This is a genomic window from Nitrospirillum amazonense (assembly GCF_007828035.1).
GTDB lineage: Bacteria > Pseudomonadota > Alphaproteobacteria > Azospirillales > Azospirillaceae > Nitrospirillum > Nitrospirillum amazonense.
Window position 1 is genome coordinate 627,350 of record NZ_VITV01000004.1, and the last position, 56,119, is coordinate 683,468.

Below are 56,119 nucleotides of genomic sequence, written 5' to 3' on the forward strand. Positions count from 1 at the left end.
CCTGCTGACGGCGGGCATCCTGCTGGCCCTGCTGCGCCCGCTGATGGTGGCGCGCAAGACGGAGGCCGGTGGTTCGCCCGAGGTCGACATCTACAAGGACCAACTGGCGGAAATCGAGCGTGACGTGGGGCGCGGCCTCCTAACCGACGACCAGGCCGCCGCGGCGCGGACGGAGGTCGGCCGGCGCCTGCTGGCGGCCGATGCGCGCGCGAAGTCGGCGCCGGTGGCGCCCGCGACGCCGGCGAAGCCCTCCCGCACGCTGGCCACCACGCTGATGGCCGCCGTGCCGCTGCTGGCCATGGGTATCTACCTGCGCCTGGGCAGCCCCGACCTGCCGGGCCAGCCGGCGGGGGGGCGCACCGACCAGACCGCTGGCGTCCAGGCCCAGGCGGTGCTGAAGACCCTGCAGGCCCGGGTCACCGAGAACCCCAAGGATCTGGAGGCGTGGAAGGCCCTGGCCACCGCCCAGGGCATGACCGGCCAGAACGACAAGGCCGCCGCCTCCTGGGCGAAGGCCGTGGAGCTGGCGCCCGACGACGCCAATCTGCAGGCCTCGCGCGCCGAGGCGCTGGTGCTGTCGGCCGACGGTGTGGTGGGGCCGGAGGCGAAGCAGGCCTTGGGGCGGGCTTTGGCCCTGAACCCCAAGGAACCGCGCGCCCGGTATTACGACGGCCTGGCCACGCGTCAGGCGGGCGACCTCAAGGGCGCCATCACCCGCTGGTCCGCCCTGCTGGCTGAAAGCCCGGCCGACGCCCCTTGGGTACCCTTCCTGCGCGGACAGCTGGGTGAGACGGCGACCGAGGCGGGCATGGATCCGGCGGCGGTGACGCCACAGCCCCTGCCGCCGGCCAACCCGACGCCCGCACCTAATGCTGGTACCCCGGGTCCGACAGCCGCCGACATGGCCGCCGCCTCCACCATGTCCAGCGGCGATCGCAATGCCATGATCCAGGGCATGGTCCAGCGTCTGGCCGACCGGCTGAAAACCCAACCCGAGGATGCCGAAGGCTGGTCGCGCCTGGCCCGCGCCTATCGTGTGCTGGGGCAGAACGACAAGGCGGCGGAGGCCGAGGCCAACGCCAAGCGCTACGGCGGCGGCACCGCCGGCGCGCCCGCCGGTGCCGTTCCGCCCGGCATGCCCGACCCCGCCACCATGACGCCGGAACAGCGGTCGGCCACGGTGAAGTCGCTGCTGGCTCAGTTCCAGGCGGCGGCGGAGAAGGAGCCGGATAAGCCCGAGGGCTGGGCCCGCCTGGCCCAGGCCTACGAGGCGACGGGCGACGTGGCCAAGACGCGGGAAGCCTGGGCCAAGGCCGTGGCCGCGGCACCCGACGATGGCGAGATCAACCTGGCTTATGCCCGCGTGCTGCTGCCGGCCGACGGCGGCCATCCGCCGCCGGCCTTCTTCACCGCCCTGCGCGTGGTGCTGAAGTCCTCCCCCAACAATCCCCAGGCCCTGTGGTACCTGGGTTTGGACGCGGCGGAGGGCGGGCGCAAGGCTGAGGCCAAGGACCTCTGGGGTCGCTTGTTGCCTCTGCTGCCCGAGGGATCTGACGACCGCAAGGAACTGGAGGGCCGGCTGAAGGCGCTGGGTTCCTGAGTCGTTTAGCGGCTTGATCCTACAGGGGTAATTCAAAGGTGCGGGACGGGATGCCGCCGGTGTGACATCCTATCCCTCGGGTTGGTGCCAAGGGCGGTGCAAACCGGGGATGAATGACCTAAAGTGTGGGTATTGCCCCATTTCGCTGGCGCCGCCCTATCCATGCGGCATACGGCCCCGTCTCAGGATCCCCTTTCCGCGATGAACGAGTCGTCCCCCTTGCCTTCCGCCGCCGGTCTGGCCGGCGTGGTGGATGAGCATCTCCGGTGGATCGGTCAGTGGCACCGCGCGGCCTTCTTCAACTTGGGCGACGGCGCCCCCCTGCCCACACCGGTGGCTTTTCCTGCCTGGGTGCGGGGCGCTTCCGGCAGCGAGCTGGCGGACCAGCCGGCCATCGACCGGGCGATCTCGCTGCACGACCAGATGCACCGCATGGCCCGCCTGGTGCACATGCGCGCGGCCGAGGGCCAGCCGCCCTCCCTGCAGTCGTACGAGGCGGTGATCGAAAAGTTCGACGAGTTCATGCTGCTGCTGCGCCGCATCGAGCGGGCGTTCAGCGTGGCCGGCAGCGGCATCGACCCGCTGACCGGCCTGCGCAACCGCACCGGCCTGCGCGAGGAGATGGAGCGCGAGGTCAACCGCTACCGCCGTACCGGCCGGCCCTTCTGCGTGGCGCTGTGCGACCTCGACAAGTTCAAGTCGGTCAACGACACCTATGGGCATGAGGCCGGCGACCGTGTGCTGATGGCCGCTGCCGGCGCCGTGAACCAGGGCATCCGCAGCTTCGACGAGGCCTTCCGCCTGGGCGGTGAGGAAATCCTGATTCTGCTGAAGGACGCCACCATCATGGACGGCTATGCCGTGGTGGAACGCCTGCGCCAGGATATGGAGACCCTGTCGGTCGCCATCGGCGGCGGGCGCGCCATCCGCTTCACCGCCAGCTTCGGCCTGGCCGAGGCGCGGCCGGATTGCGATCCGGAGGATCTGGTGGCGGAGGCGGACGCCGCCCTCTACACCGCCAAGCGGCAGGGCCGCAACCAGGTGGTGCGCGCGACCTTGCCGGCGTGAGCCCGGGCCCGGCGGGGCATCTGTGCCCCCGGCGCGCCCTGGCCCGCCACAGGAGCCGCGCACCTGCCATGAGGCTTGACCGCTTGGTCAGGATCACCCGCCTGGGGTAACCGGTCGCCTTATTCGGGCGGTCGGACCTGATTCCGTGTGTCGCCGTGGTGGCGCTCGGCTGCCGGGTCCGCTAGCTTGGAACCAATTCCACCGTTTAAATTCCTGGTCTTGCCGCCCATGCGCACCGTTCCCGAATTTCCCAACCTGTTCGTCGCCGACCACCCGCTGATCCAGCATAAGCTGTCGCATATGCGGGATAAGCGGCGGTCCACCATGGGCTTCCGCCAGCTGCTGCGCGAGATCGCGCTGCTGATGGGGTATGAGCTGACGCGCGACCTGCCGTTGACCACGGAACGGATCGAGACGCCGTTGGTGGAGATGGACGCGCCCGTGATTGAGGGCAAGAAGGTCGCCGTCGTTCCCATCCTGCGCGCCGGCCTGGTGATGGCCGAGGGCCTGCTGGAGCTGATGCCCGGTGCGCGCGAGGGCCACATCGGCCTGTACCGCGACCATGAGACCAAGCAGCCGGTGGAATATCTGGTGAAGCTGCCGGCCGCGGCCGGCCGCACCTTCATCCTGGTCGACCCCATGCTGGCCACCGGCAACTCCGCCGTGCACGCGGTCGACGTGCTGAACCGCCACGGCGTGGCCGACGACCAGATCCGCTTCATGGCCTTGGTGTCGGCGCCGGAAGGCGTGCGCGTTTTCCACGACGCCCACCCCGAGGTGAAGGTCTACACCGCCGCCCTGGACAGCCACCTGACCGACGACGCCTACATCGTTCCCGGCCTGGGTGACGCGGGCGACCGGCTGTTCGGAACCAAATAAGATTGCCTCAGGCGCCGGCGGACCATCCGGCCCTTGGCTATCCTCGCTTTCCAGTCCACTTCGTTTCCCGGAAAGCTCCGGCGGACGCAGTCGCGTCCTAGCCCAGTTCCAAAGGAACTGGGCCTCAAGTGGCGGAACGAGCAGAAGTGGCGCTTGTTGCGCTTCATTCCGCCGGCGGGATCACCAAGATCTTGTCGATGCGGCGGCCGTCCATGTCCACCACCTCGAACCGGTATCCCGCGTGGCTGATGCCTTCGCCCACGCGGGGCAGGTGGCCCAGCTTGAACAGCAGGAAGCCGGCCAGGGTCAGGTAGTCGCCACCATCGCGCAGGCCCGGCAGATCCAGAACGTGCGACGCCTCATCGATGTCCATGCGGCCGTCGATGAGCATGGAACCGTCCTCCCGCCGCACGAACTCATCCTCGTCCACGTCGTGGGCCTCGGGCAGGTCGCCGGCGATGGATTCCAGGATGTCGGTCAGGGTGACGATGCCCTCCGCACTGCCGTACTCGTCCACCACCAGGGCCATCTGCTGGCCGGAGGAGCGGAACAGTTCCAGCAGGCGCATGACCTGGGTGCCGTCGTGGACGATCAGCGCAGGGTTGGCCAGCTTGCCCAGATCCGGCGTTTCGCCCGCCAGGACGGCGTCCAGAACGGCCTTGGCGTGCAGCACGCCCACCACCTCGTCCAGGCTGCCGCGGCAGATGGGGAATCGGCTGTGGTGGCTTTCCTGTATTTCCTTGGTCAGCTGGTCGACGTCGTCGTTCAGGTCCAGCCACATGACGTCCAGGCGCGGTGTCATGATGGCGCGCGCCGGCCGGTCGGACAGGCCCAGCACGCCCTCGATCATGCGCTTCTCCTCCGGCTCGAACACGCCGGCGGCGGTGCCCTCCGCGATCAGGCTCTTCACCTCTTCCTCGGTGACGGCGTTCTCCGGCTTGCCGGCGGCACCGAACAGCTTCAGCACCAGTTCGGTGGCGGCACCCAGGAACCAGGCCACGGGCGACGCGACGCGCGAGAGGCCCAGCAGGAAGGGGGCGGTCAGCACGGCGATGCGCTCGGTCGCGAACAGGGCCAGGCGCTTGGGCACCAGCTCGCCCACGATCAGCGACAGCAGGGTGATGCACACCACCACCAGGGCCACGGCGATGCTGTCGGCGTGTGGCGCCAGCGCCGGGATGGTGGCCAGGCTTTCCGCCAGGGGTCCCGACAGGGTGGCGCTGCCGAAGGCGCCCTCCACGATGGCGATCATGGTGATGCCGATCTGCACCGTGGAGAGGAAGTGCGAGGGGCTGTCCTGCAGGGCCAGGGCCGTGCGGGCCCCGCGTTGCCCCTTCTCCGCCAGCGCGGTCAGCCGGCTGCGCCGGGCGGACAGGACGGCCAGTTCGGACATGGCGAAAAAGCCGTTCAGCAGGATCAGCAGAACAAGGATGGCGACTTGCAGGTAAAGCATCAGGGCGGCGTCGGGGCCTGTCGGGGAAGGAAGGTGCACGCGGCACGATAGCATGGACGGATAGTCTGTCGCGTCCCGCCATCACAGGGGCAGCTAAGTTTTACGGCTTATGCCTTCAAAACGGCGACGGAGCCAGGGGTGCCGCCATGACGTTTTCGCGACCATCGCCCGGTCAGCCGCAAGTGTCTTGATTCCCGTCCGGACTCGTATTATCTCCGCTAGCACTCACCGGGGTTGAGTGCTAACAGCAGGCTCGACCCCACAGCTTTTGCCTTTTAAGGGAGAGATCCTATGAAGTTCCGTCCGCTGCACGACCGCGTGGTGGTGCGCCGCGTCGAGAGTGAGCAGAAGACCGCCGGCGGCATCATCATCCCCGACACCGTCAAGGAAAAGCCCCAGGAGGGCGAGGTCGTCGCCGTGGGCCCCGGCGCCCGTGACGAGCAGGGCAAGCTGATCGCCCTGGACGTGAAGGCTGGTGATCGCGTGCTGTTCGGCAAGTGGTCCGGCACCGAGGTCAAGATCGATGGGGCCGAATACCTCATCATGAAGGAATCCGACATCCTGGGCATCGTCGCCTGATTGGATGACCGGGCAGGCCGACCCTGACGGGTCGCCGCCCTGTCGTGTTCCCCTCAAAGCCATCGCGGGCCTCATGAGGCCCCGGAAATTCAAGGAAGAGAGATCATGGCTGCCAAGGAAGTGAAGTTTGGCGTCGATGCCCGCAACCGCATGCTGCGCGGCGTGGACATCCTGGCCGATGCGGTGAAGGTGACCCTGGGTCCCAAGGGCCGCAACGTCGTCATCGAGAAGAGCTTCGGCGCCCCGCGCATCACCAAGGACGGCGTCAGCGTCGCCAAGGAGATCGAGCTGGCCGACAAGTTCGAGAACATGGGCGCCCAGATGGTGCGCGAAGTGGCCTCGAAGACCAACGACATCGCCGGCGACGGCACCACCACCGCCACCGTGCTGGCACAGGCCATCGTGCGCGAAGGCGCCAAGGCGGTTGCCGCCGGCCTGAACCCGATGGACGTTAAGCGCGGCATCGACCTGGCCGTCACCGCCGTCATCAACGACATCAAGGGCCGTTCCAAGAAGATCTCGACCAATGCCGAGATCGCCCAGGTCGGCACCATCTCCGCCAACGGCGAGGCCGAGATCGGCGAGATGATCGCCCGCGCCATGGAAAAGGTGGGCAACGAGGGCGTCATCACGGTGGAAGAGGCCAAGAGCTTCGACACCGAGCTGGAAGTCGTCGAGGGCATGCAGTTCGACCGCGGCTACCTGTCGCCGTACTTCGTGACCAACGCCGACAAGATGACGGCCGAGCTGGAAAGCCCGTACATCCTGCTGCACGAGAAGAAGCTGGGCAGCCTGCAGCCCCTGCTGCCGGTCCTGGAGGCCGTCGTGCAGTCCGGCCGTCCGCTGCTGATCGTGTCGGAAGACGTGGAAGGCGAGGCGCTGGCCACCCTGGTGGTGAACAAGCTGCGCGGCGGCCTGAAGATCGCCGCGGTGAAGGCCCCGGGCTTCGGCGACCGCCGCAAGGCGATGCTGGAGGACATGGCCATCCTGACCGGCGGCCAGGTCATCTCCGAAGACCTGGGCATCAAGCTTGAGAACGTGTCGCTGGACATGCTGGGCACCGCCAAGAAGGTGGTGATCACGAAGGACGCGACCACGATCGTGGACGGCGTCGGCGCCAAGGCCGACATCGAGGCGCGCATCGGCCAGATCAAGGCGCAGATCGAGGAGACCACCTCGGACTACGACCGTGAGAAGCTGCAGGAGCGTCTGGCGAAGCTGGCGGGCGGCGTTGCCGTCATCCGCGTCGGCGGCGCCACCGAGGTCGAGGTGAAGGAGCGCAAGGACCGCGTTGACGACGCCATGCACGCCACCCGCGCCGCGGTGGAAGAGGGCGTGGTGGCCGGCGGCGGCACCGCCCTGCTGTACGCGACCAAGGCCCTGGACGGCCTGAAGCCGGCCAATGACGACCAGCGCGTGGGCGTGGACATCATCCGCAAGGCCCTGCAGGCCCCGGTGCGTCAGATCGCCTTCAACGCCGGCACCGACGGTTCCATCGTCGTCGGCAAGCTGCTGGACCAGTCCAGCGCCGACTTCGGCTACAACGCCCAGACCGGTGAGTTCGGTGACATGTTCGCCTTCGGCGTCATCGACCCGACGAAGGTGGTCCGCACCGCCCTGCAGGACGCGGCCTCCGTGTCCGGCCTGCTGATCACCACCGAGGCGATGGTCGCCGAGAAGCCCGAGAAGAAGGCCCCTCCGGCCGGCGCCCCGGGCATGGGTGACATGGACTTCTAATTCGTCCCTAAAGACGAATCGGAAATGAGAGGGCCGGCTTCCTAAAGGGGGCCGGCCTTTTCTTGTGCGCGAACGGGGCCCTGCCGCCGTCCGCGCGTGACGCTCTGGGCGGTACCATCGGCGGGGCATCCTGGCCTTTCGGCGGGCTTGGCAGCGGAGGGGGCAGCAGGGTTTCATCAGAAGGCCCCATCCCCCGCGCGACAGGCGGTGCGCCCATGGCCTTGCTGGACGGTTTCACCCATCATCGCATCGCCACCGGCACGGTGGACGTCCATCTGGCCCAGGGCGGCGAGGGACCGCCCCTGTTGCTGCTGCACGGTTTTCCCGAAACCCACGCCATGTGGCGCACGGTGGCGCCGGATCTGGCCCGGCACTACACCGTGGTGGCGGCCGACCTACGCGGCTATGGCGACAGCGACAAGCCGGCGGACCCGGCCGATTCCGACCACGCGCTCTATTCCAAGCGGGCGATGGCGGCGGACATGGTGGCGGCGATGGCGGCCCTGGGCTATCCCCGCTTCCGCCTGGCGGCGCACGACCGCGGCGCCCGCGTGGCGCATCGCCTGGCGCTGGACCATCCGGAGACGGTGGAGCGGTTGTGCCTCATGGACATCGTGCCCGGCTCCGTCGTCTACGGCACGGTGGACCAGCGGGTGGCCACCGCCTATTGGCATTGGTTCTTCCTGATCCAGCCGGCACCGTTTCCCGAGCGGCTGCTGGGCCTGGATGCGGAGTTCGTACTGACCAGCGCGCTTCGTGGCCTGTCGCCCCACGCCGGCCAAGGCGAGGCGTCGCCTTTCCCGCCGGCGGTGATGAAGGAATACCTGCGCTGTTTCCGGGATCCGGCCACCCTGCACGCCATGTGCGAGGACTACCGCGCGGGGGCCGGAATCGACCTGGCGCACGAGGCGGAGGACCGGCGGCTGGGCCGTCGCATCCACTGCCCGACGCTGGTGTTGTGGGGGAAGAAGGGCCTGGTAGGCAGCGCCTACGATCCACTGGCCGTGTGGGGGGAGGTTTGCCGCGATCTCCAGGGAGAGGCCCTGGACTGCGGCCATTTCCTGCCGGAAGAGCGCCCGCAGGATGTCCTGCGCGCGCTCTTGGATTTCATGGGCTAGCTGCTACGCCCCGTTTTCCTTTCCCTGGGCCGCGATTGTGCGGCCGCCGGGGATTACCGGGGAGCGAAGCGGACTGGGAATCGAGGGCAGCCGAGGGCGCGGATGCGCCCGTCCGGCGTTTGAGGATACACGGTGTATCCGCTTCAATGCACCCGCTGGGCTTCCATGTCGTGCTGGCGGACAGAGGCCAGCGCCACTTCGGGGGAGGCGGCCACAGCCAGCGGCGTGCCGTCGGCGGCGTGGATGGCATAGCCCAGGATGCCCTGGGTCACCACCGGCTTCACATAGGCCAGGACGTTCACGCCGAAGGCGGCGAAATCCTGGGTGGACAGGTGGCGCAGGGCGTCGGGGCTCAATGTCTGGAATTCGGTGTCGAAGCTGTCGGTCATGATGTCACTCGCTTTTCGCAACGTGAGGAAAGACAGGCTTTTGGAAGCCCTGTCAGGGTGAAGGCGGAAAATGGCCCGATCTGGGATCAACCGGGGCTTTTATCGGGCGAAACGTCGATGGTTTGTGGCTCGGGCGTGCCCTCGCCGGCGCCGCTGATCTTGATGGTGCGCACCTTGGGCTCCGGAATGGGCCGGCGCAGGTCAATGTGCAGCAGGCCATTATCCAGGCTGGCACCCAGAACCTCGATGCCGTCGGCCAGGACGAAGCTGCGCTGGAACTGCCGGGCGGCGATGCCGCGGTGCAGGTAGATGCGCGACTTGTCGTCCTGCTGGCGGCCGCGGATGATCAGCTGGTTGTCCTCCGTCTGCACCTGCAGGTCGTCGAACGTGAAGCCGGCCACGGCCAGGGAGATGCGCAGACCGTCTTCGCCGACCTGCTCGATATTATAAGGGGGATAGCCCTCGGCGGCGGACTTGGAAATCCGGTCGAGCGTGCGTTCGAACTGGTCGAAACCCAGCAGGAAGGGGCTGTTCAGGAACGAAACGCGGGTATTCATGATGGCGGCAACCTCCTCCAACGAGCGAGTATGCGGGGGCGGCCTCCGCGCCGGGCTCCATCCGAACCCGGTGCCTTCGGCCCGCTGCTTGGCGGCCCGGAACGGCACCGCCTACGGCATACATGGGTACCCCCTCCCACGGTTCAAGACAAGCGCCGGCGCGCGGGGGCGGCTGAACAGCCGCGGAAGATCGTGGCGGGGACGGCCGGGGCGCGCCCCTCCTGTGATCACCATCATGGCGGGGCGCACATGCCTTTCGGCCAGGGGGAGGGGCGGGATTCAGATACCCCCAGAAACTGTGGATAAGTCTGTGAAAGGGTAGTGCCGGGGCCAGGAGTCCCGGGGCTCTGCGCTCTTTGCTCAAGAAATAGGCAATAAAAGCAAGCCATTGAAGTTAAAAGATATTAATGGCAATACGTTTGCGTCGCCTGGGGTATTTCCTTATCGCGAAGGTCCATGGCGGGCCCTGATTCGCCCTTGACAGGCTTGTGGACCGCCGGACGGCAGCGGTCGCGCCGGGGAGTGGGGAGATTCCTTGAGGCTAGGCCCTCCGTCGGGGGATTCGAGTCGCGCCGCCATGCGTCTTCCCTGCCGTTGGTAGGGGTTTATCTCCGGCGTCGCGCTTGATCAGCCGCCGGGGTCATGACACAAGCATTGCCAGCTACCATTCAGGCTTACCGCCTTTTTCGAGGTGACCCATGCGTCGTCTGTTCTTGGCCCTTGTTCTCGGTCTGCTGGTCGTGGCACCCGCCGGCGTGGGCGTACGATCCGCCTGGGCCCAGTCGGGCGGTTTCGGCTTTGCCGACGAGACGCCTATCACCCTGAACGTGGCTGAGATTGAGGTGGTGAACGATTACGTGTCGCCCATGAAGCCGCCCAACATCGAATACCAGCTGCAGCTGACCCCGGCCGAGGTGGTGCGCCTGTGGGTGCAGGACCGGCTGAAGGCCGCCGGTTCCAGCGGCAAGGCCCGGGTCGTCATCAAGAACGCCAGCATCGTGGAAGTGAACCTGCCCCGCACCACCGGCGTGAAGGGCTGGTTCACGACGGACCAGTCGCAGCGGTATGACGGACGGGTGGAGGTGGAGATCCAGGTCGATATGCCGGCCAAGGGCTATGCCGGCAGTACATCGGTGGTGGTGACCTCCAGCCAGTCGGTGTCCGAGGATGTGACCCTGAACCAGCGGGAAAAGACCTGGTCGCAGCTGGTGCGCGACATGGCCCGCGACATGGACGCCCAGCTGGCCAAGGGTATCCGCGACAACCTGTTCGCGGCGATGATTCTCTGAGTTCCTCAAGCGCCGGCGGGAGTTTTTAGTTTGCCTCAGGCGCCGGCGGGGCATCCGCCCCTAGGCTATCCTCAGTTTCCAGTCCACTGCGTTCCCCGGAAACTTCCGGCGGCCACGGTCGTGGCCTAGGGAAAACGAAGGGATGGGTGGCGTGTGACCAAAGGAAAAGGCCGGTGGCGTTGTCGCCACCGGCCTTTTCCATGGGGCGCTTACAGCCTTAGAACATACTCCCCGCCGGGCTGGGATTGCCGATCATGGCCAGGAACTCGCGGCGGGTGCTGGGGTCGCTGCGGAAGGCGCCCAGCATGCGGCTGGTGACCATGGATACGCCGGGCTTGTGCACGCCGCGGGTGGTCATGCACTGGTGCGACGCCTCGATCACCACGGCCACGCCCAGGGGCTGCAGCACCTCGTCGATGGTATTGGCGATCTGCGAGGTCATCTTCTCCTGGATCTGCAGGCGCTTGGCGTAGACCTCCACCACCCGCGCCAGCTTGGAGATGCCGACCACGCGCGACCGGGGCAGGTAGGCCACGTGGGCCACGCCGATGATGGGCACCATGTGGTGCTCGCAATAGCTTTCGAAGCGGATGTCGCGCAGCACGACCATCTCGTCGTAGCCGTCGGTCTCCTCGAACGTGCGGGCCAGCAGCTCCATGGGGTCGGAGGCATAGCCGGCGAAGAATTCTTCATAGCTGCGGACCACGCGGTCGGGCGTGCCCAGCAGGCCTTCGCGCGTGGGGTCGTCGCCGGCCCAGCGCAGCAGGGTACGGACCGCTTCCTCCGCTTCCTCCCGGCTGGGGCGGCCTTGGGCGACCACGGTGCGGCGCCCGTGGACCGGCCCGGCCACGATCTTGTCGGCAGGGGTGTTTTTGGCGTGGGTCACGGTGTTTCTCCCTCGGGCGGGCTGGCGTGGTTGGTGACGGGGCGTCTAGGCCCGGATTCGGGACCATATGGTCGGGTTCTGTACAAGCACGGGTGCGGGGCCGTCTGTGACAGCGGTCGGCTTGGTCTCGTGTCTTTATCTACGAGCGGGCGGGGCTGTCAGTTCAGCGCCCCACGCTCATGGGGGCTATCCAGGGAGAAAGCCGGGATGCGCACGTCGAAACGGCTACCGTCCGTACGCTCCATCTGATAGCTGCCGACCATGATGCCCGACGGCGTGCTCAGCGGCGTGCCGCTGGTGTATTCGAAGGATTGTCCGGGGCTCAGCACCGGCTGCTCGCCCACCACACCGGCGCCCCGCACCTCCTGCACCCGGCCGCGGGCGTCGGTGATGTGCCAGTGGCGGCTGCGCAGCTGCACCGTCTCGCCACCGGTGTTCTCGATTCGCACGGTGTAGGCCCAGACATAGTGACCTTCACCGGGGGACGACTGATCCTCCAGGAATTCGGGGCGCACGCTGACCCGGATGGCGTGGGTGGTTTCACTGTACATGGGACATGTCTTTCAGGGCGTTCTTCCCGTGTCGCCGGCCGGCGGCTGGTTCCCCCAGCGCCTGGTTGGTCCGCGACAAAATCTCCTGTTCCACCCTTCTTAGGCCTGTTCGCGGTCAATCTCCAGGGTCTTGGGCGCGGGGATGGCGGGCGGGGGCCCTGCATTGCGAAGGGGGATGGGCCCCCAGCAATGCCGAGAGCGGGAGGCCGATCCCAACCCAGCGGGGATCAGACCTAAAAAACCCGCTTGCGCCCAGGGGGGCTTGGCCTCATATAGGCCCTCAGGTGCAACTACCGACGGCGCGTTACATGTACGCCAGCCTCCTCCTTCGACGACGATCCTCCGGTCGCCTGCTGTGCGGGCGACAGGGTCGTATCACGGCCGGATGCTGACGCGTCGCCCCACTCCTGGCGACGCCCCTCGGTTCCGGTCTCTAGGCGCCCACCGCGCCATCGTTTTAGAGAACCGGGACACCCCAATCGTATGATCCTGACGACTGAGCTGCCGGCGCACGCCGGCGCCATCGAACGCCTGCTCGACACCGCCTTCGGACCGAAGCGCAAAGCCAAGACCGTTTACCGCCTGCGTCGTGGCGTGGCCCCCGTGGCCGACCTGTGCATGGTGGCGCTGGACGAAGAGGCGCCGGGCTACTCCGCCGCCCAGCCGCGCCTGGTGGCCTCCATCCGCTACTGGCCGGTGATGGCCGCCGACGGTACCATGACCCTGATGCTGGGCCCCATCGCCGTGGCCGAGGATTACCGGTCCGCCGGCCTGGGCGGCCAGTTGATCCGCGCCAGCCTGGCCCGGGCCGAGGCGCTGGGCTATGCCAGCGTCCTGCTGGTGGGCGATGCCCCCTATTATAACCGCTTCGGCTTCACCCGCCGGCCGGTGCTGGGCCTGAAGCTGCCGGGCCCGGTGGAACTGGATCGCTTCCTGGGCCTGGAGTTCATCCCCGGCTCGCTCAGCAAGGCCCACGGCATGCTGGGCCGCGCCCCGACCCGCACGGCCGCTCCCGCAGTCACGGCCGAGGCCCCCACGGCCGAGACTGGCGTGGCCAAGCTGGTCCGCCCGCGCCGGAGGGCGGTTCGCTGAACCATCCGGCCCCCCGGCCAATTGCAACGGCCGGGACCCGTGACCGATGTGCCCCTGAGGATCGAGTTTCCTGCGTTTCCAAGCAGCGGCCCTACTACCGCTTGAACGCCGCCCCGGAAAGCCCTATAAGCTCCTTCCCGGCGCGGGTGTAGCTCAATGGTAGAGCAGAAGCTTCCCAAGCTTACGACGAGGGTTCGATTCCCTTCACCCGCTCCAACAACTTCCCTAGAAAATCAGCCACTTAGCGCCCCGGCGATGTGCCGGGTGGGGCCGCGTTGTGCCTGATTCTGCCCCATGCTAGCTTACGCCAGTGCTTACACGGCGGCGGTGTAAGCAGGTCGGAAGCCCCTTTCGCGAATCGCGCCGACGGGCGTTTCGGCCTCGATCACCGTCCATGTAAGCACCCCGTGTAAGCAAATTGGGGTGGCTGACCCATGGCCCGTGTCCGTCTCACCAAGACCCTCGTGGATGAGCTGCAACCGCCCGACAAGGGGCAGAGCTTCATTTGGGATAGCGATGTGCCCGGCTTCGCCGTGCGCGCCACGGCCAGCGGGGCCAAGGCCTGGGTGGTGCAGATGCGGGTGCGCGGCGGCAAAGAGCGGCGCATGGTCATCGGCTTTTGCCACAAGGTGCCCTTGGACAAGGCCCGGATCGAGGCCCGCAAGGTCATCGCCGCCGCCGACCTGGGCCGCGACCCGGCGCAGGAGCGCCGAGAGGCCCGCGAGGTCAAACCCGACACCAACCCCACCCTCACGGAATTCGCCGAGCGGTGGATGGAGGAGGTGGCCGGCCGCCGCAACCGGGCCGGCACCATCAAGAACCGCCGCTTGCTGCTGAAGAACCACATCCTGCCCCACCTGGGCGAGAAGCGCCTGGCCGACATCGGCCGGCGCGACGTCGAGGACATGCACCACCGCGTGTCCCAGAAATTCCCCGTGGCCGCCAACCGCGCCGTCTCCCTCTGCTCCGCCCTGTTCGCCACGGCGGAACGCTGGGGCCTGCTGACCGAGAACCCGGCCACCAAGGTGGAGCGCAACACGGAGGAGGGGCGCGAGCGCTACCTGACGCCGGAGGAGATCGCTCGCCTGCAAACCGCCCTGGACCAGAGCCCGGCCCAGGACTCGGCCGACGTGGTACGCCTGCTGCTGCTGACCGGCGCGCGGGTGGGCGAGGTGTTGGCCATGCGCTGGGACCAGGCCGACCTCGCGGCCGGGGTGTGGAGCAAGCCGGCCGCCACCACCAAGCAGAACAAGACCCACCGCGTGCCCCTGTCGCCGGCGGCGGTGGCGGTGCTGGCCAAGCGACAGCAGGCCGCCAAGACGTCCCCATGGGTGTTCCCGGGGCGGGAGGGCCCGGCGCACCACATGACCACCGTGCGCACCTTCTGGACGGCGGTGTGCAAGCGGGCGGGCATCCAGGCCGTGCGCATCCACGACCTGCGCCACACCTTCGCCAGCCTGCTGGTGTCGTCCGGCGAGAGCCTGCCCGTAGTGGGCGCCCTGCTGGGCCACACCCAGGCCAAGACCACCAGCCGATACGCCCATCTGCTGGACGATCCCCTGCGCCGCGCCGCCGAGCGGGTGGCCGCGATCACCAGCGGCGGTAAGCTGTAGGGCGGGAGCGCCGCGAATGATCGAGCGGACCTTCCTCATTCAACTGCCTGACCTGACCGAGGGATTGCCCCAGCACTTCTTTCACACGGTGCCGTGGCCGGATTGGCGGGAGGCGGGCGACTATCAGGCCATCGATGAGCATTACGCGGCGGCCGTGGCTCGACGGGAGGCGTTTGAACGGAATTGGGACCAATACGGGGGGATGCCGGAAAGGCTGCGGCACGTCCTGGGCTATGACCGGCAGGAGTCCGAGACCAGGGCCCGGATCGCCCACGACCCCGCCTACGACTATCACGCTGCGTGGGAGTTCCTGCGCCGGAACCAGGGCTATCAGCGCGATTGGGCGATATGGAGCCGGGCCCGGGAACGGGCGCAGGGGAACGAGGCGGCGGGGCGACAACGACTCGACGCCGAAGACGTCCTTCGTGAGCGCTACGGGATCGATACCGACTTCGACAAGCCCGCCGATCCGTTCACCGGCGGCATGCCCAAATTCCTGAAGTTCGCGCAGGCGCCGACCCGGAAATTCCGCCGGTCCGTCCAGAACTACACCTCGTATCTCCGCGTGTTGGACGGTCTGGCGGCGGGCGTCAGCCGTTCGGAAATCGCGGCCGTCGTCTTCCCTGGGGAGGGCGGCAAGAAGCGGTTGGAGCGCGCTGTGGCGGTTTCACAGGCGCTGGTCGGTGGCGGCTATCGTGAGATCGCCACCCGGCACCGGGATTGGCTTTCCTGAACGTTGGCCCTCCCCTGATGCCGTGTGCCGCCCCAATCCGGATGTGTGCCCGCCCTCTTGCCCCGTGTGCCGGCCATTTCGGGGTGTGTGCAGGCCGTTTCCCGCCGTGTGCCGAACCATAGGCGCGCTCGCATGGCCGCCCGTGGTTTGGCACCGAAAGCCGCCCCAGGGTTTCTGCGGGTTCCAAAGGCGGGCAAAAGCAACAAGGGGAAGTGCAGGATACGCAATTTGTCCGTACAAATTTCTCCTGCTTCCCCGGTGGGGAAGGTGCCGGCGATCCGGCAATCCTCCGCGTTGGCGGAGGCGGAAGCGACCGGAGGGGGAATGGCGCGTTCACAGGGATGGAAGTCGGCTCGCGTTGAGTTTCGTATCGACGAGGCGGACAGGACGGAACTGATCTCAGCAGCGGCCGCTGACGGCGCCCGTGGCCTGTCGGAATGGGTACGTGTGGTGGCCTTGGCGGCGGCCCGCCGCCACCCCGTCTACAGCGCCAACGAGTTGGACGTCCTGGCGGCGTTGCGGGAGCAGATACGATCCAATGGTGTCCTGCTGAACCAGATGGCCCGCCGCTTGAACATGCTGCCCCACGATGACCGGGCCGCCGGCCTGGCCCCGGAACTTGCCGAGGCCATACAGCGGACGAATGGGCTCTATGACGAGCTGGACCGCACCCTGAAGCGGGGGCCGCGATAAACGGCGCCATCGGAATCCGCCCAGAATTTATTTCGGGGCGGACAGCCCGCGATCCATGTGAACAATGGGGGGCCTCGACCGATAACGAGGCATCCCCGATGGCTTACAAGAAGAAACCGAACCCGCAACCCATCCAGGCGGCGGAGCCGATTTCCCGCCTGCTGACGCCTGAGGAGGCGGGACAGTTGATGGGAGTCGCGGCGCAGACCCTGGCGCATTGGCGGAACAGGGGGTGCGGGCCGCGCTACCTGACGCTGACCGCGCGGTGTATCCGCTACGACGAAGCGGTGCTGCGGGCCTGGCTGGACAGCCGGATCCGGGCATCGACGGCGGAGAACGAGGAATGACGCGGCGGCGCAATTCATTGGAAGGCGCCCAGGGCGAACTATTCAAGGCGCGCACCACCTGGTTCCACGTCCTTCACGCCATGATCGAGAACGGCGAGTGCGCGGCGCTGAAGCCCTACGCCACCGTGGTCTATCTGGTCGTCAAGGCGTATGCCAATTTCCGCGACGGCACGGCGTTCCCCAGCGTTGAAACGATCGCCAGCAAGGCGGGGATGAGCAAGCGCCAGGTGAGCAGCTCCCTCAAGGTGTTGATTGAGGCCGGCTACCTGGTGGCGACAACCGAGGGCCGGCGCAACAAGTACAAGATCAAGGAGAAGGTGGAACTTCGGGATCCAGCCGGCATGCCGGCGGCGGTCGCCACTTGGGACTATCTGCCCAACACCTTCATGGAGGCGCTGGAACAGCTGCGGTCCATGTTGGCCGAGGGCGTTCGCGTGCCGGAAATGGGGCGCCCGGTGGTCATCAAGAACCTGAACATAAACGTGCAGATCAATGCCCGGGACGGCGTCCAGACCGCCCAGGTCGGGTCCGATGGGGCCGAATAGGTGCATATGGTGCACCTATCGCCCTGTGGATAAGGCCCCGATAGGTGCACCATATGCACCTGACACCCCCCGAATCGGTGCACCACGTGCACCCTAACGAGACTCTTCTAACGATATGCCAAAGGGGGCGGCGCGTAGCGCCATCCCGCGCGCGGCGAAGCGCCGCCCCCTTTGGCTCATCCCCCTATAGTCCCCCTTCGGCGCGGCGGGCCTGTGGGCAATTTGCATTCGGGTGGGCGCTGGCCGGCATGGCGGGGCCTAGATCCACCACGAAGCGCGCGCGGAAGTGGGGGTAAGGCATGACGGCGTCTTTGCGCGAGGAAGCGGGCCGGTTATCCTCGGCTTGAAGGTTGCGATAACGCGGGAGGCGGCCGTGGCGATGCTGGACGTGGAACGGTACAAGGCGTTGCGATCCATGCGGGTGCCGGAGGCGTGGGCGCTTCAATTGGCCCTATGTGATGAAAAGCGCCCCTTGGCGCCATTGGTGTGCGACCTCGCCCGGGACGCTTCCGTAAAGGCGCGCCAGGTCGATTGGATGATGCGTGCCACCCTGTGCCTCAGCCTCATGACCGCCTTCTTGGTCTTCTCCCCCGGCCGCTGATAGTCCGGTCGCGTGCGACCATGCGACCATGCGACCATGCGGCACCGCCGCCAAAGGGGCCGCCGCTCCGCCAGCTTTTGGGGGCGCTCCGCGTCGTCCCCTTTGGCTCAGCGCTATATCCATAGGCGTTTATCCGCCTAATTTGACTTTAGGCGCTTTTTCGCCTATTACCTCCTTAGGCGCAATTCCGCCTTGGGGAAGGCTATGGGCATCCGCAGCAACACCGATCTTGGCCACACCCTGCGCCAGATGCGCCAGGCCGCCGGCCTGACCCAGGCGCAGTTGGGCGACAAGGCCAGCCTGCGTCAGCGGACCATCTCGGATGTGGAGCAAGGGCGGGGCTGCACCACGGAAACGCTGTTCGCCCTGCTGACGGCCCTGGGCGCCGAAATCACGGTGGACGCCCGCCGCGTCACCGACTTCATACCGGGCAACTACTGATGCCCCGCACTTCTCGCAGCCTTAAGGACAGGCTGGACGTCTATCTGGGGCGCAGTCTGGTGGGCGCCCTGGTGCGCGGCGGTGGCGGTGATGTCTCCTTCACCTATGACCGCGACTGGCAGGTCCGCGCCGATGCCCTGCCGGTATCGCTCAGCCTGCCCCTACAGGCCAAGGCCCATACCGGCCTGGCCGTGGCCGCCTATTTCGACAACCTCTTGCCCGACAGCGACGCCATCCGCGCCCGCATCGCCATGCGCGAGGGGGCGGCATCCGACCGGCCGTTCGACCTGCTGGCCGCCATCGGCCGGGACTGCATCGGCGCCCTGCGCTTCCTGCCCCCTGGCGCCGACCCCGGGGACCCGACCCGCATGGAGGCTGACGAGGTGCCGGTGGCGGAGATCGCCCGCCGCCTGCGCCACCTGAAATCCGCTCCCCTTGGGCGCGAGCAGGGGGACGATGATTTCCGCATCTCCATCGCCGGCGCCCAGGACAAGACGGCCTTCCTGCGCCTGCCCTCGGGTGCTTGGGCCATCCCCCGGGGGGCCACGCCCACCTCGCACATCTTCAAGCCCCCCATCGGCCTGACGGAGGGGCGGGTGGACCTGTCGGACAGCGTGGAAAACGAATGGCTGTGCCTGGCCCTATGCCGCGCCCTGGGCCTGCCCGTCGCCAACGCCGCCATCGAGCGGTTTGAGGATCTCACGGTGCTGGTGGTGGAACGGTTCGACCGTCGGCCGATGGAGGGTGTCCTCTATCGCCTGCCGCAGGAAGACCTCTGCCAGGCCCTGGGCGTGCCCAGCAGCCGGAAGTATGAGGACAGGGGCGGCCCCGGCATCGTCCAAATCCTGAAGCTGCTGGCCCGCAGCGACACCCCCGACCAGGACCGGCGGAATTTCCTGAAGGCCCAAATGGTGTTCTGGCTGTTGTCCGCCCCCGACGGCCACGCCAAGAACTTTTCCATTTTCCTGACCCCCGGCGGCTTCCGCTTGACGCCGCTCTACGATGTGATGTCGGCCATCCCCTATGGTACCACCTCCCGCGCGTTCGACCCCGCCCGGGTCAAGCTGGCCATGGCGGTGGGGCGCAACCGCCATTACCGGGTACGGGACATCGCCTTGCGGCACTGGCGCCAGACCGCCGAGGCGGCCGGGCTGGCGGAGCGCGTGGTTGAGGAGATCATCGCCGAGTTGCGTGCCGACTTGGACGCCACGCTTCAGAGCCTTCGGCCAAGCCTGGGCCATCATGTGCCGGCGGACCGGGTGGATCGGCTTTGCGATCACCTCGCCCACAACGTTAAGAGCCTGGCGGTTGCCTAATTGGCGACTTGGACAATCTTGCCAACTCCGGGCAGGGGCGCCTACAAAGAGTTGAGATACCTCTTGTAGATATCGTCAGAAGGGGCGGCCTATGGCCTTGGGGGAAGCGGACACCCGCCGCAAATTCATCGTCCCGTTGCTGCAGCAGGCGGGCTGGGATGACGAACCTCATGCCATCAATGAGCCGCGTACCTTCACCGATGGCCGGGTGATTTTTGTCAGTGGCACGGTCATTCTGCTCAACCAGCCGGCGGTTGATGCGGCTGCCCGTCGCCAAGAAGGACTGGTGTAATGGCACGCCTGGAAGACCTCACGCCCAACGCCTCCGTGCGCGGCGTCTTGCCCAACGGGCTGGTGACGGTGGTCAATGTCCAATGGCACGGTTCCGCCGCCGTTGAGCTGACCTACAAGACGCCAGAGGGCAAGGTCGCCAACGAATTGCTCTACCGTCATGATGAGGAGCGGATCGAGGTGGCGACGGTGGGCAGGCCGTGGTCCTTCGACGGCGACGGTGGCCTGTTCCGGTTGGTTTCCGAGGCCCAGCGCATTCGCCTGGCCCATCTGTTCGACCCCGTGCTGGCCGTGCACACCTCGGTTGTGGAACCGCTGCCGCACCAGATCACCGCTGTTTACGAGTCCATGCTGCCGCGCCAGCCGCTGCGCTTCCTGCTGGCCGACGATCCCGGTGCGGGCAAGACCATTATGGCCGGCCTGTTGATGAAGGAGCTGATCGCCCGTGGCGACCTTCAGCGGTGCATGGTGGTTTGCCCAGGTAGCCTGGCGGAGCAATGGCAGGATGAGCTTTACCGGCGCTTCCAGTTGCCCTTTGAGATTTTGACGAACGACAAGCTGGAGGCCGCCCGCACCGGCAACTGGTTCCTGGAGAACAACCTGGTCATCGCCCGCCTCGACAAGCTCTCGCGGGATGAAGATGTGCAGCAGAAGCTGCAAGCCCCCGACTGCCGGTGGGACCTGGTAGTATGCGACGAGGCCCACAAGCTGTCGGCGACCTTCTTCGGCGGGGAGATCAAGTACACCAAGCGTTACCGGCTGGGCCAGATGCTTTCCTCGCTGACCCGGCACTTCCTGCTGATGACGGCGACGCCCCACAACGGCAAGGAAGAAGACTTCCAGCTTTTCATGGCGCTGCTGGACGGCGACCGCTTCGAGGGTCGCTTCCGCGACGGCACCCACACCGCCGACGTGTCCGACCTGATGCGCCGCATGGTCAAGGAGAAGCTGCTGAAGTTTGATGGCAAGCCGCTGTTCCCGGAGCGCATCGCCTACACGGTGCCCTACAAGCTGTCCGACCCCGAGGCACAGCTGTACCAGGAGGTCAGCGATTACGTCCGTCAGGAGTTCAACCGAGCCGACGCGCTGCAAAACGATAAGCGTGCGGGCACGGTCGGCTTTGCCCTGACCATCCTGCAACGGCGTCTCGCCTCCTCCCCGGAGGCGATTTACCAATCGCTGCGCCGTCGGCGGGAGCGGTTGGAAAGCCGTATGCGGGAACTGGAAATCCTTCAGCGCGGGGCCGAGGTCGGCGCCATGCTGTCCGCCGGGCGTATGCTTGATGCCGACGATGTGGAGGACCTGGATGACGCGCCCGACAATGAGGTGCAGGCGGCTGAGGAAGAATTTCTCGACCAAGCCACCGCCGCCCGCAGCATCGGCGAACTCAAGATCGAAATCGACACCCTGAAGCGGTTGGAGGCCTTGGCGCTGTCCATACGCCGCAGCGGGGAGGACAAGAAGTGGCGCGAACTGGCCAGTCTGCTGTCTGAGATTTTCACGCCGGCGCTTATCGCCAACCGTTTGGCCGAAGAGGCGGAGCCCTATGATGCAGGCGTCCCGGCCATCCCCAAGCCCGCCCCGTCGCCACGCCAGAAGCTGGTGCTGTTCACCGAGCACCGCGACACCTTGAACTACCTGGAAGGCCGCATCACCGCCCTGCTGGGGCGCCGGGAGGCGGTGGTCGCCATCCACGGCGGCTTGGGCCGGGAGGAGCGCAAGAAGGCGGAGGAGGCCTTCAAACACGACCCCGAGGTCAAGGTGCTGCTGGCCACCGACGCGGCGGGGGAAGGCATCAACCTTCAGCGCGCCCACCTGATGGTGAACTATGATCTGCCCTGGAACCCCAACCGCTTGGAGCAGCGCTTCGGCCGCATCCATCGCATCGGCCAGACCGAGGTCTGCCATCTGTGGAACCTGGTGGCCGAGGAAACCCGCGAGGGCGATGTCTACCGCAAGCTGCTGGAGAAGCTGGAGCAGGCGCGTCAGGCCCTGGGCGGCCAGGTCTTCGACGTGCTGGGCAAACTCCAGTTCGGCGGCAAGCCGCTACGTGAGCTGCTGATCGACGCCATCCGCTACGGCGAACAGCCCGAGGTCCGCGCGCGCCTGGATCAGGTCATCGACGATGCCGTCGACCGTGACCATCTGTGCGGCCTGCTGGAGGATGGGGCGCTGGTCCAGGACACCATGGACGTCAGCAAGGTCAACCGCATCCGGGAAGAGATGGAGCGGGCGGAGGCCAAACGCCTGCAACCCCACTACATCGAATCTTTCTTTATGGAGGCCTTCCGCCGCCTGGGCGGCAGTACCAAGCAGCGGGAGCCGCGCCGGTATGAGATCACCCACGTCCCCGCCCCCATCCGCAACCGTGACCGGCTGATCGGCATCGGTGAGCCGGTGCTGTCACGGTACGAGCGCATCGCGTTCGACAAGCCCCTGGTGGCGCCCATGGGTCAGCCTTTGGCTGCCTTCGTCTGCCCCGGCCACCCCTTGTTGGACTCGGTCATCGATATCACGCTGGAACGCCACCGCGACCTGCTGCGCCGGGGCACCATCCTGGTGGACGAGCGCGACTATGGCACTCATCCCCGCCTCCTGTTCACCTTGGAACACGCCATCCAGGACGGCGCGGTGACGCGGGGTGGGGAGCGGCGCGTCGTTTCCAAGCGCATGCTCTATGTGGAGATGGACGAGGGAGGCACCACCCGGCCCCTACACCACGCCCCCTATCTGGACTTCCGCCCGCTGAAGGAGGGCGAGCCCGATGTGGACGCCATTCTGGCCCGGCCAGAATGCGCCTGGATCAGCCCGGGCCTGGAGGCCCAAGCCATCGGCCATGCCATCGGTACCGTGGTGCCTGAGCATTTGGCCGAGGTGAAGGCCCGCAAGCTCGCCCTGCTGGCAAAGACCGAGGCGGCGGTGAAGGACCGCCTGACCAAGGAGATCACCTATTGGGACCACCGTGCCGAACAACTGAAGCACCAGGAACTGGCGGGCAAGACCAACGCTAACCTCAATTCCGGCGAGGCCCGCAAGCGGGCAGACGCCCTTCAGGCCCGGCTGGAAAAGCGCCTGGAGGAGATCAAGCAGGAACGGCAGATGTCGCCCCTGCCGCCCGTGGTGCTGGGCGGCCTGCTGGTGGTGCCGGTGGGCCTGCTGGCGGCCATGACCGGTCGGTCCCTGCCCACACCGCCCATAGACACCCTGGCCGCCGCCGCGCGGGCACGTGACATCATCATGCAGGTTGAACGCGGCCTGGGCTTCGAGCCGGTTGACCGCGAGTTTGAGAAGTTGGGCTATGACATCGAAAGCCGGGTGCCTGGCACCGGCCGTCTGCGGTTTATCGAGGTCAAGGGCCGGGTGACGGGGGCGGAGACGATCACCGTGACCCGCAACGAGATTCTGACCTCGCTCAACAAGCCTGACGACTTCATTTTGGCGGTGGTGGAATTCGACGGGCCGGACCACCGCGTCCATTACATCCGCCAGCCCTTCACGCGGGAGCCGGACTTTGGCGCCAACAGCGTCAACTACAGCTTTGCCGGATTGATCGCCAAGGCGGGGGCCGTGGCATGAGTATATCGTTCACCCAACTATCTTGCCGAACAATCACTCCGACCTGACCAGAGCGAGACACCGAATGTCAATCAGTGCTCAGAACAGATCGCTTCCAGATTGGTTTACCCGCATTCGAACTCGGCAAACTGTTTTGCCACGCTTTCAGCGGTTCGAGGCTTGGTCCTACGCAAACGTAACCCAACTCTTCAACACTGTGCTCCAAGGGCTTCCGGTGGGGGCCGTCCTCGTGCTGGAGGTGGGTAACCAGGAGCCCTTCCTGTCCCGTACCATTGTTGGCGCACCGGAAACTGGCGAACGGGTCACGGAACATCTTCTCGACGGTCAGCAACGCTTAACCGCATTGTGGCGTGGTCTCCACAACAACTACCCGGACCGCACGTTTTTCCTCTATCTGACCGATGACGAAGAGACCGGTCAGCCCTACTGGGTGGATTCCATAGCTCGTTGGAAGAACGCTACCGATGGCGACTACAGGCCCTTTTGGGCCAATAAACCCAGTGAGCAGTGGGCGCGAGGTGCGATTCCACTTGATCTCTGCGCACCGGGAGACAACGCAGTTACTAAATTCAATGAGTGGGCCAGAAAGGCCATTGCGGACACCGACGAGCGGGAGAAAGTGAAAGATCGGATCTGGGCGATCCGCCAAATCTTTGCCACGTTCAATCTTCCGTATCTCTCACTTCCTGTAACAACGCAAAAAGACACTGCTCTGGAAGTGTTTCTCAAGATGAATACATCTGCAGCTCCGCTTTCCACCTACGATATCGTTGTGGCCCAGGTGGAGGCGGGCATGGGACAGTCACTTCATGATCTTGTGTCAGAGGTCAGAAAATCTTGCCCGGACATCGAGAGTTACTATCCGGCGGAAGACGTTGTGCTCTATGCCAGTGCACTCTTGCACGATAAACCACCATCCAACGCCACGTACATGGAAAAAGACTTTGGCACTATGCTGGTGAGTACGTGGGAAAAGCTCCTGAAGGGTATCAGTAGCGCGACAATATTCCTACAAGAGGAGCGGATCTTCGATGCGGCGAGACTCCCAACCGATGTCGTCGTGCCGGTTCTTGCGGCGCTTTGGGCGGAGGCCCCGGACGGCTTGGACATTGAAGGCCGATACAGAAGCGTACTCAGGAAATATATCTGGCGCGCCTTCTTCACAAACCGGTATGAGAAGTCCACTAACTCTCGGTCTCTTGCCGACTATACTGAGATCAAAGCTTATCTCGGGAAGTCCAGAGATGCGGCACCGGCTGTGTTCGACGAAAAACAGCATCCACTTCCAGAAATCCAGGAACTGGTTAACGCCAGTTGGCCGAAAAAAAAGGATCGCCTCGCCCGCGCCATTCTTGCCTTGGCGCTACGTCAGGGTGGCTATGACCTGGCGGACGGAAGCACAGTGAGCCGAGCTAACCTACCCAAGCGGGAATACCATCACTTGTTTCCGGATGCGCACCTGCGGGAGCTTGAGGTCCCGGATGATAAAATCTATCGCTCTCTGAACTGTGCGCTGGTGACCTGGCGAACCAACCGAAACATCTCCTGCAAGGAACCGGAGCGATATCTGGCCGAGCGCCGCGCCGCAGCAGAACTTGGCGAAGCGGATTTGGTTGCTCGATTGGCCAGTCACCTTATTCCCTATCAGGAGATGATTCAGGGCGATTACGATGCTTTCCTGGAGGCTCGCGCCCGCCTGATCCATACCGCCATGCAGGAGATTTGCGGCACCACAAAGGTCGACGCAAATATCGCGCCTTCCCTGCAACCAGCCTAACCAGCGTTTTTTTGAATGCCTGTCGCCTGTCCGAGAACTGTAATGACCAAAACCCGCAAGAAGCTCATCGAGGTCGCCCTGCCGTTGGAGGCGATCAATAAGGAAAGCGCGCGGGAGAAGTCCATCCGGCATGGGCATCCCAGCACTTTGCACTTGTGGTGGGCGCGGCGGCCGTTGGCGGCGGCGCGGGCGGTGATTTTTGCGCAGATGGTGGACGATCCGTCTGCCTATGTGGACACCCTGCTTGCCGACCCAGCCATCAGGCGGGCGGCTAAACGGGCTCTGGACAGGGAGATGGCCCTTTGGGAAGAGCGGAAGGCTCTGCGGGACGCGGATCCGTCGCTCCCTCCCGTGGGTGAGCAGCCGACGCTCGAAGACTGCGCCGCTCAGGTAGAGCGCGACCGTCTATTCCGCATTATCGAGCAGTTGGTGAAGTGGGAGAACACCACCAATGAGGCGGTGCTGGACCAGGCGCGGGCGGAGATCTGGCAAAGCTGGCGGCGGGCTTGTGCCGAGAATGCCGACCACCCGCGCGCCAAGGAACTGTTCAACCGCCACGTCCTACCCGGCTTCCACGATCCCTTCGCCGGCGGCGGTGCCTTGCCGTTGGAGGCCCAGCGCCTGGGGCTGGAATCGCACGCCACCGACCTGAACCCGGTGGCGGTGCTGATCAATAAGGCGATGATCGAAATCCCACCCAAATTCGCTGGCCAGCCGCCGGTCAACCCCAAGGCGCAGCAGGAGCTGGCGCGGGGCGGGCGGTGGAACGGCAAGGGCGCGCAGGGCCTCGCGGAGGACGTGCGCTACTACGGGCAGTGGATGCGGGACGAGGCGGAGAAACGCATCGGCCATTTGTATCCCAAGATTGAGGTCACTGAGGCCATGGCCGCCGAGCGGCCCGACCTGAAGCCGCTGGTGGGCCGTCAATTGACCGTCATCGCCTGGCTGTGGGCGCGCACAGTGAAAAGTCCCAACCCGGCTTTCCGCAACATAGACGTTCCCCTGGTCTCCACCTTCACCCTGTCAAAGATGAAGGGTAATGAAGCCTATATTGACCCAACAATCAGAGCTGACACCTACTCATTCACCGTTAGACTCGGTCAATCTGCTAATCCCGAATATACCAAGAACGGAACCAAGCTTGGGCGAGGAGCTAATTTTCAGTGCCTGATATCGGATTCGCCAATTACGCCCGACTATATTAAGGCAGAGGGGCGCGCAGGTCGAATGGGCGCGCGTCTAATGGTCATTGTAGCGGAAGGTGACCGAGGGCGCGTCTATCTGCCGCCGACAAAGGAGATGGAAGATATCGCAACTAAGGCTGTTCCGGAGTGGAGGCCTGAAACGCCCCTCGCTCCCGATCCTCGTGCTTTGTGGACACCGGCTTACGGCCTTAGCAAATACGGCGACCTATTCACGGACCGGCAACTCGTCGCATTAACTACGTTTGCCGATTTGGTTCAGGTGGTGAGGGAAAAAGCCAGGGTAGACGCCGTTGCATCCAGACTGCACGAGGATACAAGGCCGTTGGCAGAAGGCGGCACTGGTGCGACAGCTTACGCTGACGCGATAAGCGTTTACTTGGGATTAATCATAGATAGACTCGCTGATTACAACTCATCTATTTGCACATGGCATGTTGGTGGACCAACCACCGGCACAAAAACGAGAAATACATTCTCGCGTCAAGCGCTACCAATGAGTTGGGATTTCATCGAGGCCAACCCCCTGTCAACACAGTCTGGCAGCCTTGGCAATTCCATTGACTACACTTGCAAAGCAATAGCGGTCTCTAGCCTTTCTGGAGGTAAGGCGTTTCAGGCTGACGCATCAATGCAAATAAACAGCGCCGATAGGGTTGTTTCAACTGATCCACCATACTATGACAATATCGGATACGCCGACCTTTCGGACTTTTTTTATGTTTGGCTCCGCCGGACATTGCGTTCGGTGTTTCCCGACCTATTCTCCACTTTGGCAGTGCCAAAGGCTGAAGAACTCGTTGCAACGCCCTATCGCCATGGCGGCAAGGACGCGGCGGAGAGCTTCTTCCTGACCGGCATGACGGCGGCTATGCACCGTCTGGCTGAACAGGTCCATCCAGCGTTTCCGGTTACCATCTATTACGCCTTCAAACAGTCGGAAACGGCTAGCGATACGGGCACCAGCAGCACCGGCTGGGAAACCTTCTTGGATGCGGTGATCCGCGCTGGGTTCGCCATCAGCGGCACCTGGCCCATGCGCACCGAGTTGGGCAACCGCATGATCGGCTCGGGCACCAACGCCCTAGCTTCCTCTATCGTCCTGGTCTGCCGCCCACGTCCTGATGACGCCCCTACAGCTACCAGACGCGAGTTCCTAACTGCCATGAAGGCCGAGCTTCCCGCCGCGCTGGCCCACCTTCAGCGGGGCAACATCGCGCCAGTTGACCTGGCGCAATCTGCCATCGGTCCTGGCATGGCGGTTTACACTCGCTATGCCAGGGTCATTGATGCGGAAGGCAAGGACGTCAGCGTGCGGGAGGCCCTAGCCCTGATCAATGAGGTGTTGGACGAGGCCCTGGCCGAGCAGGAGGGCGATTTCGACGCCGAAACCCGTTGGGCCCTCGCTTGGTTCGAGCAGGTGGGTTTCAACGATGGCGCCTATGGCGACGCGGAAACCCTGTCCAAGGCCAAGAACACCGCCGTTTCCGGCCTGGTCGAGGCCGGTATTCTCATGTCCAAGGGCGGCAAGGTGCGCTTGCTCCGCCCGGCCGATCTGCCCGCCGACTGGAACCCGGCCACCGATACCCGCCTGACCGTGTGGGAAAGCGTCCACCACCTGATCCGCGTGCTGGAGGCCGGGGGCGAGACGGCGGCGGCCAAGCTGGCGGCGGCATTGGGCAGCAAGGCTGAGGTGGCGCGCGAACTGGCCTACCGTCTCTATACGCTGTGCGAACGCAAGAAGCGGGCGGTGGAGGCCATGTCCTATAACGGCCTGGTGCAAAGCTGGCCGGAAATCCTGCGCCTGTCACACGAGGTGCCGGCCGAGACATCCGCCCAGGGCTCACTGCTGTAAGGAGGACGGTGATGGCGCAATCCCTGTTTCCCGACCCTCTGGCGTTGGAGTCCGTCTGCCGCCGCCATCACATCCGGCGGCTGGCTTTGTTCGGCTCAACGCTGAAGGGCACCAGCCGCCCCGATAGTGACGTGGATCTGCTGGTGGAGTTCGAGCCGGGGGCCAAGCCCGGCCTGATCCGCCTGGGGGGCATCGCCAATGAATTATCGGATCTGCTGGGCGGGCGAGAGGTTGACCTCCGCTCGCCCCAGGATCTGAGCCGTTATTTCCGTGACGAGGTCATCCAGATCGCCGAGGTGCAGTATGAAGCCCGATGATTTGGTACGCATCCGCCACATGATCGAGTCAGGGGAAAGCGCCCTGCGCTTCGTCGCCGGATGCCAGCGAGGCGACCTGGATAGCAACGAGATGCTGCGCTTCGCCCTGGTACGCGCCATCGAAATCATCGGCGAGGCGGCGTCCAAGGTAAGCCTGGACTTCAGGGCCGAAACACCTGCTATCCCGTGGCGGAGCATTATCACCATGCGGAATCGGCTGGTTCACGCCTATTTTGACATCGATCTTGATTTCACATGGAAAACGGTGACCGAGGACATCCCCGACCTGCTTCCGCTCCTGCGTCCCCACTTGCCGACGGACTGAGCCTAAGATGGCGATCACCAACCAGGAGCGCGTTGCCAAGGCGCTCGACCTCCTCAAGGCCGGGCTGGGGCCGTTCATCGAGCGTGAGATCGATGCGGCGCTGAGGCGGAATATCCAGATTCCGGCGGTGCGGGCCTTCGCCGAAGACCCCATGGCCCGCAACCGGCCGATCCCGGAATGGGATGCGTCGCTGTTGCTGAAGCTGATGTGGGAGGCCTGGAATGAGGTGTTCCGCAATACCCTGGGCCCGGCCGAGCGGGGCCTGGTGGGCGAAATTCGCGGCCACCGCAACAACTGGGCGCACCAGAAGCCCTTTTCCGGCGACGATGCCGACCGTGCCTTGGATTCCATCGCGCGCCTGCTGACCGCCGTTTCCGCCCCCCAGGCGGACGAGGTGGGCAAGATGAAGATGGAACTGCGCCGTCTGATCTTCGAGGAGCAGTCCCGCTCCGAACGGCGCAAAACGGCGGGCACCGCCATCGAAAGCCAGGTCACCGGCAGCCTGACCCCGTGGCGTGAGGTGGTGGCCCCGCACCGGGACGTGGCCAGCGGCCGCTATCAGCAGGCAGAGTTCGCCGCCGACTTGTGGCAGGTGCACCTGGGCGAAGGGTCGGACGAATACCGCAACCCGGCGGAGTTCTTCCGCCGCACCTATCTGACCGAGAGCCTGAAGACCTTGCTGAAGGGGGCGGCGCTTCGGCTTTCCGGTCGCGGGGGCGACCCGGTGGTGCAGTTGCAGACCAATTTCGGTGGCGGCAAGACCCACTCCATGCTGGCGCTCTATCATCTGGTGTCCGGCACGCCGCCGGGCGACATGCTGGGGGTGGATGCCATCCTGGCCGAGGCCGAGATCACCAAGCTGCCGGACTCTGTGCGGCGGGTGGTCCTGGTCGGCAACAAGATTTCGCCCGGTAATCCCAGCGTGAAGCCGGATGGCACGGTGGTGCGGACCCTGTGGGGTGAACTGGCCTGGCAGCTGGGGGGCGCCAAGGCTTATGCCCGCCTTCAGGCCGATGACGAGCGCGCCACCAACCCCGGCGACACCCTGCGCGAGTTGATGAACGAGTTCGGCCCCAGCCTAATTCTGATCGACGAATGGGTGGCCTATGCCCGCCAGCTGCACGATGACCCGGACCTGCCGGGCGGCAGCTTCGAGACCCATTTCACCTTTGCCCAGGCCTTGACCGAGGCGGCCAAGCTGGCCCAGCACTGCCTGCTGGTGATCAGCCTGCCCGCGTCCGACACAGCCACCTCGCCCCATGCCGTCGGCAATGACGAGGAGGTGGGCGGTGAGCGCGGCCGTGCGGCCCTGGCCCGGCTGCGCAACGTCATTGGGCGCGTGGAGTCGTCGTGGGCGCCGGCCAGCACGGAGGAAGGGTTCGAGATCGTCCGCCGCCGCCTGTTCGAGCCGCTGATCGAGAAATCACAGTTCGTCGCCCGCGATACCGTGGCCCGCAAGTTCCACGATCTGTATCAGGGGCAACACCAGGAGTTCCCACCGGAGTGTCGGGACTCCGATTATGAGAATCGTCTTCGGGCCGCCTATCCGATCCATCCCGAGGTGTTCGACCGCCTCTATACCGATTGGTCCGCCCAGCCGAAGTTCCAGCGCACGCGCGGCGTGCTGCGCCTGATGGCAGCGGTGATCCACAGCCTGTGGGAGAGGGGTGACCGTAACCCCATGATCATGCCGGGCAATTTGCCCATCGATGATCCCCGCGTCCGCGATGAACTGACCCGCTATCTGTCGGACAGCTGGAAGCCGATCATCGAAAAGGACGTGGACGGTCCCAGTGCCTTGCCGTTGCGTATCGATGGCGACGTTCCCAACCTCGGCAAGTTCGCCGCCACCCGTCGGGTGGCGCGCACCCTGTACCTGGGATCCACCCCGACCTCGACAGCGGCCAATCGTGGCATTGAGGATCGCCGGATCAAGCTGGGCTGCGTCATGCCTGGTGAGGCACCGTCGCTGTTCGGTGATGCGCTGCGGCGGCTGGCCACGGCGGCGACCTATCTTTACCAGGATGGGACCCGCTACTGGTATTCGACCCAACCCACGGTCACTAAGATGGCCGAGGACCGCGCCGAGCAACTGAAGCGCAACACCGACAAGGTGGTGGCCGAGATCGAGCGGCGCATCCGGGCGGACATTCGCAACCAGGGTGATTTCTGCCGGGTCCACCCGCTCCCGCAATCGGGGGCCGATGTTCCGGATGATATGGACGCCCGGCTGGTGGTGCTGTCCACCGAGTTCCCCTACAGCAAGGAAGCCGGCAACAAGGCCGACGCGGCCGCCAAGGCTATCCTGGAGTCGCGTGGCACCTCACCCCGTCTGTTCCGCAACAGCCTGGCCTTCCTGGCCGTCGATCAGGCCCGCTTGCAGGATCTGGACGAAGCGGTGCGCCGCTATGTCGCCTGGGCGTCCATCCTGGAGGAAAAGGTGGACCTGAACCTGGACCCCCATCAGGTGCGCCAGGCCGAAACCCAGATGAAGTCGGCGGATAGCACGGTGGCCGCGCGGATGCCGGAGGCCTATCAGTGGTTGCTGGTGCCGGTGCAGACCTCTCCCCAAGCCGCCGTTGAATGGCAGGCGCTGCGCCTGTCCGGCCAGGATGCCCTGGCCGCGCGGGCTTCCAAGAAGTTGCGCAACGAGGAACTCCTGGTCCCGTCGCTGGCAGGGACCAGGCTTCGCATGGAACTGGACCGGATTCCCTTGTGGCGCGGCGACCATGTCAGCATCCGCCAGCTGGCCGAGGATTTTGCCCGGTACATTTACCTGCCGCGCCTGAAAGACTCCTCGGTGCTGGCGGCCGCCATTCAGGACGGCCTGGGGCTGCTGCTATGGGACAGGGAATCGTTCGCCTATGCTGACAGCTATGACGAAGCGGCGAAGCGCTATCGGGGACTGCGCTGTGGTACTCGGCTCAGCATTTCGACCGACACCATGGACGGCCTTCTGGTCAAGCCTGGGGTTGCCCAAAGTCAGCAGCAGGCGGAGGCGGCTGCCGTTGTCCAATCTGGGGTAGCTGAAGCGGGGGCGGGACGGCTCTCAGACAGCGGCGTTGGGAATGGGGTGATTGGCGCTGGCGATAGCCAGGGCACCCCTGTTCCTCGTCTCAATCGTCGTTTCCATGGCACGGTTACCCTGAACGCCATGCGGGCTGGCCGCGACGCTGGTGAAATTACTAACGAGATCATCGCCCACCTTGTCGGTGTTGTCGGCAGCGAAGTCACCGTGACGATGGAGATCCAAGCCTTTTTGCCCGAAGGCGCTTCGGATCATCTTGTGCGGACCGTCACGGAGAATTGCCGGACGCTGAAGTTTGAGCCGGGGGCCGGGTTTGAGGAGGAGTGATGCCCCGACGTGGTGGAGGAATGAACCTTTACTCATAGACGCCACCACCGTCCCCATATAATCCTCAAACCCGAGAGGCATCTGATGGACGAGCTACGGTTCAAGATTGACGCCTTCCAGCCGGACACCATCCCCATGGCGCGTCTGGCGGAGTACATGGCGGAACTGGCAGCGCTCCTTGGCAACAAGGATAGCGTCCATTTCGTGCGCCTGGACGCCGGCAGTGTGGAGATGGTTCACCGGGTTGACCCGGTGGACCGCCCCAAGGTGGAGGCTCGCTTAGGAGCGCTCCGCGCGGGAGATGGGGCGACGGATGCTGTCCGGGCCTTTCGATGCTTGGACGATATGTTGGCCAACGACAACGCCGTGGGAACGCTGGCGGACGCTGGTGCCGTTCTCATCGACTTCCCCGGCCGAACCCGTCCCAAGCCGGTGGACTATGGCGCCTTCAATGAACAGGGCAGCCTCGATGGCGTGCTGGTGAAGATCGGCGGCTTGGCCGATATCGTGCCGGTTCACCTTCAGGAGGTTGGGGAGGCAGGGCAGGTTCATATCTGCCAGGCCCGCCGGGATCTCGTTCGTGAAATGGCGCCCCACATCTTCGGTGGGCCGCTGCGGGTGCAAGGCACCGGCCGTTGGCGTCGGGAGCCCAACGGCGCGTGGAAGATGGCCCACTTCACCATCGCCGCGTTTGAGGTGCTGGACGACGCGCCCTTGGTCGATGTGGTCAAACGCCTGCGCGATGTGCCGGGCAGTGGCTGGCGGGCGGTTGAACATCCGCTAACCACCCTGGCCGACCTGCGCGGCAAGGACGAAAGGCTGCACTGATGGTGGTCTTCGACGCCAACTTCCTGCTGCTTTTGCTCGACCCGGATGTTGACGTTCCCACCGATCCCGCGACCCAGATGCCCTTGGCCCGAGCCAGGGACCGTGTAGAATACCTCATCGCCACCTTGACCCAGCAGCAGGAGATCATCGGCATCCCGACGCCCGTGATTGCCGAGGTGCTGGTTCACGCCGGCACTGCCGGCGGCGGCTACCTTTCCATTGTGACCGACAGCAGCCGGTTTCGCATCCTGCCGTTCGATCTGCGGGCGGCGGTGGAGACGGCAGCCATGACCGCGACAGCCCTTGGGGCCGGGAACAAGAAGGGCGGCAGCACCGCCCCGTGGCAGAAGGTCAAGATCGACCGGCAGATTGCGGCCGTGGGCATCGTGGGCCGCGCCCACACCCTCTACGCGGATGATCAGGACCTGGTCCGCTTGGCCAAGACGGCGGGCCTGCGGACGGTGAGCAGTTGGGAGTTGCCCTTGCCGCCAGAGGAGCCGCAGGGTGAACTGGCCGTTTGAGTCGCAAGCGGCTCGCCTTACATAGGCACTTACACAAGATGCGCGCCGAATTTTTAATAACGTAAAATCAATTAGATAAGTCCATAAACCGCAAGCTTCCCAAGCTTACGACGAGGGTTCGATTCCCTTCACCCGCTCCAGTTTCGGCCGACCGGCTTTGGCCGCTGCCTACCTTCCGCGTGGCTCTTCCCCCACAGAACCATTTCGCGGCCGTCCGACGCGCGGGCCTTCATGCCCGCCGCCTCACTGCCGCCACGGTTCCTCCCCACATTACAAGTGTGTAACCCGGTTGGGCCTTGGTCGCTTTCCCGTTGAATCGCTGGGCCAGTGGGACAATATGGAAATCGCGGCCCATGGGGGTCGCCTGGGTTTAACCTGGGATCATTCGAGGAACGTCATGGCTATTGGACCCTACAATCGTTTTGCGTCGAGCACCGGCGCTTACGACCGGGCCCTGTTCGATGAGGGCCTGCGCCAGCACATGCTGCGCGTTTTCAACTACATGACTGTCGGCCTGATCGTCACCGGCCTTGTCGCCTTCTTCGGGGCCCAGTCCCCGGCCCTGGTGGCGGCCATCTTCGGCACGCCCCTGAAGTGGGTGGTCATGCTGGCGCCGATCGGCTTCGTGTTCGCGCTGTCGGCCGGCATCAACCGCATGTCGTCGGGCACGCTGCGCACCGTCTTCTTCGCCTACTGCGCCGTCATGGGCCTGTCGCTCATGAGCCTTTTCCTGGTGTTCACCGGCGCCAGCATCGCCCGCGTGTTCTTCATCTCGGCCGCCACCTTCGCCGGCGCCTCGCTATATGGCTACACCGCCAAGCGCGACCTGACGCAGTTCGGCTCGTTCCTGATCATGGGCGTCATCGGCCTGGTCATCGCCAGCCTGGTCAACATCTTCCTGGCTTCCAGCGCGCTGCAGTTCGCGGTGTCGGTGCTGGGTGTGCTGATCTTCACGGGCCTGACCGCCTATGACAGCCAGCGCATCAAGGAGATGTATGCCGAATCCTGGGGTGTCGAGGCCAACACCAAGCTGGCCGTCATGGGCGCGCTGAGCCTGTATCTCGACTTCATCAACATCTTCATCTCCCTGATGCAGCTGATGGGCGACCGCCGCAACTAAGCGGAACCCACCGGCAGCGGGAAGGTTGTGGGGTCGTCCGGGAAACCGGGCGGCCCTTTCCTTTTGGCGCCGCCGCCGGTCATGATCGGGCAGGTCCCGTTCACTGCGCCGCCCCCAGAGGTTCGCCGCCATGATCTTCCTCTACACCGATTTCGGCTGGTCCGGCCCCTATGTCGGCCAGATGCAGGCGGTGCTGGCGGCCCGCGCGCCGTTGGGTACCCCCATCATCGACCTGATGCACGACGCCCCCGCCTTCGATCCCCTGGCCGCCGGCCGCCTGCTGGCCGCCATCCTGCCGGCCACCCTGGCCGCCCTGCCGCCCACCACGGTGCCGGCCGTTTTCCTGGCCATAGTCGATCCCGGTGTGGGCACGGCGCGCCGGCCCCTGGCCGTGAGGCTGTCCGGCGGGCAGGGCCGCCCCCAGGGGTGCCCCGTCTGGTTGGTGGGGCCGGACAACGGCCTGTTTCAGCCGCTGATCGCCGATACCACCGCCACCGGTGGCCTGGCCGAGGCGTGGGAGGTCACTTGGCGACCCGAGGCCCTGTCCGTCTCCTTCCATGGCCGCGACCTGTTCGCGCCGGTGGCGGCCCTGGCCGCCGCAGGGCAGGAGCTGGGGGACTGGGCCCGCCCCCTGGCCCTGGCCGACCTTGTCGGTGCCGCCCCCTTGTACGGAACGGGGGATGGCGGGGCGGCCGACAATGGCCGCATCCTTTACATCGACAGCTATGGCAACGGCTGGACCGGCCTGCGGCCCGCCGGGGTGCTGGACGGCGGTGTGGCGCCCGACGCCCGACTGTGGGTGGGCGGTCCCGGTGGCGGCCGGGCGGTGGAACCCGCCCGCACCTTTGGCGCCGTGCCGCCGGGGACGGCCTTCTGGTACGTGAACTCCAGCGGCCTGGTGGAAATCGCGGTGAACCAGGGCCGTGCCGATGCGGCACTGGGCTTCACCCTGGGCTCCCCCATCGGCGTGCGCGCGCCTTACATCAAGCTATAGACGGCAAACGATAGGAGGCGGTATGGGGCTTCGGCTCCCAACGTAAGCCCCGACTGGGTAAGCCCCGACTGGGTAAGCCCCGACTGGGTAAGCCCCGACTGGGTAAGCCCCGACCGGGTAGGCCCCGACCGGGTAGGCCCCGACCGGGTAGGCCCTGACTGGGGCCGCCGGAGTTTTGTGGGGAGCGAAGCGGACTGCAAAACGAGGATGAGCCAAGCCGCCGGAAGGCGGCGCCCGGCGGTTGAGGGCGAAACTAATGCGCCGTAGGCACCACTGTCGCCTCGTCCATCAGGGCCAGGAAGGGCAGGTCGCTGGGCTGGTTGCCATAGCCCCAGCGGCGGCCATAGGGCCCCGTCTCCTCCATCCACAGGGCCAGGCGCCGGGCCTTTTCCGCGCGCACGCAGTTGCCGGCCACCATCTCGCCCGTCAGCAGGCCGTCCTCGCCCACCGCCATCTCGGTGCCCAGCAGGTCATGCACCGGCAGGTCGGCCAGCAGGGCCGGCATGTACAGGGTGAGCGCGCCGGTGGCCACCAGGATGCGGTGGCCTTGATCGGCATGGCGCATCAGGGTGTCGCGCAGCGGGGTGTGCCAGCGGACCCAGGCCCCCATCTCCGCCGCCGCTTCCTGTGCGCGCTCCAGCGGCACGCCGGCCAGGCAGCGGCGCAGCAGCCGGCGCTTGAAGGCCGTCTTGAAATCATCATCCGCGTCGCCGGCATCACCGCCTTTCACCAGGGTTTCCCTGCCAGGCAGGTGGCGGCCGGCCAGGGGGCGAACCGGTAACCGGCGCGACGCGGCACCGGCCACGCTGCCGGCCAGGTGGCGGCGCAGGGTTTCGCCCCCGGCCACCCGCGCCAGGAAGGGCAGCAAGCTGTCACCCCGCGCCAGGGTGCCATCGAAGTCGAACACAGCCAGGCCCGGCAAGTCGCTTTCCTGGGGGATGTCGCCCGCGCGGGCGGCCACCACGGGGGCGGCGGTGTTGGGGGCGTTGGACTGGGACATGGTCGGCATGAAGCTCTGCGACAGGCGGATGGGGCGCAACCCCCGGTTCATCCGCGCCATAAAACGGGGTGGGCGGCTTCCTCTCAAGTGGTTTTCGCGTTAAGTGTCGGCCTTTCCGCTCAAGACCGACGGCAGCCCCATGATCACCACCCCCACCACCCTTGCCGCCGCCACCCCAGGTGCGGCCAAGCCCTACAAGATCATCATCGACACCGATCCTGGCCAGGACGATGCCGTGGCCATCCTGCTGGCCTTGGCCAGTCCCGAGGATGTGGAGGTGCTGGGCATCACCGCCGTGGCGGGGAACGCGCCCCTACCATGGACAGAGAAGAACGCCCGCCGCGTGTGTGAGCTGGCGGGCCGGCCGGATGTGAAGGTGTTCGCCGGTTGCGACCGGCCCATGGTTCGCCTGCTGCACACGGCGCCGGAGGTGCACGGCGACACCGGCCTGGATGGCCCGGTCCTGCCAGAGCCCACCATGCCGCTGCAGGCGCAGCACGCCGTGGATTTCATCATCGAGACAGCGATGCGGGAGGAGCCGGGCACCGTCACCCTGTGCCCCCTGGGGCCGCTGACCAATGTCGCCCGCGCCCTGGTGAAGGAACCGGCGATATCCTCCCGCCTGCGCCAGATCGTGCTGATGGGCGGCGCGCAGATGGAGGGCGGCAATTCCACCCCCTGCGCTGAATTCAACATCTACGTCGACCCGCACGCCGCCGACATCGTCTTCAAATCGGGCGTGCCCATCGTCATGTTCCCGCTGGACGTCACCCACCAAGTCCTGACCGCGCGTCGCCACATGGATCGCATCCAGGCCGTGGGCAACCGCGTGGCCCAGGCGACGTACGAGATGCTGGACTTCTACCAGCGGTACGACGAGCACAAGTACGGCACCGACGGCGGTCCGCTGCACGACCCCTGCGTCATCGCCTGGCTGATCCGGCCGGGCATCTTCGAGGGCAAGTCCGTGAATGTGGAGATCGAGACCGGCAGCCCGCTGACCACGGGCCAGACGGTGATCGACCGTTGGAACACCACCGGCCGGCCGCGCAACGCCACCGTCATGCTGAAGGCCGACAGCGACGCCTTCTTCGACCTGCTGGTGGAACGGCTGCGGCGCTTCGGCTGATACCCCGGCGGATCCTGGCGACAATGACAGATTGGCAATAGTTGCCGATATGTCGGAATCTTTTGCCTGGGTTGGCACAGGGCAGGGGCATGCCTGGCCGGCCTTGGCGCCGGCAAAACCGGCGCATCGCCTGGGTTTTCGCCGGTGACAGCGGCGGCCCGGGCCTTGCTTGGGAATACGGCGTTAACCATGGCTGCCCACGGGCACCATGGGGACCGCGTCGTTCCACCCCAGGGGCCAAGGGACCGAAGACCATGTCGTTCCTGAACACCAGCAACCACACCCAGTCCGCGGCCAATGCCTATGGCGGCTTCGGCGCCGCGGGCAGCGGGGGCGTCGGTCCGGCCGGTTCGCAGAGCGCCCTGTCCATCAGCCAGACCGACAGCGCCTTCGCCGACCTGCTGAAGGGTGACGACGATCCGCAAACCATGCTGAAGGACATGACCACTGGCGGCTTCCAGGGGTATTGGTCCTATCAGATCAAGCAGATGAAGCAGAAGATCGCCGAGGACACACTGCAGTCCAAGGGCCTGACCTCCCAGGACGTGGCCAACATGCCCGCCGATCAGCGCGCCGACCTGGAACGCCAGATCATGCGCGAGGTGGAGCAGAAGGTCCGGCAGATGACCGCCTCCGGCAAGGATGGCAAGAGCGGCTTGGAAGACGCCACCCAGACGGCGGCCGATGGCAGCGGCCAGAACGGTTTCGGCAGCCAGATGGCCGCCAACAGCAACCAGACCGGTGCGCGCAGCGGCGTGCCCATCGCCGGCGGCGATACCCTGCAGGGCATCCTGGCCGCTCAGGAGATGAGTGCTTAGTTTTTCGTCGTTGCCGGGGCGGGCCCGCCCCAGCGCAGGGTGGTGACCAGCCGGCCGGCGGTGCCGTCCTCCAACAGGATGCGTTCCCAGCGCATGCGGCTGCGGCGGATCAGCAGGTCGGGGCGGTGGTTGGTCTCGGTCTCCAGATCCAGCACGCCGTCCGGCCGGTCGTACCAGCCGGCGCCGGCCAGGCCGGCTTCCGCGTCCAAAATCTGCGGCGTGGCATAGGACAGCAAGGGCTGGCCCAGCACCGTGCTGGCCGACACCGTCCATTCCGCCTCGCGCGCTGCGGATGCCGCCAGCAGGCGGTGGCTGCGATCACAGATCAGATGCACCGGATCGCGGGAGCGCTGGACCAGCCGCTTCAGGGCGGCGTCCTGGCCCGCCCGGCCCGGGCTCAGCAACGCGGCGATACGGGCGGCGTGCGTCTCATCCGGCCAGGCCAAGCCCCGTTCCCAGCGCGACACGGTGGCCTGGGTCACGCCCAGCAGCTCGGCCACATGGCCCTGCTTCAGGCCGCGCAGCCGGCGCAGGCGGCGCAAATCCTGGCCCACGGTGTGGCTGGCCGACCGTCCTTCCATGCCCGCCTCCCAAAAACGAAGGGGCGACCCGAAGGCCGCCCCCGATGACACCAGACTCACGCGTCCCGGACTTGCGCGTCCCGGCCACTCAGTGCGACTTGCCGCTCTGGATGGTGCCGGAGATGGAACCGCCGTCGGCAATGCTGATGCGGCCGTAACGGATGGTGCCGTCGACCTGGCCGGTCTCACCGATGGACAGGGTGCCTGTCACCTCGATGGTGCCGGTGGCGCGGCCGGAAACCTTCATGCTCTCCACCACGGCGGTGCCCTCGAAGTGGCCCCCCTCAGCCACCTCCAGCACCTTCACCTCGTTCAGCGTCACATCGACCAGGCGGCCGGCGACGTGCAGGGTGTGGCAATGGGAGATCTTGGCGCCCTCGATACGGGCTTCGGGCGAGATGGTGGTGACCCCGCCGCCCAGGTCGGGCGTCGATTCCGTCTGCGGTCCGCCGTTCAGGCCCGGCCGCAAAAAGCTGCGCGGATCGAGGATGTCACTGGCCATCGGTCCCCCTCATAGTCCGGCGCAGGCCGGAACCTGGAAATATCCGGCGCGGGGCCGGAAGCTGAAAACACCCGGCGCGCGCCGGAGGTCGGAAAATTCCTCGTCCGGGCCGGCGCGCATTCCCCACGATGCACCGCCGCCCCCGCCGAAACGGGCCGGACACTGCAAAACTCTTAAGCGTTTCTGAGGCTTTTCGCAACATCTCCCGGGGCGGCGAGGCGGGGGATGCCCCCTTGGCTTCACCGGCGCGCATGCGTCCCGTACCAGGGGCGCATGGCAGGGGACCCGCAGGATAGGGCGGGTTGCGATTGACGGAGGCCCAGCGGCACACAATAGTCGGCGGTTCCAAACCCCGGTTGGCGCGCCGGGGGTGACCCTGGTTTTATGATAATTCCGTGTAACGCGCCTCAAGAAATAAAGGAGTGTCTGGCCGTGATTCCTGTCGTGATGCCGACCTATTCCCGGATCGACGTTGTGTTCGAGCGGGGTGAGGGCTGCTTCCTTTACGACACCACCGGCCGACGATTCCTGGATTTCACCAGCGGCATCGCGGTGAACGCCCTCGGTCACGCCCACCCCTACCTGGTGGAGAAGCTGACCGAGCAGGCGCACAAGCTGTGGCACACCTCCAACCTGTTCCGCGTGGCGGGGCAGGAGAAGCTGGCCAGCCGCCTGCGGGAACTGACCTTCGCCGACACCATGTTCTTCACCAATTCCGGCGTCGAGGCGTGGGAATGCGGTGTGAAGCTGGTACGCAAGTATCACTATGAGACCGGCCATCCGGAGAAGACGCGTTTCATCGTCGCCGGCGGCAATTTCCACGGTCGTACCATGACGGCCATCGCCGCCAGCGGCCAGGATAAGATGGTGAAGGGCTTCGGCCCTCTGCTGGACGCCTTCGACCGGGTGGCCTACGACAATTTGAACGAGTTGCGCGCCGCCATCACGCCGCAGACGGCCGCCATCCTGGTGGAGCCCATCCTGGGCGAGGGCGGCATGCGTCCGGCCAGCCTGGATTACCTGCGTGCCCTCCGCGCCATCTGCGACGAGTACGGCCTGCTGCTGTACTTCGACGAGATCCAGAGCGGCATGGGCCGTTCCGGCAAGCTGTTCGCCCATGAATGGGCGGGCGTCACCCCGGACGTGATGTGCATCGCCAAGGGCATCGGCGGCGGCTTCCCGCTGGGCGCGTGCCTGGCCACCGAGAAGGCGGCCCAGGGCATGGTCGCCGGCACCCATGGCAGCACCTTCGGTGGCAACCCGCTGGCCATGGCCGTCGGCAACGCCGTGCTGGACGTGATGACGCAGCCGGGCTTCCTGGACAACGTCATCGCCAAGGGCGACCTGCTGCAGGGCAAGCTGGAAGAGCTGGTGGCGCGCCACCCCACCGTGCTGGACAGCGTGCGCGGCAAGGGCCTGATTCTGGGCGTGAAGTGCGTGACGCCGGTGGGCGACCTGGTCACGGCATTGCGCGACAACGGCATGCTGGTGGTCTCCGCCGCCGACAACGTCGTCCGCATCCTGCCGCCGCTGATCGTGGGCGAGGCCGAGATCAACGAGGCCGTAGCCATCCTGGACCGCACCTGCGCGGCCCTGGCGGCTTGAGGGGTACCCACATCATGACCGCGACGACCAAGACGGTCCGGCATTTCCTGGACATCAGCGATTTCGATACGGCCACGCTGCGCGAAATCCTGAAGCGGGGCCGGGACCTGAAGCAGACCAACGGCACGGCCCAGCATCCCCAGCCCTTCCGGGGCCTGACGCTGGCCACCATTTTCGAGAAGCCGTCCACCCGCACCCGCGTTTCGTTCGAGGTGGGGATGCGCCAACTGGGCGGTGATGTCATCACCCTGACGGGGCGCGAGATTCAGCTGGGCCATGGCGAAACCATCGCCGACACGGCCCGGGTGCTGTCGCGCTTCGTCAACGTCATCATGATCCGCACGGACCATGAGACCAAGGTGCATGAGATGGCGGGGGCCGCCAGCATCCCCGTCATCAACGGCCTGACCGACACCTCCCACCCCTGCCAGATCATGGCGGACATCATGACGTTCGAGGAGAAGCGCGGACCCATCGAGGGCCGTGTGGTCTGCTGGAGCGGCGATGCCAACAACGTCTGCCAGAGCTGGATCCATGCCGCCGCCCGCTTCGGCTTCGAAATGCGCGTGGCGGCGCCGGCCAGCCTGCAGCCCACGGCCGACACCATCGCCTGGGCGGCGCGCGAAGGCGCCCGCCTGGTGGTGACGGAAGATCCCAAGGCCGCGGCCGAGGGCGCCGACATCGTGGTGACGGACACCTGGGTGTCCATGCATCACAAGGATGCGCCTGCGCGCATGGCATTGCTGGCCCCCTTCCAGGTCAATGACGCGCTGATGAAACTGGCCTCCCCCGACGCCATATTCATGCATTGCCTGCCGGCCCATCGGGAGGAGGAGGTGACCTCCTCCGTCATCGATGGTCCGCAGTCCGTCGTCTGGGACGAGGCGGAAAACCGCCTGCACGCCCAGAAGGGCATCCTGGCCTGGTGCCTGAACGCCTGATCGTTCCGGTACCGGACCAAGCTTGTCCGGCCTTGAGGTTATCCATAAGGCCCCGATCGGTTGACCCCGGTCGGGCGCCTTTGTTTTTGGGGTAAGCGATCATGACCACCGCCGCCGTTTCCACCCTCGCCTCCGCCCTTGCTTCCCGGGACATCGACGTGGTGCAGCCCTTCCAGCTGGACCGGTCCAACCTGCGCGGCCGCATGGTGCGCTTAGGCCCCGTGCTGGACGAGATCCTGGGCCGCCACGCCTATCCGGGCCCCGTCGCCCAGATGCTGGCGGAAACGATCACGCTGGCGACCACGTTGGCGGCGGCGCTGAAGTATGAGGGCGTGTTCACCCTGCAGACCAAGGGTGACGGCCCCATCAACCTGATGGTGGCCGACGTCACCAGCGCCGGCGCCGTGCGCGGCTACGCCCAGTTCGATGAGGACAAGCTGAAGGCCGCCCTGACGGATGAGGTCGAGAAGGCGCCCGTGCCCGCCCTGCTGGGCAAGGGCTATCTGGCCTTCACCGTCGACCAGGGCGAGCACACCCAGCGCTACCAGGGCATCGTCGGCCTGGAGGGTGATCGCATGGACGATTGCGTGCGCCACTACTTCACCCAGTCGGAACAGCTGGCCACGGGCATCGTCGTCCATGCCGGCCTATCTGACGGGGGCGCTTGGGGTGGCGGTGCCATCATGCTGCAGGCCCTGCCGGATGAGGATGCCGGCAGCGTGGCGTCGGACGCCAAGCCCAGCGACCTGGAGGACGATTGGCGCCGGGCCATGGCCCTGTTGTCCACCGTCACCCCGGCCGAGGTGCTGGACCCGGCGCTGCCGGTGAACGACGTGCTGTTCCGCCTGTTCCATGAGGAAGAGGTGCGGGCCTACGACCCGCACGGCCTGGCGGCGCAGTGCCGCTGCTCGCGGGAGCGGGTGGTGACGGTGCTGAAGTCCCTGCCGCGTGAGGAAGTGGCCGACCTGAAGGTCGATGGCGCCGTGGACGTCGCGTGCGAGTTCTGCAGCACCCACTACCGCTTCGACGATGCCGAGCTTGAGACCGTTTACGGCTCGGCTTCCTGAGGTCGCGCTGTCGCTGGCCGGTTTCGCCCGGGCATGACGCCCACGGCGATGCCGGCCAGCACGCCCGCCAACCCAAGGGCGTGGGCCAGGGTCGGCCGCTCACCCAACAGGAACAGGGACGGCACCAGCACGGTGACGGGCAGCAGGCCGGTGAACAGGCCGCTACGGCTGGCGGGGATGCGGGCCGCACCGCGCAGCCAGAACATCACCGCCACCAGGCCGTTGCCCAGCGAGGCTGCGGCGTACAGCGTCCAGGCGCCTGGCGACAGGGCGCCCCACAGCGACTGAAGCGTCATTTCCCGCGCCGTCACGACGGCGAAGGGCAGGGCCAGGACCGCCGCCATCAGATTGGCAAGGAAGGTCACGGCCAGGGGCGACACGCCGCCCAGGCGGCGGGCATAGACGTTGTACAACCCCTCCGACACCACGGCCCCCAGGACCAGGGCGTTGCCGCGCAGCGTGTCGCCGGCGCCGCCGCCACCCTCGTGACCGCCGGACGCCAGGTTCAGGGCGGCGATCCCGGCCATGGCCAAGGCGATGGCCGCGCCATTCCGCAGGGTCAACCGCTCGCGCAGGATGGCGGCGGCGCACAGGGCGGTCACGGCGGGGATGGTGCTGGTCAGGATGCCGGCGGTGGTGGCGCTGGTGCCCCGCAGGCCGTACATCAGGAAGACGTTGAACAGCACCATGCCGAACAGCGACAGCAGGGCCAGGCTGGCCCAGTCGCCGCCCGTGGCCGGCAGGACGCGGCGCGCATGGCGCACGGCCCAGGGGCTGAGCGCCAGGGCCACCAGGGTGAAGCGCACATCAGCGGCCACCAGCGGCGGCACGGATGCGACCGCCATCTTGCTGATGGGCACGGACAGGCCCACCAAGACCATGGCGGCGGTGAGGGAGAGATAGGCGGAACGCATGGGCGCCACTGTAGCCGCTCATCGACCCGGCCGACACTCTTTGGGCCAACATCGCTGTTGAAGCGGGACCCGCCAGCGCTTACTTGCAGTGCCTGACTGATTGCCTTTCCCAAGGATGACGACAATGACGACCGAAACCGCGACGCTGGCTGGTGGCTGCTTCTGGGGTATGGAAGATCTGATCCGCAAGGTGCCGGGCGTGGTGGACACCCGCGTGGGCTACATCGGCGGTGAGCTGCGGAACCCGACCTACAAGGACGTGAAGACCGGCACCACCGGCCACGCCGAAGCCATCGAGATCACCTTCGATCCGGCCAGGCTGACCTACCGCCGCCTGATCGAATTCTTCTTCCAGATCCACGACCCGACGACCACCAACCGCCAGGGCAACGACATCGGCAGCCAGTATCGCAGCGCCATCTTCTACGCCTCGCCCGAGCAGAAGGCGGCGGCTGAGGAGGTGACGGCCGAGGTTGACGCGTCGGGCCGCTGGCCCGGTAAGGTCGTCACCCAGATCGTTCCGGCCGGCACCTTCTGGGAGGCCGAGGACTATCACCAGGACTATCTGGAAAAGAACATCGGCGGCTACACCTGCCACTGGGTCCGCCCCGACTGGGTGCTGACCGGCAAGTAAACGCTCGCTCGGACGCCGAATTGAAGAAAGGCCGCCTCCCATCCCGGGGGCGGCCTTTTTCGCGTCAGCGCCCCATCTCCCGCCCTACGGGATAGCGCAGGTAGGCGGCATCGCTGTAGGGCGTACGGTCATAGAACCAGGCCAGGCGCTGGTCCGGGTTGGCGGCGAAGCCGGGGTCGGCCTTCAGCTTGGCCTCGAAGGCGGCTTTCAGGGCCGGGTCGGCGGCCAGCATGCGCTCGGCCAGCGGGGCGATGGCGTAGGGTTCGATATATTCCGTGCGTTGCAGGATCTCGGGGAAGAAGCCCCAGGCCAGGAACGACTCGGTGCTCTCCGCCTCCAGCAGCTGGCCGGCCAGGTCGCCCAGAGGCTGGTCGGTGGGTACGCGCACGCTGCCCTTGGGGTACAACACCGTGCGCGTCTCATGCACATACCCGGACGTGTCCAGCATGACATGGCCCTCGTTGGTCTCGGTGGCCAGCTTGGGCTCCGTCAGGCGCACGGCGTCCACCGTGATCTCGCGCGGCTGATCCTGCGTTTCCATCGCCAGGCCGTGCAGGCGCAGCCGCGCGATGATCTCCGGCTTGGTCGCCGGCACCCAATAGGCCTCGGGCCGCGCGACGGTGACGCTGGGGTGATCCAGGAAGACGGGCATGCGCACCGTGGCGCCCGGCCGCCCCAGCCAGCGCACCTCCACCCCGCCCGAGGCGGGGGAGATGTAGCTCTCATGCCGCATGGTCCGGAACTCCACGCTGGCGCTGGGCGTCTTCTCCACCTCGAACGCCACGGGCAGGGTGACGGGGCGGCGGTCACGGTCGGACGCCACGGCCTGACGCAGGGCAGCACCCTGTTCCGCCAGCAGGGTCAGCGACCGCTCGATCAGCACATAGGTGCCCAGCACCCGCTGGCGATAGGGCTTCAGCGAGTGGTTCTCCACCAGCACGGTGGGGATATGCGCCAGGTTGCCGTAGCCGATGGAATAGCGCAGGGGCGTGGTGCCGCCGGCGATGCCGCCCTCCGGCTTGCGGCCGTCGGCCTCCGTCACCAGGGGGCCGGGGACGTGGCCGGCCTTGGCCAGGGCTTGGCCCACCTCCGTCTTGAAGGGGCCCGCCAGCCAGCGGTCGATGGCGGGGGAGAACAGGTCTCCAGCGGCACCCTCGTCGTTGCCGAAGGTGATGTCATAGGCGTAGTCCATGCCGTCGGTGACATGGATGTCCAGGTACAGGTCCGGCTGGTAGCGGCGGATCAAGGCGATCATGGCCCGCATCTCGGGCGTGTCCAGCTTGCCGTAGTCGCGGTTGAGGTTCAGGTTCTGCGCCGTGGTGCGCCAGCCCTGGTTCATGGGGCCGCGCTGGTTGGGCCGGTTGTAGGCGCCGGCGCGCTCATGTCCATCAACGTTGAAGATGGGCACGAACAGCAGGTTCACGCGGTTCAGCAGGCCGTCTTTGCCCCGCTGGGTGATGTCGCGCAGCAGCATCAGCCCGGCGTCCTTGCCGTCGATCTCGCCGGCGTGGATGCCGGCCTGCACCAGCAGCAGAGGCTTGGCCGGGTCCGGCTTGCCGTCGATCAGGCCCTTGGCCGCCAGCACCGCCACCATCTCCCGCCCCTCGGGCGACACACCGAACACCTCCTGCCGCAGCAGGGGTGATGCCGCGACCAGCCGGTCGATGAAGGCGCGGGTCTCATCATAGCTGGGCGTGGCGGTCAGGCCCGTCAGCTCCGCCGGGGTGGCCCAGGGATCAGTCGCCGGCACCACCAGCTTTTCCGACGCGCCGTGCCAGGGAGGCAGCGGCGGCAGGAAGTCCGTGTCCCAGGGGCCGGTCTGGGGCCCGGTCCGGGGGCCGGGCGCGGCCGCCAAGGCGGGGGCGGCGACGGACAGCATCAGGATGGCGCAGAGCGCCAGGCGATGAGGGTGGGGCATGGGCGGGACTCGGGATGGGCGAAGAGATGGGAATCGACCATCACCCGGCGGACCGGGGGCTTTCAAGAATGCTTTTGCCAGAACACCGAAAGCGCAAAAGCCCGGCTGGACAGGCCAGCCGGGCTTTTGGATTTGGTGGAGCTAAGCGGGATCGAACCGCTGACCTCTACAATGCCATTGTAGCGCTCTCCCAGCTGAGCTATAGCCCCGAACCTTGGAATTCGGACACCGCTTCTGGGGCCCCATGACCTGGGCGGCGGCGGTGAGGCCGGGAATATGCGCAGATGCGGGGCGGAGATCAAGCGCGCAATTTCATCCGCGACCCTGGCATGTCTTTCAGTCATGTGACAGGTGGCACCGCCATCCTCGGCATTGGAAAAGAAAAAGTAGCGGCAGGGCCAGTCAATCGGATCAGAAACACAAAAGGCCGGCTGAGTCGTCAGCCGGCCTTTCGGAATTTGGTGGAGCTAAGCGGGATCGAACCGCTGACCTCTACAATGCCATTGTAGCGCTCTCCCAGCTGAGCTATAGCCCCAAACCATTTTTAACTCGGTCCGCGCCGCCTGGGGGCTGGCGTGGTGTGGGCGGGAATATGCTCAGATGCGCCGGCCGGATCAAGAGAAAAATCGGGGATTTCCAAACTTTTTTCCGGAACGGCCAACGCCCTGAAATTGCTCAGACTTTAGCGGTCCTCGTCGCCACCTTCGACGTCGACCACCTCGCCCATGTCATCCTCGTCGCCCAGTTCCTCGGCGTCCTCCAGCAGGACGTCCTCATCATCGTCGCCGGGCACCTCGTCGGCGGTCTCGGCTTCCTCCAGGTCATCGACCTCCAGGTCGACTTCGGCCTCTTCCAAGGCCTCTTCCTTCTCCTCGTCCTCGACCTCCACGCCGGTGTCCTCGTCATCCAGGACCGGCTTCTTGGTGTCGTCGGCCAGGATGGGACGGGCGCGGCGGGACTTCAGCAGGGCCTCAGGATCGAACACGGTCGAGCACGAGGGGCAAGTCGGCGGATTCTTCCGCATGTCGTAATAGCGGGTGCCGCAGTTCGGGCAGATCCGCTTGGTGCCCCATTCCGGTTTCGCCACGGCAATCCTCCGTCAAAAACACGCGTGACGACGGCCCGGGCCGGCCATGTCCACGCTTCATATAAAAAGGTACAGGAGCGGGCGTTTGCCATGAAGCCCGCCCCCTGTCAAACGTGAATCCTCGAAGACACCCACAAGGGGGCGCTTTCGTCCCATGCGGCGGCGCCCATCGGGGCCCCCTGGGCAGTCCCCGGGCCCCAACGCCTTGCGCGGCGGCGGGGGTAGGGCCATCCTGGACGCTGTTCCGCCCCGCCATTCCAGGGACTCCAATCCCCATGTCCGCGCCCGCCTTGTCCACCTGGATCTCATCCCCCGTCCCGCCGCTGGGCGGCACGGTGGTGGTGCCGGGCGACGCCGCCATCGCGGCGCGCGCCCTGGTGCTGGCGGCGCTGGCCGTGGGGGAGAGCCGGGTGACGGGCGCCCCCGTCGGGCTGGAGCCGCTGGTGCGGGCCCTGTGCACGCTGGGGGCCCATCTTGAGCCACTGGGCGAGGGCGCCTGGCGGGTCCACGGCGTGGGCGTTGGCGGCCTGCGCCAGGCCCCGGGCCTGCTGGACGTCGGCCCCGACGGCCTGGCCTTCGCCTTGCTGGCCGGCCTCTTGGCCACGCAAGGGGGCGAGACCTTCCTCACCACCGGCCATCCTGCCGCCACCACTTTCCTGAAGACGGCATTGCCTCCATTGGCGCGCATGGGGGCGGCCTTCACTCCCGCCGGTGACGGGCTGGGCGGCTTCCATCCCCCGTTGTTGGTGCGCGGCACGGCCCGGCCGGTGCCGGTGGACCACCGGCCGCTGGCCCCGGTGGCGTGCGAGGTGAAGTCCGCCCTGCTGCTGGCCGCGCTCAACGTCGCCGGCCGCACCACGGTGGTGGAGGAAACGCCCACCGCCGACCATACCGAACGCCTGTTGCGCCAGTTCGGCGCCACTGTCACCGCCCGCCACCAGCCGGACGGCGCCTGGGCCGTCAGTATCGACGGCCAGCGGGAACTGCGGCCGGCCAGGGTGGCGGTGCCGGGCGACGCCTCCCTGGCGGGCGCCGCCCTGGTGGCCGCCGCCCTGCGCCCCGGCCCCGGCATCGCGCTGCCCCACGTCGGCGTCAATGAACACCGCATCGCCCTGCTTCCCGTGCTGCGCGACATGGGCGTGGGCGACATGGGCGCCATCCGGGCGGCGGCGGGTCAGGCCGCCAGCGAGGGCGAACCCGTGGCCGACCTGCGGCTGCACCCGCCAGCGCATGCCTTGCACGGGGTTGAGGTCGCGGCCGCATCCCTCAGCACCGGTGAGCTGGCGCTGGTGGCGGTGGCGGCGTCTTGCGCCCGGGGCACGACGGTGCTGCGCGGCCTGCCCCTTCGCCTGGCCCGAATGGTGCCGTCCCTGGTGGCGGCCTTGGGCGCCTGCGGAGTCACGGTGTCGGCAGGGGCGGATGTCCTGACCGTCACCGGCGACGGCCAGCCGCCGCAGGGCGGGGCGACGGTGGAGGTCGATGCCGACCTGGCGCCGGCCTTCCTGGCGCTGGGCACCGCAGCTGCGCACCCCATAGCCGTGCGGTCCAGCCTGGGCCCGGCGGCCGCCTCCTTGCTCAACGCCCTTGGCGCCGCCATCACGCAAGAGTGAGGGGTGGGGCCGGCTTGCCAGGCGGGGCGGGCGGTGTTAGGCCACCGGCCTGTCCCCCTTCCGGTTCCACTTGCTCGGCGAAGGCGCCCCATCCCCATGACTTCTTCCTTCATCGTCGCCATCGACGGCCCGGCCGCCAGCGGCAAGGGCACGCTGGCCCGCCGCCTGGCCGCCACCCTGGGCTTCGCCCACCTGGACACGGGCGCGCTGTACCGCGCGGTGGGGTTGACGCTGTTGCGGGCCGGCCATGCGCCGGACGACACGCAGGCCGCCATCGCCGCCGCCCAGGGCCTCGATCCCGCCACCGTGCTGCCCCTGATGAACGACCCGGCGCTGCGCCAGGACGCGGTGGCGGTCGCTGCCTCCAAGGTCTCGGTGGTGCCCGAGGTGCGGGCGGCCCTGTTGGATTTCCAGCGCAATTTCGCCAACCACCCGCCCGGCGGCGCGAAAGGCGCGGTGCTGGACGGCCGCGATGTCGGCACCGTGGTCTGCCCCGACGCGCCCGCCAAGCTCTATGTGACCGCCGACGTTGAGGTCCGCGCCCGGCGCCGTTTGTCGGAGTTGCGGAATACTGGCGCTGAGGCTATATACGAGGCCGTCCTGGAGGACATGAAAGTTCGTGATGCGCGTGACAGTCAACGGGCGGTGGCACCGCTGAAGCCCGCTGTCGACGCGTTTTTGCTTGATACGTCCATGATGGATGCCGAACAGGCATTCGTCGCCGCCACGGACTTCATCCGCTCCAGACCCGCGTTTCCCGGCTTCCTTTAAAACGGACGGTTAGGCCGCGCGGCCCCCAACTCAACCCAAGTCGCCGGGCATGGTGTCCGACGCCATGGGCCAAGTTAACCTCCTGTCGGCCGGGCGTCTGCCGGGGGGTTGGAACGGGCCTGTGCTGGATCCACTCAAGGAGTTTAAATGGCCCAGGTTTCCGCCGCCAAGTCCCAAGACCGTGGGATGAAGGAAAGTTTCGCCGCCCTTCTGGAAGAGTCGCTCGGCACGAGCGAGAGCCTCGAAGGCACGGTGGTTAAGGGCACCGTTCTCAACATCGAGAACGACATGGTGCTCATCGACGTTGGTCTGAAGTCCGAAGGCCGGGTCGCGCTGAAGGAATTCGCCGTCCCCGGTCAGCCGGTTGAGCTGAAGATCGGCGACACGGTCGAGGTCTACCTCGAGCGCATGGAAGACAAGCACGGCGAAGCCATGCTGTCGCGCGAGAAGGCCAAGCGCGAAGAGGCCTGGACCCAGCTGGAGCGTGCGTTCACCGAACAGCAGCGCGTCACCGGCATCATCTTCGGCCGCGTCAAGGGCGGCTTCACGGTCGACCTGTCGGGCGCCGTGGCCTTCCTGCCGGGCAGCCAGGTGGACATCCGCCCGGTGCGCGACATCTCCCCGCTGATGGGCACCCCGCAGCCCTTCCAGATCCTGAAGATGGACCGCTCGCGCGGCAACATCGTCGTGTCGCGTCGCGCCGTTCTGGAAGAGAGCCGCGCCGAGGCCCGTTCGGAGCTGGTGGCCAACCTCAAGGAAGGCCAGGTTCTGCAGGGTGTGGTCAAGAACATCACCGACTACGGCGCGTTCGTGGATCTGGGTGGTGTCGACGGCCTGCTGCACGTCACCGACATCGCCTGGCGCCGCATCAACCACCCCTCGGAAGCCCTGCAGATCGGCCAGACCGTTACGGTCCAGGTCGTCCGCTTCAACTCCGAAACCCAGCGCATCAGCCTGGGCATGAAGCAGCTTGAGGCTGATCCGTGGGAAGGCGTGGAAGCCAAGTACCCGGTCGGCGCCAAGTTCAAGGGCCGCGTCACCAACATCACCGACTACGGCGCCTTCGTGGAGCTGGAGCCCGGCATCGAGGGTCTGGTGCACGTCTCCGAGATGTCCTGGACCAAGAAGAACGTCCACCCCGGCAAGATCGTCTCCACCTCCCAGGAGGTCGAGGTCATGGTGCTGGACGTGGATCCGCAGAAGCGCCGCATCTCCCTGGGCCTCAAGCAGTGCCTGGACAACCCGTGGGAGACGTTCGTCGACAAGTTCCCGGCCGGCACCGAGCTGGAAGGCGAGGTCAAGAACATCACCGAGTTCGGTCTGTTCGTTGGTCTGCCGGGCGACATCGACGGCATGGTCCACATGTCCGACCTCGACTGGAACAAGTCGGGTGAAGAGGCCATCCAGGACTACAAGAAGGGCGATCACGTCCGCGTGAAGGTCCTGGACGTCGACGTGGAAAAGGAACGCATCAGCCTGGGCATCAAGCAGCTGGCCAGCGATCCGTTCGAAGCCACCGTCGCCGGCGTCAAGAAGAACGACGTCGTCACCTGCACCGTCACCGCCATCACCGAGGGCGGCATCGAGGTGTCGGTCGTCGACGGCTTCACCGGCTTCATCCGCAAGTCCGACCTGTCGCGTGAGCGTTCCGAGCAGCGCCCGGACCGTTTCGCCGTCGGCGAGAAGGTCGACGCCAAGGTCACGCAGATCGATCGCGCCAGCCGCAAGATCGGCCTGTCGATCAAGGCGAAGGAAGTCGAGGAAGAGAAGCAGGCGATGGCCGAGTTCGGTTCGTCCGACTCGGGCGCTTCGCTGGGCGATATCCTGGGCGCCGCGCTGAAGCGCGCCCAGAAGGACAAGGACGAGGCCTGAGACTTGGTCCGTCAGGACTGAGTTTCAGGGCCCATCCGGGTCTTGAGTAGGAAAAGGCCGTCCCCGGGCAACCGGGGGCGGCTTTTTTCTTATCCAGCCGGCTTGGCCGGACGGAGGAGCTCGACGGGGAGGGCCCCCGAAAGGCTGAGTTCAATCAGCGATAATGCAAGAGTATGAAGACCTTACCCTTGCCAGGACGGGTCCGCTCCGGCACAGTTGAGGGAGGACGGGCGGCGACGGAGGCCGTGACCCCGACCCCACGGGGGCCTAGCCGAGGCCTGCCACCAGGGGAAGCGGGGCGCGGTATCAGGACCTGCTAGGCGTGGGTGGATGTACGCCCAGGCCGTCGGCCTGCCGGGAGGCACCAACGACACGATAAAGATAGCGTTCCCGCGAGACCGGGACCGATTGCCCAAGGGGGAATTGCCGATGACCAAGTCGGAACTCATCATGCGGCTGGCGGAACTCAATCCGCACCTCTACCAGCGCGATGTGGAAAAGATCGTCACCACCATCTTCGACGAGATCACCGAGGCTCTGGCCCGGGGTGACCGGGTGGAGTTGCGCGGCTTCGGTGCCTTCTCCGTGAAACGGCGCGACGCCCGTACCGGCCGCAACCCCCGCACGGGCCAGGCGGTGGACGTGGATGAGAAGTTCATTCCCTTCTTCAAGACGGGCAAGCAGCTGCGTGAGCAGTTGAACACCGACTGATAGCCCCCATCTGTGGGACCCGGTCCCGGCGGTTCCGTCGGGACCTTCTCGGCGCCGCCCCAGGGGCCGCCCCATCCGGGGGCGGTCCAGGGCGGCCGTTGCCAGTGGAGCGGCCAGTGCTGCGTTACCTTTCCTGGATCGTGTCCATACCCCTGGCCCTCGTCGCCATCGACTTCGCCATCGTGAATGAGGAGTTGGTGCGCCTGACGCTGTGGCCGCTGGACGGCGCGGTGGTGGCGCCGTCCTTTGCGGTGGTGTTCGTGTCCCTGCTGGTGGGCTTCCTCGCCGGCGGCCTGATTTCCTGGCTGTCGGCCGGCAAGCACCGCCGGGCCCTGCGCAAGGAGCGGGCGCGGGGCGACCAGCTGCAGCGCGACCTGGACGCGGCCCGCTTGCACGCGGCCGATCTGGAAAAGCGCATTGCCGCCGCCGACCGGGCCGCGGGTGCGGCGGCGGCCCCGCCCGCCGACGTGCGGGTGATGTCGCTGCGCTAGTTGGCTTGCCCTCAAGCGCCGGGCGCGGCCATCCGGCCGCTTGGCTTCCTCGTTTTCCAGTCCGCTGACACTCTCCGGAAAACTGTGGCGGATGCGGTCGCATCCTGCAGCGGCATGAAATGATTTCATGCCGCTGGTTTGACGTGTTGGGTTACAGGCGGCTCTCAGCGGCCCGCCTTTTCCTTTTCCGTTTTCGCCGCCTCATCCGCCAGACGCTTGTCCAGGCGGGCGGTCACCGCCTCGCCGTAGCGATGGCAGGCGGTCTCGTCCACCAGGGGCAGGGTGGCGTTGGGGCCCAGGCGCTTCCACATCTGCGAGGCGTCGGGATGGGGCGTCAGCAGGATGTCGCAGGGCAGGGCGGCCATGGTGGCGATGGCTTGGCGGAAGCGGGCCAGCACCCCCGGATGCGCTGCCTCGTCCGAATAGCGGTAGACGTCGTCGGTGTAGGCGCTGAGGCTGTCGGCGTAGACGATGTGGTGGCAGCGGCCATCCTGGCAGCTGTCCCAGGTCCAGGTGGTGGCGCCCGGCGTGTGGCCCGGCGTGGCATGGGCCGTCAGGCGGATGGGGCCCAGGGTCACCTCTTCCCCGTCCTTCAGGCGCTTCACATGCGGGATGGCGGGGAAGGCCTCGATGCTCAGGTACTGCGGGTCGCCCCGGTCGCCCTTGCCGTGCTCCAGCGCGCCGGCCGCGGCCGACAGGGCCATGACCGTGGCACCCGAGTCCCGCTGCAACTGGGCGATGCCCCCGGCGTGGTCCAGGTGCTCATGGCTGTTCAGGATGATGCGCACATCCTCCACCTTGAAACCCAGGGCGCGGATATTGGCCTCGATCAGCGGGGCCGCCTTCTCCGTGGCGCCGTCGATCAGCACATGGCCTTGTGGCGAGGTGATGAGGATGGAGGACAGGCCGCAGGTGCCGACGTACCACGTATCGGCATAGATATGCAGCGGCGCCGCCGGCATGTTCCAGTCCGCCCCCTCCGGACAGGCCGCCGCCGGCTGCGTCATCGTCCGCGGCGTCGGCTCGGCAGCCCCGACCTCGGCAGCCATGACGGGGGCGGCAACGCCGCACAACAGAAGGGCGGCGAGGGCGAGGCGCAGGGTCATGGGAGGCGGTCCGAGGTCTTGGGGAGGGGAAACTTCCGCGTGTGTGACCGCCAATTCTGGCTAAAAAAGGGCCGGTGCGTCACTCGCCACGCACTAGATGGTAGCGTTTTCCGCTACCGGGGCCGGCGCTTGCGGCCGCGCCAGTCGGGCTTGCGGCTGCCCTCGCCGGCCGGCCGGTTGGCAGCGGCCTTGGGCGGGCGGTTTCCGCGCACGGCGCGGTAGCGGGCCACCAGGGCGATAAAGGGTGCGCGCAGCCGCTCCACCAGTGTGTCGTCCCCCTCCAGCTTGGCCAGGGCGAAGGCGCCGGCCTCAAGCGTCGACACGCTTTCGCGCCGGGGCTCGCGGCGCAGGTTGCCGTAGGCGGAAACGAAATCCGGATGGACGATCAGGCGGCGCAGCTTCAGCAGCCAGGCGTTGCGCCACCATAGGGCCTTGGCCTGCGACCAGGACCCGTCCAGCAGGATGATGCCCTCCAGGTCGGCCAGCACGGTGGGGTCCTCCACCGTCTGGCCCTTCCTGTCCACAAGGCGCAGGGTACCGGGCTGTGTGGCGACGGCGTCGTCGCCCGAGCCCATGTACAGCACGGCCCAACGGCGCGGGTCGGCCTCTCTGCCCAAGGCTTTCGCCAAATTGGGCCAGGACAGCCCCACCTTCAGCCGGCCGCGCGCCAGGCCCAGGGTCAGCAGCCGGGCGCTGCCCAGTTCCACGTCCTGTTCCTGGGGATGCTGCAGCACCAGCACCTCCAGCCGAGTCTCGATGGGCGTGATACCTTCGCAAACGCAGAGGTCCAGTGGCTTGGCGCAACGGGGACAGGCGGCCGGGGCGGCGGCGGCGGGCTGGGGGGCGGCGTCTTCCGCCGGCGGCACGGTGTCGTCGGTCATCTCAACCAGCGTTCTCTTCCATGAAACGGGCCATGCGCATGGGCGTCGGGTTCCGCGCCATGGTCCTTCCCGCAGCCGCCTCCCGTGATGGGGTTAAGTCGCCTGCGACGATGACGCCTGAGCGCCGGGGCTTGACGGCGGGACCGACAAGCGTTGACGTGGACCCGGCGGGGCCCTCCCGTCAAGATTCTAGCACAGCCTACCCCGGTATAGAGCCATGGCCACCGTCACCGTCCTGCCCCGCCGCTTCACCTCCCCGCCCACGCTGGAAGAGATCGAACGCCTGGCCACCGACGCCATCGCGTCCATCCCGCCCGAGCTGCGGGTGCACATGGGCAACCTGGTGGTCCATGTCGCCGAATTCCCGGATGAGGAGACGGAACGGGAGATGGGGTTGGAAACCCCGTTCGACATCCTGGGCCTCTACCGTGGCGTCTCCCTGCCCCAGCGTGGCGCCAACGACGCCAGCCACGGGCCGGACATGATCTTCCTCTACCGCCGGCCACTGCTGGACTATTGGTGCGAAACAGGGGAGGATCTGGGCGATCTGGTGCTGAACGTCATGATCCACGAGATCGGCCACCATTTCGGCTTCACGGACGACGACATGTACGGCATCGAGGCCAACGACCCCTGAGTTTAGGGGGTACCGATATAAGAAACGATGGGCAGGCGGCTTTGGTGCCTCCGGCCGAAAGAAGGGGATGGGGTTATGGCGGCCTTCGTGTGGACCGGCCTGGTCACGCTTCTGGCGTTGTTCGTCTATTTCTGGACCATCGGACAGGTCAGTCGGGCACGCACCCGGCATGGGGTGGAGGCGCCGTCCGTGGATG

53 protein-coding genes and 3 tRNA genes (2 of these 56 cut by a window edge) are annotated in these 56,119 nt (G+C 66.4%); 41 read left to right on the forward strand and 15 right to left on the reverse strand.

The genetic code is table 11. The features are described 5' to 3' along the window. The 3 genes from ccmI to upp form a co-directional block, all read left to right on the forward strand. Positions 1–1,600, forward strand: the 3' portion of a protein-coding gene (ccmI, locus tag FBZ87_RS14430) for a c-type cytochrome biogenesis protein CcmI (RefSeq protein WP_145610962.1). Its footprint begins 26 nt before the window's first position; 1,600 of the gene's 1,626 nt are visible here — the last part of the coding sequence; its start codon lies beyond the left edge, outside the window; it ends in the stop codon at positions 1,598–1,600. A gap of 201 nt (positions 1,601–1,801) precedes the next feature. Further along, positions 1,802–2,668, forward strand: a complete 867-nt coding sequence (locus FBZ87_RS14435; protein ID WP_145610963.1) for a diguanylate cyclase — start codon at positions 1,802–1,804, stop codon at positions 2,666–2,668. Between the two features lie 228 nt (positions 2,669–2,896). Beyond that, positions 2,897–3,547, forward strand: coding sequence for a uracil phosphoribosyltransferase (upp, locus tag FBZ87_RS14440; RefSeq protein ID WP_040848149.1), 651 nt, complete (start codon positions 2,897–2,899; stop codon positions 3,545–3,547). A 163-nt stretch (positions 3,548–3,710) separates the two neighbouring features. Here upp and FBZ87_RS14445 read toward each other — a convergent pair whose 3' ends face one another. Further along, on the reverse strand, positions 3,711–5,000 hold the full coding sequence (locus FBZ87_RS14445) for a hemolysin family protein (RefSeq protein ID WP_145610965.1): 1,290 nt from the start codon (positions 4,998–5,000) through the stop codon (positions 3,711–3,713). Positions 5,001–5,291: 291 nt separating this feature from the next. Here FBZ87_RS14445 and groES point away from each other — a divergent pair, with 291 nt between their 5' ends. The 3 genes from groES (at position 5,292) to FBZ87_RS14460 (ending at position 8,434) form a co-directional block, all read left to right on the forward strand. After that, positions 5,292–5,579, forward strand: a complete 288-nt coding sequence (gene groES, locus FBZ87_RS14450) for a co-chaperone GroES (RefSeq protein WP_040848135.1) — start codon at positions 5,292–5,294, stop codon at positions 5,577–5,579. 105 nt (positions 5,580–5,684) lie between these two features. Then, positions 5,685–7,316: a chaperonin GroEL gene (gene groL / locus FBZ87_RS14455; RefSeq protein ID WP_145610966.1), complete on the forward strand. Its 1,632-nt coding sequence runs from the start codon at positions 5,685–5,687 to the stop codon at positions 7,314–7,316. A gap of 215 nt (positions 7,317–7,531) precedes the next feature. Further along, positions 7,532–8,434: an alpha/beta fold hydrolase gene (locus FBZ87_RS14460; RefSeq protein ID WP_145610967.1), complete on the forward strand. Its 903-nt coding sequence runs from the start codon at positions 7,532–7,534 to the stop codon at positions 8,432–8,434. A 143-nt stretch (positions 8,435–8,577) separates the two neighbouring features. Here the strand turns inward: FBZ87_RS14460 and FBZ87_RS14465 are convergent, their stop codons facing one another. Next, positions 8,578–8,823, reverse strand: coding sequence for a DUF1150 family protein (locus tag FBZ87_RS14465; RefSeq protein ID WP_145610968.1), 246 nt, complete (start codon positions 8,821–8,823; stop codon positions 8,578–8,580). Positions 8,824–8,909: 86 nt separating this feature from the next. After that, positions 8,910–9,380, reverse strand: a complete 471-nt coding sequence (locus tag FBZ87_RS14470) for an Hsp20 family protein (RefSeq protein ID WP_145610969.1) — start codon at positions 9,378–9,380, stop codon at positions 8,910–8,912. Between the two features lie 698 nt (positions 9,381–10,078). Between FBZ87_RS14470 and FBZ87_RS14475 the strand changes: the two genes are divergently transcribed. Then, on the forward strand, positions 10,079–10,669 hold the full coding sequence (locus FBZ87_RS14475; protein WP_145610970.1) for a hypothetical protein: 591 nt from the start codon (positions 10,079–10,081) through the stop codon (positions 10,667–10,669). 217 nt (positions 10,670–10,886) lie between these two features. On the opposite strand, the gene folE is transcribed toward FBZ87_RS14475, so the two are convergent. Together folE and apaG are read right to left on the reverse strand one after the other, a co-directional pair. Then, positions 10,887–11,522, reverse strand: a complete 636-nt coding sequence (gene folE / locus FBZ87_RS14480) for a GTP cyclohydrolase I FolE (RefSeq protein WP_186454773.1) — start codon at positions 11,520–11,522, stop codon at positions 10,887–10,889. 191 nt (positions 11,523–11,713) lie between these two features. Then, positions 11,714–12,106, reverse strand: coding sequence for a Co2+/Mg2+ efflux protein ApaG (gene apaG, locus FBZ87_RS14485; RefSeq protein ID WP_040848143.1), 393 nt, complete (start codon positions 12,104–12,106; stop codon positions 11,714–11,716). A 483-nt stretch (positions 12,107–12,589) separates the two neighbouring features. On the opposite strand from apaG, the gene FBZ87_RS14490 reads away from it, so the two are divergent. The 21 genes from FBZ87_RS14490 to FBZ87_RS14590 all read left to right on the forward strand — a co-directional run bounded on the left by FBZ87_RS14490 (position 12,590) and on the right by FBZ87_RS14590 (position 35,648). After that, positions 12,590–13,198, forward strand: coding sequence for a GNAT family N-acetyltransferase (locus FBZ87_RS14490; RefSeq protein WP_145610971.1), 609 nt, complete (start codon positions 12,590–12,592; stop codon positions 13,196–13,198). Between the two features lie 142 nt (positions 13,199–13,340). Then, positions 13,341–13,414, forward strand: a tRNA-Gly gene (locus FBZ87_RS14495). Between the two features lie 218 nt (positions 13,415–13,632). Next, positions 13,633–14,811 carry a tyrosine-type recombinase/integrase gene (locus tag FBZ87_RS14500; protein WP_145610972.1) on the forward strand — a complete coding sequence of 393 codons (1,179 nt, stop codon included), beginning with the start codon at positions 13,633–13,635 and terminating at the stop codon, positions 14,809–14,811. Positions 14,812–14,827: 16 nt separating this feature from the next. Then, entirely contained in the window at positions 14,828–15,544 is a 717-nt protein-coding gene (locus FBZ87_RS14505; protein WP_145610973.1) for a DUF2285 domain-containing protein, read from the forward strand. Positions 15,545–15,868: 324 nt separating this feature from the next. Beyond that, entirely contained in the window at positions 15,869–16,237 is a 369-nt protein-coding gene (locus FBZ87_RS14510) for a hypothetical protein (protein ID WP_145610974.1), read from the forward strand. Between the two features lie 98 nt (positions 16,238–16,335). Continuing rightward, positions 16,336–16,584, forward strand: a complete 249-nt coding sequence (locus tag FBZ87_RS14515; RefSeq protein WP_145610975.1) for a helix-turn-helix transcriptional regulator — start codon at positions 16,336–16,338, stop codon at positions 16,582–16,584. After that, entirely contained in the window at positions 16,581–17,129 is a 549-nt protein-coding gene (locus FBZ87_RS14520) for a helix-turn-helix domain-containing protein (protein WP_145610977.1), read from the forward strand. The genes FBZ87_RS14515 and FBZ87_RS14520 overlap by 4 nt, the downstream gene beginning before the upstream one ends. A gap of 373 nt (positions 17,130–17,502) precedes the next feature. Next, a complete protein-coding gene (locus tag FBZ87_RS14525; RefSeq protein ID WP_145610978.1) occupies positions 17,503–17,730 on the forward strand; it encodes a hypothetical protein in 228 nt (75 codons plus the stop codon). 204 nt (positions 17,731–17,934) lie between these two features. Then, a complete protein-coding gene (locus tag FBZ87_RS14530) occupies positions 17,935–18,171 on the forward strand; it encodes a helix-turn-helix transcriptional regulator (RefSeq protein WP_044562590.1) in 237 nt (78 codons plus the stop codon). Further along, positions 18,171–19,487, forward strand: a complete 1,317-nt coding sequence (locus FBZ87_RS14535) for a type II toxin-antitoxin system HipA family toxin (RefSeq protein ID WP_145610979.1) — start codon at positions 18,171–18,173, stop codon at positions 19,485–19,487. The genes FBZ87_RS14530 and FBZ87_RS14535 overlap by 1 nt, the downstream gene beginning before the upstream one ends. Before the next feature lie 91 nt (positions 19,488–19,578). Then, positions 19,579–19,779: a hypothetical protein gene (locus FBZ87_RS14540; RefSeq protein ID WP_145610980.1), complete on the forward strand. Its 201-nt coding sequence runs from the start codon at positions 19,579–19,581 to the stop codon at positions 19,777–19,779. Beyond that, positions 19,779–23,354, forward strand: coding sequence for a helicase-related protein (locus FBZ87_RS14545; RefSeq protein WP_145610981.1), 3,576 nt, complete (start codon positions 19,779–19,781; stop codon positions 23,352–23,354). The genes FBZ87_RS14540 and FBZ87_RS14545 overlap by 1 nt, the downstream gene beginning before the upstream one ends. 64 nt (positions 23,355–23,418) lie before the next feature. Beyond that, on the forward strand, positions 23,419–25,131 hold the full coding sequence (locus FBZ87_RS14550) for a DUF262 domain-containing protein (protein ID WP_145610982.1): 1,713 nt from the start codon (positions 23,419–23,421) through the stop codon (positions 25,129–25,131). Between the two features lie 42 nt (positions 25,132–25,173). Next, entirely contained in the window at positions 25,174–28,188 is a 3,015-nt protein-coding gene (locus tag FBZ87_RS29720) for a DUF1156 domain-containing protein (RefSeq protein ID WP_145610983.1), read from the forward strand. An 11-nt stretch (positions 28,189–28,199) separates the two neighbouring features. Next, positions 28,200–28,505: a nucleotidyltransferase family protein gene (locus tag FBZ87_RS14560; RefSeq protein ID WP_145610984.1), complete on the forward strand. Its 306-nt coding sequence runs from the start codon at positions 28,200–28,202 to the stop codon at positions 28,503–28,505. After that, positions 28,492–28,830, forward strand: coding sequence for a HepT-like ribonuclease domain-containing protein (locus FBZ87_RS14565; RefSeq protein ID WP_145610985.1), 339 nt, complete (start codon positions 28,492–28,494; stop codon positions 28,828–28,830). Before FBZ87_RS14560 ends, FBZ87_RS14565 begins: the two co-directional genes overlap by 14 nt. 7 nt (positions 28,831–28,837) lie before the next feature. Then, positions 28,838–32,185 (forward strand): Swt1 family HEPN domain-containing protein, encoded by a 3,348-nt coding sequence (locus FBZ87_RS14570; RefSeq protein WP_145610986.1) that lies wholly within the window; start codon positions 28,838–28,840, stop codon positions 32,183–32,185. A gap of 84 nt (positions 32,186–32,269) precedes the next feature. Continuing rightward, positions 32,270–33,013, forward strand: a complete 744-nt coding sequence (locus FBZ87_RS14575) for a hypothetical protein (RefSeq protein ID WP_186454755.1) — start codon at positions 32,270–32,272, stop codon at positions 33,011–33,013. Continuing rightward, on the forward strand, positions 33,013–33,534 hold the full coding sequence (locus FBZ87_RS14580; RefSeq protein WP_145610987.1) for a PIN domain-containing protein: 522 nt from the start codon (positions 33,013–33,015) through the stop codon (positions 33,532–33,534). The genes FBZ87_RS14575 and FBZ87_RS14580 overlap by 1 nt, the downstream gene beginning before the upstream one ends. Before the next feature lie 397 nt (positions 33,535–33,931). Beyond that, positions 33,932–34,654, forward strand: coding sequence for a Bax inhibitor-1/YccA family protein (locus FBZ87_RS14585; RefSeq protein WP_004272069.1), 723 nt, complete (start codon positions 33,932–33,934; stop codon positions 34,652–34,654). 130 nt (positions 34,655–34,784) lie between these two features. Continuing rightward, on the forward strand, positions 34,785–35,648 hold the full coding sequence (locus FBZ87_RS14590) for an SAM hydrolase/SAM-dependent halogenase family protein (RefSeq protein ID WP_145610988.1): 864 nt from the start codon (positions 34,785–34,787) through the stop codon (positions 35,646–35,648). Positions 35,649–35,901: 253 nt separating this feature from the next. Here the strand turns inward: FBZ87_RS14590 and FBZ87_RS14600 are convergent, their stop codons facing one another. Beyond that, entirely contained in the window at positions 35,902–36,687 is a 786-nt protein-coding gene (locus FBZ87_RS14600) for an HAD-IB family phosphatase (RefSeq protein ID WP_246134401.1), read from the reverse strand. Between the two features lie 64 nt (positions 36,688–36,751). On the opposite strand from FBZ87_RS14600, the gene FBZ87_RS14605 reads away from it, so the two are divergent. Continuing rightward, positions 36,752–37,777, forward strand: coding sequence for a nucleoside hydrolase (locus tag FBZ87_RS14605; protein WP_422394456.1), 1,026 nt, complete (start codon positions 36,752–36,754; stop codon positions 37,775–37,777). 254 nt (positions 37,778–38,031) lie between these two features. Then, positions 38,032–38,595, forward strand: a complete 564-nt coding sequence (locus tag FBZ87_RS14610; protein ID WP_145610990.1) for a hypothetical protein — start codon at positions 38,032–38,034, stop codon at positions 38,593–38,595. Here the strand turns inward: FBZ87_RS14610 and FBZ87_RS14615 are convergent. Further along, entirely contained in the window at positions 38,592–39,176 is a 585-nt protein-coding gene (locus FBZ87_RS14615; protein ID WP_145610991.1) for a helix-turn-helix transcriptional regulator, read from the reverse strand. The two genes, FBZ87_RS14610 and FBZ87_RS14615, sit on opposite strands and share 4 nt — an antisense overlap. An 88-nt stretch (positions 39,177–39,264) precedes the next feature. Beyond that, positions 39,265–39,678 (reverse strand): bactofilin family protein, encoded by a 414-nt coding sequence (locus tag FBZ87_RS14620; RefSeq protein WP_145610992.1) that lies wholly within the window; start codon positions 39,676–39,678, stop codon positions 39,265–39,267. A 447-nt stretch (positions 39,679–40,125) separates the two neighbouring features. Here FBZ87_RS14620 and FBZ87_RS14625 point away from each other — a divergent pair, with 447 nt between their 5' ends. The 3 genes from FBZ87_RS14625 (at position 40,126) to hslO (ending at position 43,291) form a co-directional block, all read left to right on the forward strand. Continuing rightward, positions 40,126–41,283, forward strand: coding sequence for an aspartate aminotransferase family protein (locus FBZ87_RS14625; RefSeq protein WP_211106944.1), 1,158 nt, complete (start codon positions 40,126–40,128; stop codon positions 41,281–41,283). Between the two features lie 14 nt (positions 41,284–41,297). Then, positions 41,298–42,224 carry an ornithine carbamoyltransferase gene (gene argF / locus FBZ87_RS14630; RefSeq protein ID WP_145610994.1) on the forward strand — a complete coding sequence of 309 codons (927 nt, stop codon included), beginning with the start codon at positions 41,298–41,300 and terminating at the stop codon, positions 42,222–42,224. 101 nt (positions 42,225–42,325) lie between these two features. Beyond that, a complete protein-coding gene (hslO, locus tag FBZ87_RS14635; protein WP_145610995.1) occupies positions 42,326–43,291 on the forward strand; it encodes an Hsp33 family molecular chaperone HslO in 966 nt (321 codons plus the stop codon). On the opposite strand, the gene FBZ87_RS14640 is transcribed toward hslO, so the two are convergent. Next, positions 43,273–44,205 carry a DMT family transporter gene (locus FBZ87_RS14640; RefSeq protein ID WP_145611152.1) on the reverse strand — a complete coding sequence of 311 codons (933 nt, stop codon included), beginning with the start codon at positions 44,203–44,205 and terminating at the stop codon, positions 43,273–43,275. The genes hslO and FBZ87_RS14640 overlap by 19 nt on opposite strands. Positions 44,206–44,329: 124 nt before the next feature. Here FBZ87_RS14640 and msrA point away from each other — a divergent pair, with 124 nt between their 5' ends. Next, complete coding sequence (gene msrA, locus FBZ87_RS14645; RefSeq protein ID WP_040843021.1) at positions 44,330–44,839, forward strand: peptide-methionine (S)-S-oxide reductase MsrA; 510 nt, start codon at positions 44,330–44,332, stop codon at positions 44,837–44,839. A 64-nt stretch (positions 44,840–44,903) separates the two neighbouring features. Here msrA and FBZ87_RS14650 read toward each other — a convergent pair whose 3' ends face one another. The 4 genes from FBZ87_RS14650 to FBZ87_RS14665 all read right to left on the reverse strand — a co-directional run bounded on the left by FBZ87_RS14650 (position 44,904) and on the right by FBZ87_RS14665 (position 47,844). Then, positions 44,904–46,757, reverse strand: a complete 1,854-nt coding sequence (locus FBZ87_RS14650) for a M14 family metallopeptidase (protein WP_186454756.1) — start codon at positions 46,755–46,757, stop codon at positions 44,904–44,906. A 133-nt stretch (positions 46,758–46,890) separates the two neighbouring features. Beyond that, positions 46,891–46,966: transfer RNA gene (locus FBZ87_RS14655), tRNA-Ala, on the reverse strand. A gap of 250 nt (positions 46,967–47,216) precedes the next feature. Next, positions 47,217–47,292: transfer RNA gene (locus FBZ87_RS14660), tRNA-Ala, on the reverse strand. 147 nt (positions 47,293–47,439) lie between these two features. Continuing rightward, on the reverse strand, positions 47,440–47,844 hold the full coding sequence (locus FBZ87_RS14665) for a TIGR02300 family protein (RefSeq protein ID WP_145610996.1): 405 nt from the start codon (positions 47,842–47,844) through the stop codon (positions 47,440–47,442). A 275-nt stretch (positions 47,845–48,119) separates the two neighbouring features. Here FBZ87_RS14665 and FBZ87_RS14670 point away from each other — a divergent pair, with 275 nt between their 5' ends. From FBZ87_RS14670 to FBZ87_RS14690, 5 genes are all read left to right on the forward strand, one after another. Next, complete coding sequence (locus FBZ87_RS14670; protein WP_145610997.1) at positions 48,120–49,454, forward strand: 3-phosphoshikimate 1-carboxyvinyltransferase; 1,335 nt, start codon at positions 48,120–48,122, stop codon at positions 49,452–49,454. Between the two features lie 96 nt (positions 49,455–49,550). Next, the gene (cmk, locus tag FBZ87_RS14675) at positions 49,551–50,225 is read left to right on the forward strand and encodes a (d)CMP kinase (RefSeq protein WP_145610998.1); all 675 of its coding nucleotides are present in this window, start codon (positions 49,551–49,553) and stop codon (positions 50,223–50,225) included. A 147-nt stretch (positions 50,226–50,372) separates the two neighbouring features. Continuing rightward, positions 50,373–52,097, forward strand: coding sequence for a 30S ribosomal protein S1 (gene rpsA / locus FBZ87_RS14680; RefSeq protein WP_004272478.1), 1,725 nt, complete (start codon positions 50,373–50,375; stop codon positions 52,095–52,097). Between the two features lie 429 nt (positions 52,098–52,526). Beyond that, positions 52,527–52,808, forward strand: a complete 282-nt coding sequence (ihfB, locus tag FBZ87_RS14685; protein ID WP_040845205.1) for an integration host factor subunit beta — start codon at positions 52,527–52,529, stop codon at positions 52,806–52,808. A gap of 116 nt (positions 52,809–52,924) precedes the next feature. Further along, the gene (locus tag FBZ87_RS14690) at positions 52,925–53,299 is read left to right on the forward strand and encodes a lipopolysaccharide assembly protein LapA domain-containing protein (RefSeq protein WP_186291181.1); all 375 of its coding nucleotides are present in this window, start codon (positions 52,925–52,927) and stop codon (positions 53,297–53,299) included. A gap of 164 nt (positions 53,300–53,463) precedes the next feature. Here the strand turns inward: FBZ87_RS14690 and bla are convergent, their stop codons facing one another. Beyond that, positions 53,464–54,405, reverse strand: a complete 942-nt coding sequence (gene bla / locus FBZ87_RS14695) for a subclass B3 metallo-beta-lactamase (RefSeq protein WP_211106945.1) — start codon at positions 54,403–54,405, stop codon at positions 53,464–53,466. Positions 54,406–54,518: 113 nt separating this feature from the next. Continuing rightward, positions 54,519–55,286 carry a tRNA-uridine aminocarboxypropyltransferase gene (locus FBZ87_RS14700; RefSeq protein ID WP_145611000.1) on the reverse strand — a complete coding sequence of 256 codons (768 nt, stop codon included), beginning with the start codon at positions 55,284–55,286 and terminating at the stop codon, positions 54,519–54,521. 217 nt (positions 55,287–55,503) lie between these two features. Between FBZ87_RS14700 and FBZ87_RS14705 the strand changes: the two genes are divergently transcribed. Both FBZ87_RS14705 and FBZ87_RS14710 read left to right on the forward strand, forming a co-directional pair. Beyond that, a complete protein-coding gene (locus FBZ87_RS14705; RefSeq protein WP_145611001.1) occupies positions 55,504–55,923 on the forward strand; it encodes a metallopeptidase family protein in 420 nt (139 codons plus the stop codon). 75 nt (positions 55,924–55,998) lie between these two features. Continuing rightward, positions 55,999–56,119, forward strand: partial view of an MAPEG family protein gene (locus FBZ87_RS14710; RefSeq protein ID WP_145611003.1) — the start only. It continues 278 nt past the right edge of the window; 121 of the gene's 399 nt are visible here — the first part of the coding sequence; it begins with the start codon at positions 55,999–56,001; its stop codon lies off the right edge, out of view.

Excerpts from the sequence above, each read along its gene's own strand:
- FBZ87_RS14435 (WP_145610963.1), top strand. The coding sequence starts at position 1,802 with ATGAACGAGTCGTCCCCCTTGCCTTCCGCCGCCGGTCTGGCCGGCGTG.
- upp (WP_040848149.1), top strand. The coding sequence starts at position 2,897 with ATGCGCACCGTTCCCGAATTTCCCAACCTGTTCGTCGCCGACCACCCG.
- FBZ87_RS14445 (WP_145610965.1), bottom strand. The coding sequence starts at position 5,000 with ATGCTTTACCTGCAAGTCGCCATCCTTGTTCTGCTGATCCTGCTGAAC.
- groES (WP_040848135.1), top strand. The coding sequence starts at position 5,292 with ATGAAGTTCCGTCCGCTGCACGACCGCGTGGTGGTGCGCCGCGTCGAG.
- groL (WP_145610966.1), top strand. The coding sequence starts at position 5,685 with ATGGCTGCCAAGGAAGTGAAGTTTGGCGTCGATGCCCGCAACCGCATG.
- FBZ87_RS14460 (WP_145610967.1), top strand. The coding sequence starts at position 7,532 with ATGGCCTTGCTGGACGGTTTCACCCATCATCGCATCGCCACCGGCACG.
- FBZ87_RS14465 (WP_145610968.1), bottom strand. The coding sequence starts at position 8,823 with ATGACCGACAGCTTCGACACCGAATTCCAGACATTGAGCCCCGACGCC.
- FBZ87_RS14470 (WP_145610969.1), bottom strand. The coding sequence starts at position 9,380 with ATGAATACCCGCGTTTCGTTCCTGAACAGCCCCTTCCTGCTGGGTTTC.
- FBZ87_RS14475 (WP_145610970.1), top strand. The coding sequence starts at position 10,079 with ATGCGTCGTCTGTTCTTGGCCCTTGTTCTCGGTCTGCTGGTCGTGGCA.
- apaG (WP_040848143.1), bottom strand. The coding sequence starts at position 12,106 with ATGTACAGTGAAACCACCCACGCCATCCGGGTCAGCGTGCGCCCCGAA.
- FBZ87_RS14490 (WP_145610971.1), top strand. The coding sequence starts at position 12,590 with ATGATCCTGACGACTGAGCTGCCGGCGCACGCCGGCGCCATCGAACGC.
- FBZ87_RS14500 (WP_145610972.1), top strand. The coding sequence starts at position 13,633 with ATGGCCCGTGTCCGTCTCACCAAGACCCTCGTGGATGAGCTGCAACCG.
- FBZ87_RS14505 (WP_145610973.1), top strand. The coding sequence starts at position 14,828 with ATGATCGAGCGGACCTTCCTCATTCAACTGCCTGACCTGACCGAGGGA.
- FBZ87_RS14510 (WP_145610974.1), top strand. The coding sequence starts at position 15,869 with ATGGCGCGTTCACAGGGATGGAAGTCGGCTCGCGTTGAGTTTCGTATC.
- FBZ87_RS14515 (WP_145610975.1), top strand. The coding sequence starts at position 16,336 with ATGGCTTACAAGAAGAAACCGAACCCGCAACCCATCCAGGCGGCGGAG.
- FBZ87_RS14520 (WP_145610977.1), top strand. The coding sequence starts at position 16,581 with ATGACGCGGCGGCGCAATTCATTGGAAGGCGCCCAGGGCGAACTATTC.
- FBZ87_RS14530 (WP_044562590.1), top strand. The coding sequence starts at position 17,935 with ATGGGCATCCGCAGCAACACCGATCTTGGCCACACCCTGCGCCAGATG.
- FBZ87_RS14535 (WP_145610979.1), top strand. The coding sequence starts at position 18,171 with ATGCCCCGCACTTCTCGCAGCCTTAAGGACAGGCTGGACGTCTATCTG.
- FBZ87_RS14540 (WP_145610980.1), top strand. The coding sequence starts at position 19,579 with ATGGCCTTGGGGGAAGCGGACACCCGCCGCAAATTCATCGTCCCGTTG.
- FBZ87_RS14545 (WP_145610981.1), top strand. The coding sequence starts at position 19,779 with ATGGCACGCCTGGAAGACCTCACGCCCAACGCCTCCGTGCGCGGCGTC.
- FBZ87_RS14550 (WP_145610982.1), top strand. The coding sequence starts at position 23,419 with ATGTCAATCAGTGCTCAGAACAGATCGCTTCCAGATTGGTTTACCCGC.
- FBZ87_RS29720 (WP_145610983.1), top strand. The coding sequence starts at position 25,174 with ATGACCAAAACCCGCAAGAAGCTCATCGAGGTCGCCCTGCCGTTGGAG.
- FBZ87_RS14560 (WP_145610984.1), top strand. The coding sequence starts at position 28,200 with ATGGCGCAATCCCTGTTTCCCGACCCTCTGGCGTTGGAGTCCGTCTGC.
- FBZ87_RS14565 (WP_145610985.1), top strand. The coding sequence starts at position 28,492 with ATGAAGCCCGATGATTTGGTACGCATCCGCCACATGATCGAGTCAGGG.
- FBZ87_RS14570 (WP_145610986.1), top strand. The coding sequence starts at position 28,838 with ATGGCGATCACCAACCAGGAGCGCGTTGCCAAGGCGCTCGACCTCCTC.
- FBZ87_RS14575 (WP_186454755.1), top strand. The coding sequence starts at position 32,270 with ATGGACGAGCTACGGTTCAAGATTGACGCCTTCCAGCCGGACACCATC.
- FBZ87_RS14580 (WP_145610987.1), top strand. The coding sequence starts at position 33,013 with ATGGTGGTCTTCGACGCCAACTTCCTGCTGCTTTTGCTCGACCCGGAT.
- FBZ87_RS14585 (WP_004272069.1), top strand. The coding sequence starts at position 33,932 with ATGGCTATTGGACCCTACAATCGTTTTGCGTCGAGCACCGGCGCTTAC.
- FBZ87_RS14590 (WP_145610988.1), top strand. The coding sequence starts at position 34,785 with ATGATCTTCCTCTACACCGATTTCGGCTGGTCCGGCCCCTATGTCGGC.
- FBZ87_RS14610 (WP_145610990.1), top strand. The coding sequence starts at position 38,032 with ATGTCGTTCCTGAACACCAGCAACCACACCCAGTCCGCGGCCAATGCC.
- FBZ87_RS14615 (WP_145610991.1), bottom strand. The coding sequence starts at position 39,176 with ATGGAAGGACGGTCGGCCAGCCACACCGTGGGCCAGGATTTGCGCCGC.
- FBZ87_RS14620 (WP_145610992.1), bottom strand. The coding sequence starts at position 39,678 with ATGGCCAGTGACATCCTCGATCCGCGCAGCTTTTTGCGGCCGGGCCTG.
- FBZ87_RS14625 (WP_211106944.1), top strand. The coding sequence starts at position 40,126 with ATGCCGACCTATTCCCGGATCGACGTTGTGTTCGAGCGGGGTGAGGGC.
- argF (WP_145610994.1), top strand. The coding sequence starts at position 41,298 with ATGACCGCGACGACCAAGACGGTCCGGCATTTCCTGGACATCAGCGAT.
- hslO (WP_145610995.1), top strand. The coding sequence starts at position 42,326 with ATGACCACCGCCGCCGTTTCCACCCTCGCCTCCGCCCTTGCTTCCCGG.
- FBZ87_RS14640 (WP_145611152.1), bottom strand. The coding sequence starts at position 44,205 with ATGCGTTCCGCCTATCTCTCCCTCACCGCCGCCATGGTCTTGGTGGGC.
- msrA (WP_040843021.1), top strand. The coding sequence starts at position 44,330 with ATGACGACCGAAACCGCGACGCTGGCTGGTGGCTGCTTCTGGGGTATG.
- FBZ87_RS14650 (WP_186454756.1), bottom strand. The coding sequence starts at position 46,757 with ATGCCCCACCCTCATCGCCTGGCGCTCTGCGCCATCCTGATGCTGTCC.
- FBZ87_RS14670 (WP_145610997.1), top strand. The coding sequence starts at position 48,120 with ATGTCCGCGCCCGCCTTGTCCACCTGGATCTCATCCCCCGTCCCGCCG.
- cmk (WP_145610998.1), top strand. The coding sequence starts at position 49,551 with ATGACTTCTTCCTTCATCGTCGCCATCGACGGCCCGGCCGCCAGCGGC.
- rpsA (WP_004272478.1), top strand. The coding sequence starts at position 50,373 with ATGGCCCAGGTTTCCGCCGCCAAGTCCCAAGACCGTGGGATGAAGGAA.
- ihfB (WP_040845205.1), top strand. The coding sequence starts at position 52,527 with ATGACCAAGTCGGAACTCATCATGCGGCTGGCGGAACTCAATCCGCAC.
- bla (WP_211106945.1), bottom strand. The coding sequence starts at position 54,405 with ATGACCCTGCGCCTCGCCCTCGCCGCCCTTCTGTTGTGCGGCGTTGCC.
- FBZ87_RS14700 (WP_145611000.1), bottom strand. The coding sequence starts at position 55,286 with ATGACCGACGACACCGTGCCGCCGGCGGAAGACGCCGCCCCCCAGCCC.
- FBZ87_RS14705 (WP_145611001.1), top strand. The coding sequence starts at position 55,504 with ATGGCCACCGTCACCGTCCTGCCCCGCCGCTTCACCTCCCCGCCCACG.